The following is a 57671-nucleotide window of genomic DNA, read 5'->3' as shown; positions in this document are numbered from 1 at the left end:
GTCACGTACGGGCCGCTCATCGGTTTTCCGTACGCCTCCGACCTCGGTTGCCGAGGACTGCAGCGACGTGCAGCCCGAGACGAGTGACACCAGCGCAACTGCCACGAAGGCAACCGCTTTTCGGCGCACGGGGGCCTACCTCCCACCTGGGGGTCATCAAGGAATATCGCAGACCGTATTTCGCATACAGTCAACAAGCAAGGCCGTTGTCCGCATCCCGGACACTTTCGGTGCAGAGGGCAACTTTGGCGCGGGGATTGTCCCCGATCGCGGTGGATTCAGTCTGGTTGTGGTGGAAGGTGGGAGGCGGGGCAGACGCGTCCCGTCCTGTCCGGACACCCTGGGTTCCTCGTGCGCGCCCCCGGGGGCCCCGTTCTGGCCCGGCCGTGCGTTGACACGCGCGGGGCTTTTGGCGATGCTCTCGGAGAGCGCTCTCCACGCCCTGCGGGGAGCGCCTCGCGAGGGGGAACTCGGTGAAGCAGGAAGAGATCGACCGGCTGCTCGACATGCTGGACGCACGCCAGAAGGTACGGCTGCTCACCGGCGCGACCACCTGGCGCACCGCGGACGAGCCCGCCGTGGGGCTGCGCGGGATGACGATGTCCGACGGGCCGGCCGGGGTGCGCGGGGAGAGCTGGGACGAGCGGAACACCTCCGCGCTGCTGCCGTCCGCCTCGGCCGTCGGCGCGATGTGGGACGAGGAACTGGCCGAACGCCTGGGCGGCCTGCTCGCCGCCGAGGCGAAGGCGAAGGGCGTGGACGTCGTGCTGGCGCCCACTCTCAACCTGCACCGGTCCCCGTTGGGCGGCCGCCACTTCGAGTGCTACTCCGAGGACCCCGAGCTGACCGCCCGTACCGGCGCCGCCCTGATCCGGGGCATCCAGGCGCAGGGCGTCGCCGCGACCGCCAAGCACTATGTCGCCAACGACTCCGAGACGGACCGCCTGACCGTCTCCGTCGACCTCGACGAGCGCACCCTGCGCGAGGTCTACCTCGTCCCCTTCGAAGCCGCCGTGCGCGCGGCCGGGGTACGGGTGGTGATGTGCGGCTACAACGCGGTCGACGGCACCACCCTGGCCGAGAGCCCTCTGCTGGCACGGCCGCTCAAGGAGGAGTGGGGCTTCGACGGCGTCCTCGTCTCCGACTGGGGCGCGGTGCGCTCCGCCGTGCCCGCCGCCCGCGCGGCCCTGGACCTGGCGATGCCCGGCCCCGAGAGCCCCTGGGCCGACGGCCTCCTCAGGGCGATCGAGGACGGACACGTCCCCATGGCCGCGATCGACGACAAGGTGGGCCGGCTGCTGCGGCTCGCCGACCGGGTCGGCGCACTCGACCCCGGGTCTCCCGCGCTCCCGGCCGGTCCGGCCCAGCCTCCTTCGCGCGCGCAGGACCCGCGGGCCCTGCTGCGGCGTGCGGTCGCGGCCGGGAGCGTGCTCCTCGGCAACCGGGGGGTGCTGCCCCTGGACCCGACCTCGCTCACCTCCCTCGCGGTGATCGGGGCGCAGGCGGCGGACCCCCGGGTACAGGGCGGTGGCAGCGCGGGCGTCCACCCCCGGCACGTCTCCACCCCGCTCGACGCGCTCCGCGACGCGCTCGCCCCCACCGCCCGCGTCGTACACGCACCCGGCCCCGCCCTGGGCGCACCCCCCTTCCTCGGCGGCCCCGGATGCCACGACCCGCGCGACGGCCGGCCCGGCGCGCTGCTGCGGGTGCTCGGCGCGGACGGCGCCGAGCTGTACGCAGGGCATCGGGAGTCCGGCCGCCAGATCGAGCCGCCCCTGCCGCCCGGCGCGCACACCGTGGAGCTCAGCGCCCGGCTGCTCCCCGGCACGGGCGGCACCTGGACCTTCGGCGTCGGGGGATTCGGGCGGATGAGCCTCACCGTCGACGGGACGCCACTGGTCGACGGGGTGTTCCCGCGCGAGACCGACGACCCGGCCGTGGTGCACGTCAACCCGCCGAGCCAGTATGGGGAGACCGGGCTCACCGCGGGACGGCCCGCGCTGGTCGTGGCCCGCCGAGAACTCGCCGACGGGACCGGCCGCGCCACCCTGGTGACGGCCGCGCCCCCGAGGCCCGACCGCGCGACCGCCCTGGCGGAGGCGGTGGACGCGGCCCGCACGGCCGACGCGGCCGTGGTGTTCGTGGGCACCACGCAGGACAGCGAGTCGGAGGGACACGACCGGACCACCCTCGCGCTCCCCGGCGACCAGGACGAACTCGTCCGCGCGGTGGTCGCCGCCCAGCCGCGTACGGTCGTCGTCGTCAACTCCGGCGGTCCGGTGGAGATGCCGTGGCGGGACGCGGCCCCCGCCGTCCTGCTGACCTGGTTCCCGGGGCAGGAGGCGGGGACCGGGCTCGCCGACGTGCTGTTCGGCGCCGCCGAACCGGGCGGCCGGCTGCCCACCACCTGGCCCGCCACCCTCGCCGACGCCCCGGTCAGCGCGGTCCGGCCGGTCGACGGGGTGCTGCGGTACGCCGAGGGCCCGCACATCGGGCACCGTGCCTGGCTGCGCGAACACCGCACCCCCGCCTACTGGTTCGGCCACGGACTCGGGTACACGACCTGGGAGTACGCGAGCGCGTCCGTACCCCCGGCGGCGGAGGCGGCCGACAAGGAGACGGCCTTCACCGTCTCCGTACGGCTCCGCAACACCGGCGGCCGGCGGGGCCGGGAGGTCGTGCAGGTGTACCTCGCCCGGCCCGGCTCGGCGGTGGAACGCCCCGCCCGGTGGCTGGCCGGATACACCTCGGTCGAGGCCGGACCGGGCGAGACGGTCACCGCCGCCGTACGGGTACCGCACCGCGCCCTGCACCACTGGTCCCCGCCGGAGCAGGGGTGGCTCACCGAGCCGGGCACGTACGAGGTCTACGCGGGACCGTCCGCCGGACGACTGCCCCTGGCCGCCACCGTGGACGTCCCCCGCACGACGGCCGGAGGCGCGCTCGGAGAGCGCTTCCCGTACCGCTGACGGGCGTTCGCGGACCGCCGGTAGGGTACCGGCATGACCCGACGCGCTCCCAGACTCGAAGACGTCGCACGGGAGGCGGGCGTCTCCCGCGCCACCGTGTCCCGCGTGGTCAACGGCATCCGCAACGTGGACCCGGCCATCCAGGACGCGGTGCGGGACGCCATCGCGCGGACCGGCTACGCACCCAACGGCGCCGCCAGGGCCCTGGTGACCCGGCGCGCCCGTACCCTCGCCCTCGTGGTCTCCGGCGCGGGGGACGACTCCGAGGACGGGCAGAACCTCTTCGCCTCCCAGGCGCTGGCCGACCCGTTCTTCGGGCGGGTCGTCAGCGGGGTCGTCGGATTCCTGCGGCCCCGGTCGATGTACCCGGTGCTCATGTTCGCGGAGACGGATGCCGCCCGGCGCGAGGTCGTGGAGTACCTCCGGCAGGGCCGGGCGGACGGCGCGCTGATCTTCTCCACGCACGCCGAGGACCCGCTGCCCGCCCTGCTGGCGGCCGAGCGGCTGCCCTGCGTGCTCTTCGCCCGTCCCGGGGCCCCGGCCCCGGTGACCTACGTGGACCTGGCGCACCGGGACGGAGCCCGGCTGGCCGCCGAACACCTGCTGGCCAGGGGCTGCCGCCGCGTCGCCACCATCACCGGACCGCTGGACCTGCCGGCCGCCCAGGACCGGCTGGCCGGGTTCCGCGAGACGATGGAACGCCACGGCCAGCCGTACGTCCCCGTCGCCGAAGGCGGGTTCACCGCCGACAGCGGGGCGGCCGCGCTCCGCCGACTGCTGCGCGAACACCCCGCCATCGACGGGGTGTTCGCCGCCAACGACGTGATGGCGCGAGGCGTCTGCGAGGCCCTGCGGGAGCTCGGACGCCGCGTCCCCGAGGACGTCGCGGTCGTCGGGTTCGACGACTCCAGCGCCGCGCTCGCCGCCGAACCGTCGCTCACCACGGTCCGGCAGCCGATGGAGGAGATGGCGGCCCGCATGGCGAGCCTGCTCCAGGAGGAGATCGAGGGCACGCGGACCGAGCCCACCGCCGTCATCTTCGACCCCGAACTCGTGGTGCGCGCCTCCGCCTGAGCGGACCCGGTGTGCTCCAGGACGATCAGGGGCAGCCGGGGGTGATCGGATCCGGCTGTCGTCACCGCCGGTTCATGTCCCGCGCCCGAGACGGCCGATCGACGTGGCGGAGAGGGTGCGTGGAGCACAGGGGCCAGGCATGGGGCGCGGAGACACCCTGACCCGGTTGGCCGGTACCGCAACTGATGCCCTGTCTCATCTTTTGTGTTCCCGGCCCGCCCCGTGACGGGGCGGAAACAGGGCGGGCCGGGGGTTCGCGGGGGCGGACACGGCAAGCGGACGCTGTCCGCGAGATGCCGTGTCCGCCCGATCGGTGGACGGGTGGTCCGGGACCTACGGCAGGCGGTAGTCCGCGTTCAGCGCGGCGCCGGCCTCCGGGTGGTTCTGGTCCCAGCCTCGGGCGTCGCACTGCAGGCCACCGACGATGCAGTGGTCGACCATCGCCTTGAGGGTCGGCTCGTTCCACGCGTTGAAGAAGTCGTAGTGGAAGGAGTAGCCGCGTCCGCTCGCGAGCCTGACCTGTGACATGTCCCCGCTGACGGGAAATGCCATCTTGAACTCGACCATCGGCAGGGCCACCGGGTGGTCGGCCGGGCAGACGTTGTCGTTGGTGCCGGGCTTCACGACCGGATACGCCATGTGGGCCTGGTGGTTCGGCGTGTCCAGGTGCAGGCCGTCCCAGCAACTGGGCGCCTGCATGCGGATGTTGAGCTGGCTACCGGCTGGGCAGGTGGCGGGGAAGTCGATGTTCCCGAAGCTCTCCCCGCACTCCCAGCCCTCCACCCAGCCCTTGAGCGCGCGGAACTGCTCCGCGCTCTGCAGCGGGCTGCCGACGACGTAGCGCAGCCCCTTGGGGAAGGGGCGGACGCTGGTGTAGTCGGTGACGCCGGCCTTGTAGTAGATGACCTGCTGGCCGATCGGGAGGACCTTGGTGTCGCCCTTGAAAAGGGACGGCATCCAGTACGCCGAGGAGTCGCCGGGCACCTTGCAGGTGGTGTTGCCGCCGTACAGGGAGGCGGTCACGCTCTGGGCATTGGTCGTCGTGTTGCCCATGAAGGTGTGGTCGTGGGACGCGCCGGCCTGGCCGGGGAAGACGATCGGGTCGTCCGGCGCGGTGTGCGTGACCGAACAGTTCGCCTGGAACTCGTGGAAGTAGCGCGGTGTCGGCGTGGCCCACGAAGGGGTCACGCCGGTGACGGGCGGGACGGCGGGAATGTAGCCGTCGCCGTCCACGTCGTCGGCCGAAGCGGCCGAGGCCGCGGCGGCGACGTGCCCCATGTGGGGCGAGACCGCCGCGCCCGCGTCCACCGCGGCGCTGGTGGACGCCGTGCCGGACGGGAGTGCGCTCAGGGTCGAACCGACGCCGAGGACGGTGGCGGCCAGGGCCGTGCCGACCAGGATCGCCGAGAGCCGTCTCGCGGCGCCCTTCTTGTTCTTCGTGCCTTTCATGGAGTGCCTCTCCGCTGGAGGGGGGTGGGATGCCGCCGGTACCGGTCCGGTACCGGCGGCACGGAGGAGGGGGCGCTTCAGCGCCGTCCGTCAGGCGTACACGCCGATCTCGTGGAGCGAGTAGCCGTAGCCCGTGCCCCGGGTCTTCAGGGCCAGCCGCACGTGGCGGGCGGTCTGCCCGAGGGCGATGGTGTCGATGTCACCGTTGCCGGTGGTGGTCGTGTAGACGGTGCGCCAGGTGGTCCCGTCGTCGGAGAGCTGCACCTCGTACGAGGAGGCGAAGGCCGGATCCCACTGGAGCTGGAGCGTCCGCAGTGCGGTGGGGGCGCCCAGGTCGACCTGGATGGACTGCGGGTCGCTCCAGTCGCTGGCCCACCGGGTGTCCGGTTTGCCGTCGGTCGCGTTGGCGGGAGTGCAGGGGCAGTCGCCGTACGAGGCCTGGAAGGAGGAGGCCGTGGTCGGCTTGTTCAGCGCCACGTTGGTGCCGGTGACGGGCGGTGCGACCACCTTCACCGACTTCGTCTCGAAGCCGGCGTTCCCGTGTCCGTCCTCCGCACGGATGTAGACCTTCCAGACACCGAGCTTCTCGGGCGCCGTCACCGCGAAGGTGCCGTTGCCGGTGGACCGCCACGCGGCCTCCACCAGCCCCTTGTCGCCGTTGGCGTAGTTGCCGCTCAGGAAGATCCTGTACGTCACCGGGTCGTTGTCCGGGTCACGCACATCGGCGCGGACGGTGAACTCCTTGCCGGCCGGAGCCGCCGAGGCCGGCGAGACGGTCATGTTGCTGATCACCGGCGGCGTGTTGTCCCCGGCGGTCGAGCCGGCGTACGCCTGCTTCACCGCGTAGTACGAGAGCCGCTTGAACCCGCCGGGCAGCAGGTTGAACCAGATCCCGCCGAAGTCGTGCTCGGTGCCGTAGTGGAACATCGTCGCGCCGAGCGCCACGCCGCGGTGGGCGGTGACGCAGTTCCACGCGTTGGTGTACCCCGCGGCGGTCTGCACGTCGGTCTTCTGCTCGGGGATGCCGTTCGCGTCGTTCGCGACCTCCCACTCACCTGCCGGGCCCGTCTCGGTGATGATGTAGGGCTTGGTGTAGCCGCCCGCCACCCAGTCACGCTGCACGTTGCAGACGTCGCCGTACGAGTTCATCGCGTACAGGTCGAGGTCGGGCGCGTTGCGCTTGTAGTACGGCCAGGCGCCGGTCCACGCGTCGGTGGAGGTCACCGGGTGGTCCGGGTCGATCGAGTGGATCTTCTTGGCCACGTCGTTGACGAAGGTGGTGTAGGCGTTGCGCTGCGCCTCCAGCTCCGTACCGCTGTAGCAGTTCTGGAGACCGAGCACCGACTCGTTGCCGACGTTCCACATCAGGGTCGCGGGGTGCGACTTGTAGGCTTCCACCCACTTGGCGAACTCCGCCAGCGAGTTGTTCTTGTACGTGGTGTCCGTGACGTAATTGACGCAGCCGCCGCTGCCCGGGCCGCCGCCGGGCTGCAGCCAGAAGCCGTTGATGATCCGGATGCCGTTGGCCGCCGCCGCGTCGAGCAGCGGCTTGGTCGAACCGTCCGTGCCCCAGGTGCGGATGGTGTTGACGCCCATCGACTTCACGTCCGGCAGGTACTTCGGGGAATCGGCGACGGACGGGCCCCAGGTCAGTCCCTTCACGGTGTACGGCTGGCCGCCCACCTGCAACTGCCAGTTGCCCTGCGAACCGGTCACCTTCACGGCGCCGCCGGTGGCCGGTGGGGGAGTGGTACCGGTGCTGCCGTAGACCTGGAACTCCCAGAGCGAGTAGCCGTATCCGCCGGACCGCTGGGTGCCGAGCATCCGCACGTACCGGCCGGAACCGGAGAGGGTGAGGTCGTCCGTGCCGCCGTCGCCCTGGGTGACCGTGCGAAGGCTCCGCCAGTCGGTGCCGTTGTCGGACGCCTGGATCTCGTACGACTTGCCGTAGGCGCCCTCCCAGGTCAGGACGGCCCGGCTGAGGCTGGCGGTGGCGCCGAGGTCGATCTGGATCCACTGCGGATCGCTCCACTGGCTCGCCCACCGGGTGCCCGTGAGGTTGCCGTCGACGGCCGCGGCGGCGGAGTAGCCGTCGCCCTCCTGCGAGGAGGCGGTGGCGGTCCGGCCCTGGGACAGCAGGGTGTCGGCGGCCGTGGCGCCCGGCGCCGCGAGGAGGGTGAGCGAGGACGCGACGAGGGCGCCGAGGGCGGCGAGAGAGACGAGTCGGCGACCGGCCCGTGGGCGGCCGAGAACAGCATGCGGTGGTCTGAACACGTGGGCTCCTGGCGGGTGCTGAGAGGAGGCCGGCTTCCCGTAGCCGGCCTTGGAGAGCGCTCTCCCGAGAGTGTCGCGGGGGCGTGCCCCTGTCAATGAGGTGGGCGCGACCTCTGTGCGCGCCTTCGGGTACCGGCTGGGGAGTGGGAGTGTTTTCACCGGCTCGGGTGGGGTTGGTCCAGTAGGACCGAGTCGCCCGGCAGAGGACGGAGTTGGCTGGAAAAACTCGGAGTCGATCGCTTTCGCGCAGGCGTTGAGCCGGGTGGTGCCAGGCCGGCCGAGGGGGACCGGATCCGTCCGAGTGGAGCTGAGTAGCGCTGCTCCCGGTGGCCGGTGCGCTTCGGGGGAGGGCGCAGCGCCCGCTTGTCAGAGGCTTTCTTACTGGTGAGAGGTGCGAAGAGGGGGGACGGCCCGCGGTGTGAGGGCGGCGCCGTGGAGCTCCCTCAGGCGTATGGATCGCGTAAAAAACTTTCACGGAGGCGCAGTTGCGCGTGGGCTGTCAGCGCCTGGGCGTGGTGGCCGGGAATCGATGACGTGATTTCGGTGCGGCTCGGGATCCGGCGGCAACCGCGGGAATGAGCCCGCCCGCAGGATGGCCGAATGATCACTTGTGGATGAAGTCTTAGTAAGAAAATGAAGGGTGAGGGGCCGTCATGCTCCCCACTCTCTTCACGATTAAGTGCTTGCGATGTGGAAACGGTGGTGTTCTCATCAGGCGGTTGTCCTGTACATGTACCGTCTGGGGTGGGGAAGCAGCGGGCAAGGTGAGACGCCGATTCGGCGGCGCAGTAGGCAGACGTATGAGGGCGGTGTCGGCGCTGGCGGGATCCGCCCTGCTGCTGGCGGCACTCCCGGTGGCCGGGCCGCGCCCGGCCGCGCAGGCGGTCGCCGCCGACACCACGTCGGCCGGGCTGACAGAAGGTCAGAAAGATCTGGCCGCGGCGCAGGAGTCCGGCCGGCGGATCGAAGTCGTCGGTGAGCGCGCGGAGCGGAGCACGGTCTTCGCCAACCCCGACGGTTACACCTTCACGCTGGAGGAGTCGGCCGTTCCCGTCCGCGTCAAGAAAGCGGACGGCGGCTGGCAGTCTCCGGACCCGACGCTGGAGGTCCAAGCCGACGGCTCCGTCGCGCCGAAGGCCGCCGCGGTGGACATGGCCTTCTCCGGCGGCGGTGACACGGCTCCGCTCGTGAAGATCGACGACGGCGGGAAGTCGCTGCAACTCGGCTGGCCCGGAAAGCTTCCCGCGCCGGAACTGGACGGACCGAGCGCCCTGTACCCCGAGGTTTTCCCCGGCGTCGACCTGAAGGTCACCGCGTCGGCCGAGGGTTTCCAGCACGTCCTGGTGGTGAAGACCCCTCAGGCGGCGGCCTCGGAGGACCTCCAGCGGATCTCGTACTCGATGAAGGCATCGGGGCTGGACGTCCGCACCGGGCAGTCGGGCAGCCTCGAAGCCGTGGACGGCGACGGCAAGCGGGTCTTCCGGGCCCCGCCCGCGCAGATGTGGGACTCGGCCGGCGCCCGGCCCGCTCCGACGGCGCGGACGGCCGCCTTCTCCCGCGCGGCGGAGACGGAGACCACGGACGGCTCTGCCGCTCCCGCCGTCGATTCGCCGGTCCCCGGGACCGAGCCGGCCGCCGGTGACACCGTCTCCGACGTGCGGGTCAAGCTTTCGGACGACGCCCTGACGGTGGTCCCGGACGCGGACATGCTCAGCGGCACCGACGCGTCGGCCTTCCCGCTGTACATCGACCCGACCGTCACCTGGAGCGAGTCCGAGCGGACTCTGCTCCGCTCCGACGGCTACGAGTCCTACGGCTGGGGCAACGGCGACGACGGGCTCGGCAAGGGCGTCGGAGAGTGCGGCACGTGGAGCGGCTACTACTGCGGTCCGGGGTATGTGCAGCGCCTGTACTTCGAGTTCTCGCCGGCCAGCCTCAAGGGCAAGCAGGTACTGGGCGCCACCTTCCGGGTGACCGAGCCGTGGGCCTTCCAGTGCGACCCCCGCTGGGTCGACCTCGTACGCACCCCGGACAACATCTCGTCGTCGACCACCTGGGCGTCCCGCCCGCAGGGCGGCTGGGACACGATGGTCGACCGCAACGTTTCGGCGGGCCGCGGTTCGCTCTGCGACGCGGACTCGCCGGACGCCCCGATCGAGTTCCAGGACAACGCGGCGGAGACGAACGAGAACCTCACGCCGACGGTCCGGGACTTCGCCGCAGGCAAGTTCTCCCGCCTCACGCTGATGATCAAGGCGCACGACGAGACGGACACCGGCGCCTGGAAGCGGTTCAAGGACGACGCGGTGCTGTCGGTGGACTACGTCGGACTCCCGGCGAAGCCGACGGGCATCGGCCTGGTGACCGGTACGGGCACGGTCTGTGAGACCAGCGAGTCCGACCCGGCCATCGTCTCCGACCCGACGCCCTCACTGACCTCCACGCCGCAGACGGCCTCGGGAGGTGAGTCCGGCGCCCAGCTGCGCGTCGCCATGGACGTCGACAAGAAGGCCGCCGACGGCACCTGGGCGAACGCGTTCACCGAGATGGAGCGCCCGACGACCGGCTACGTCGGGGACAACGTGAAGGTCACCGCCTCGGCGCCCACCCTCACCGAAGGCACCCTCTACCGGTACCGCACCTGGACGCGCTCCTACTACGCCGGCGGCGCCAGCCAGCTGCCCGGGCCGTCGAACGCCTCGACGACCGGGTGGTGCTTCTTCAAAGTCGATCCCACCGCCCCGAAGGCGCCGGTGATCACCATCGGCGCCCCGTACCTGCTGTGCACCAGCAACGACTGCCAGGCCAAGGGCGGTCCGGGGCAGAAGGCGACCTTCACCTTCGCCCCCGCGAGCGGGGACGCGAACAACACCGCTTATCAGTACAAGCTGTCCGGGGCGGCGGCCTGGTCGGCCGAGACCTCCGGGGCGAAGGTGAGCCAGGTCATCACGCCCCAGCGCTCCGGTACGTACACCCTGTACGTACGGGCGAAGGACGTCGTCGGCCGGTGGGGTGCGCAGGGTGCGGTCGACTTCCTCGTCGCCGCCGGTGACGGCCCCCTCGCCCGCTGGCACTTCGCCGAGAACAGTGGTGCGGCCCTCGACGCCGAGACCGCCGACGGTGCGAACGACCTGACACTTCAGGGCGGTGCGGCCCGCGACGACCGGGGCAGGCGGGGGCTCGTCACGCAGGACTCCCAGGGCGTGCCGCTGGCCACCCCGGTGACCGACAAGGGGCTTGTCCTCAACGGGACCACCGGTTACGCGGCGGCGGACGGCCCGGTGCTGGAGACGCGTTCGCCCTACTCGGTCGCCGCGTGGGTGAAGCTCGACCCCACCACGGCTGACGGTGCCATCCTGTCCGGCCGGGACAGCGTGAGCAGTCCCTTCACCTTCCGCTACTCGCAGTCCTACAAGACCTGGTACTTCGGTGTCAGGGACCCCGCGCAGACCGACTACTACTGGGGCGTCTCCGCGGACAGCCCGGCGGTGACCGGTGTGTGGACCCATGTCGCCGCCACCTTCGACCCGGGCTCGGGGCTGGTGAAGCTCTACGTCAACGGCAAGCAGCAGACCCGCACCAAGACCGTCCAGGGCTCCTGGCCCGCCACCGGCAACCTGGAGGTCGGACGCCACGAGTACAGCACCGGGCCGGGGGCCTACTTCAAGGGATCGGCCGACGAAGTCGCCGTGTGGCAAAGGGTGTTGACCCCCGAGGAGATCGCGGACGAGGCGAGGACGCTGATCTCGCAGAGCAACACCGCTGTCGAGCTGGTGGCCGACTGGTCCGCCGGTACGAGCTCGGGTACGGCGCTCGCGGACACCACGTCCGGCTACGGCAGGAGCCTGGGCCTCACCGGGGGCGCGGCGCTGGATGGTGAGACGGTCGTGCTGGACGGCGACGACGACGCGGCCACCGCCTCCGCCCCGGTGGTGGACGACATCGGTTCGTTCACCGTCACCACCTCCACGGAGGTGGACGGAGCGAAGCTCGGTACGAAGCCGGTGGGTTACGCCGGCCAAGTACTCGGCCAGCGGACGGCCACCGGCTCCTCCTGGGGCTTCTGGTACGAGGTCAGGGGCAGCGAGAGCGTTCTCGACGAGGAGACACTGGAGGAGTCCACGGTCGCCGTGGGCGTCTGGCACTTCGGCCGCCTGGATGACGACGGGACCTACAGCGCGGTCGTCTCCGACGAAGTCGCCCTGACGGACTCGCCGGTCCGTCTCACCGGAGTCTACGACGCGCAGGACCAGACGATCAGTCTGTACGTCGGATACAACCGCAACGCCGAACCGCGTGCCTTCACCGCCGAGGCGGGTTCGGGCGAGTTCGCCGCGGGCAAGGGGTTCACCTCGTCCGCCTGGGGCCACTACCTGCCGGAGCGCATCTCGGAAATCCGCCTCTGGGCGGGCGCGATGGCCGGCTCGGACCAGATCAGCGAGCGCGTCGGGGACTGATCCCCGGGGTGCGGCGCCGCTCGCGGCGGCGCCGCACCCCGCAAGCGTGCTTCTGCGCGGACCCGCCCTCCGGGCGGACGGCGCCCTTCTCACCACACGCCGTGGGCCAGGGGGCCGTGCCGGGTGCCTATTGGCATGTCCAGCACAAATCGCCCACGGCGTTTCCCACCGTCAACGGCCGGCCCGACGGTGCCCGGCCCCCATCCGTACGCACGAAAGGACAGGCATGTCCTGGCGCAATGTCAGAGCAGGAACAGCACGCGTCGCGAGAACCCTGCGCGACGGCGTGCGACGACACGGAGGCCGATCCCTGGTCGCCGTGGTGTCGCTCGCCATATCCGTACCCGCGGGCCTGGCCGCCCCCGCCGCCTTCGCGGCGGACGGCGGCCTCGGCAAGCCCGATCTGCCGGCCACCCGGGTCAGCAAGGTCCACGAAGTGAAGGGCCTGGGCGCGAAGGAAGCGCGGGACCGGGTCGCGCGGGACAAGAAGACCAATACGGAGCAGGCCACGAGGGCGCGGAAGGAGCAGGCGGCATCCTGGCCGGGGAAGGGCTCGGCGACCCTCGAAGTGGGGTCGGGCGCTTCGGCGTCGGCGACACCCGGCGGGCTTCCCCTCTCCGTCCGGAAGGCGGCCGGCAAGGGAGCGGTTCCGCCCGGCACCGAGACACGGTTCACCGTGCTCCCCCCCGCCGCCGCCGACGCGGCGGGCATCACCGGCGTCCTGCTGACCGCGGACGCGAAGGCCGCCGGCCGCGCCGAAGTGAGCATCGGCTACGAGAGTTTCGCCGGTGCCCTCGGCGGCGGCTGGGCGCAGCGTCTGCGCCTCGTCCAGCTTCCGGCCTGCGCCTTGACGACGCCGGACGAGGCCGCCTGTCGCGAGCAGACAGAGCTGAAGTCCACCAACGACGTCTCCGCTCAGAAGGTCACCGCCACGATCTCCGTACCCTCCGGGGCGGCGAGCGCGCAGTCGGCCTCCGCCGGCGGGATCGCCACGTACGGCGCGGCCGTCTTCGCCCTCGCCGCCACGGACGCGGGCACCGGGCAGTCTCCCGACGGCAGCGGTGACTACTCGGCCACCAGCCTCTCGAACTCGGCCACCTGGGAAGCGGGTGGCAGCTCCGGCTCGTTCACCTGGGACTACGACTTCACCATGCCCCCCGCTGCCGCCGGGCCGACCCCTCCGCTCTCCCTCTCCTACAGCTCGGGGAGTGTGGACGGTCATACCGCTCTCTCCAACAACCAGGGCACCTCGGTGGGTGAGGGCTTCGCGATGAGCGAGTCCTACATCGAGCGAACCTACGCCGACTGCGACGAAGAAGGCCACGACGGCGTCCACGACCAGTGCTGGAAGTACGACAACGCCCAGCTCGTCCTCAACGGTGCGTCCTCGCTGCTGGTCAAGGACAAGGACAGCGGCGCCTGGAGGCTGGAGAACGACGACGCCTCCACGGTGACCCGCTCCACCGGCGCCGACAACGGTGACGACGACGGTGAGTACCGGACCGTGACCACCGGTGACGGCACCAAGTACGTCTTCGGTCTGGACAAGCTCGACGGCGCGACCACCCAGCGCACCAACTCCACGTGGACCGTCCCAGTGTTCGGCGACGACTCCGGCGAGCCCGGTTACTCCGCCGGCTCCGCGTTCGCCGACCGGGCGCTGACCCAGGCATGGCGCTGGAACCTCGACTACGTCGAGGACACCTCCGGAAACGCGGCCACCTACTGGTACGCCAAGGAAGCGAACCACTACCGGAAGAACAAGTCGGAGAACGCCGACGCGTCCTACATCCGCGGCGGTTACCTGACGGACATCAAGTACGGCCTGCGCAAGGGGGCGTTGTTCACCGACAACGCCGACGCCGAAGTCACCTTCGGCTACGCCGAGCGGTGCACGGCCTCCGACTGCTCCTCGCTGACCAAGGACACCGCGAGCAAGTGGCCGGACGTCCCCTTCGACGCCCTCTGCTCCAGCGGCGACGACGAGTGCCTGGCCGTCGGGCCGTCGTTCTTCTCCCGCAAGCGGCTGACCTCCGTCGCCACCTCCTCCTGGAACGCCACCACGAGCGCCTACGACCCGGTCGACTCCTGGGCCTTCACCCAGGAGTACCTGGACGGCGGTGACATCGGTGACACCTCGGACCAGGTACTCACCCTGAAGTCCCTCCGCCGGACCGGCAGGACCGGCACCGCCATCGTGATGGACCCGATCTCCTTCACCTACGACATGCGCCCCAACCGGGTCGACGGCACCGACGACATCCTGCCGCTCACCCGCCCGCGCATCTCGACGGTCACTTCGGAGACCGGAGCGGTCACCACCGTGACGCTGTCGTCGCCGGAGTGCAAGCGTTCCGAGGTCCTGGGCGCGGCGGAGGACACCAACACCCGTTCCTGCTACCCGCTGTACTGGCACATCAACGGGGCCGAGGACGCGTCCGTGGACTGGTTCCAGAAGTACCGGGTACTCGCGGTCACCGTCTCGGACCCGGCGGGTCAGAACGACCTGATCGAGAACGAGTACAGCTACAGCGGCGCCGCGTGGAACTACAGCGACGACCCCTTCGTCCCCGAGGACGAGCGGACCTGGTCGGACTGGCGCGGCTACCGGCAGGTCACCGCGTACAAGGGAGCCTCGGACAGCACCCGTTCGAAGACCGTCTCGCTCTACATGCAGGGCATGGACGGCGACCGGCTCGAGGCCGGCGGCACCCGCACGGTGAACCTCGCTCCCCTGAGCACACCGGACCTCGGCCTCGCCGCACTCAAGGACAGCGACCAGTACGCGGGACACCTGCGGGAGCAGATCACCTACGACGGCTCCACCCCCGTCAGCGCCACATCGAGCGAGCCCTGGTCGACCGAGACCGGCCGCCAGACCGTTCCCGGGGCGGGCGACGAGGTCTCCCGCTTCGTACGGCCCGCGAAGGAGACCACTTTTACCTACCTGACGGTCCCGAAGACCTGGCGCTCCCACACCCTCACCAAGAGCTACGACGGCTACGGCATGGTCGAGCAGGCGGAGGACCGCGGGGACGATGCCAAGTCCGGCGACGAGACCTGTACCCGCACCTGGTACGCCCGTGACGCGGCCGCGGGTCTGACCGACTTCGTCTCGCGCGAGCGCGTGGTGGGCAAGGCGTGCTCGGTGGCCGACACCGCGCTGGACCTCCCGGCGGACATCTCGAAGCGTGGTGACGTCCTGTCCGACACCGCCACCGCGTACGACAACGCCACCTGGTCCACGTCGATGAAGCCGGTGAAGGGCCTCAAGACCTGGACCGGCCGAGCCAAGGGCTACACCGCGACCGTCCCGAGCTGGCAGAAGACCGGCGGCACGGGCTACGACGCCTTGGGGCGCCCCACCTCCGCGACCGACGCGGCCGAGCGGGCCACGACCACCGCGTACACGCCGGTGTCGGCCGGCCCGCTGACCAAGAAGGTCGTCACCGACCCCAAGGGCTTCACGGCGACCAGCTTCATCGATCCGCGCCGCGGACTCGACCTGCGCACCTACGACGCGAACCTCAAGAAGACCGAGCGTGCCTACGACGCTCTCGGCCGGCTGACCGACGTCTGGCGTCCCAACCGCAGCCGCGACGCGGGATACGGCCCGAGCCAGAAGTTCACCTACCACCTGAGCGCCACGAAGCAGTCGTCGATGTCGTCCGCCACGCTCAAGGCGGACGGCCTGACCTACAACACGACGTACACCCTCTACGACTCGCTGCTGCGTACCCTCCAGCTCCAGGCGCCGAGCCCGAAGGGCGGTCGGGTCCTCACGGACACCCGCTACGACTCCCGCGGCCTCGCCTACGAGCAGTTCGAAGGGATCTTCGACAGCACGTCCGAGCCCAACACCACGTACACACGCGCCGAGTTCGGAGAGGCGCCGAAGCAGACCGAGACGGTCTTCGACGGTGCCGAGCGTCCCGTTTCCAGCACGCTGGTCGTGTACGGCGTGTCCAGGTGGACGACCACCACCGGCTACACCGGTGACTCGACGGCGGTCAGCGCCCCGCAGGGCGGCAGCGCGACCCGTACCCTCACCGACGCACGGGGCCGGGACACCGAGCAGCGTGAGTACGCGGGCACCAGCCCGGCCGACGCCGACTTCGGCGGCGGTCTGGGTGCCGCGCACAGCACGACCTCCTACCAGCACACGCTGGACGACAAGGAATCCGTCGTCACCGCCGCGGACGGAGCGAGCTGGACCTACGGATACGACCTCTTCGGGCGGCGGACCAGCATCGCCGACCCCGACAAGGGCACGACGAGGATGGACTACGACGACCTCGACCAGGTCGTCAAGACCACCGACTCCCGCGGGAAGTCCGTGCTGACGGCCTACGACGAGATCGGCCGTACCACCGACACCTGGGACGGCGTCAAGGACGACGCCCACCAGGCGACCCACCAGACGTACGACACCGTGCTCAAGGGCCTGCCCGGCGCGACCACCCGGTACGCCGGAGGCAAGACCGGGCAGGCGTACACCAAGACCGTCACCGCCTACGACACGCTCGACCGTCCCACCGGCACCACGCTCACCCTGCCCGCCGGTGACCCCCTGGTCGCCGCGGGAGCGCCCGCCACCATCGCCTTCTCCAGCTCCTACCGCCTCGACGGCGCGCTGGAGAGCAACACGGAGCCGGCCCTGGGCGGCCTGCCGTCCGAGAGCATCGACTACGACTACACCTCACTCGGGCAGGTGACCTCGATCACCGGCGCCACCGGCTACCTCCTCGATGCCGACTACTCCAGCCTCGGCCTCGCCGAGCGGTACACGCTGGGCGCCGCGGACACCGAGGAGTTCAAGAAGGTCTTCGTCTCCAACTCCTACGAGGAGGGAACCAACCGCCTCACCCGCAGCTATGTCACCGACCAGACCCACGGGTACATGCTGACGGACCTCAACTACACCTTCGACGACGCCGGCAACGTCACGGCGATCTCCGACCCGACCACCGTCGGAGGAACGTCCTCGGCCGAAACCCAGTGCTTCACCTACGACGGCCTGCGCCGTCTCAAGGACGCCTGGACCCCGGCCTCGCAGAAGTGCTCCGACGCACCGAGCGCGGGCAGCCTCTCGGGGCCCGCACCCTACTGGACGAGCTACACCTACGACGGCGCCGGCCAGCGCACCTCCGAGACGCAGCACGGTGCCAAGAGCGACACCCGCACCACCTACTGCTACGAGGAGGGCCGCCCGCACCTCCTCTCGGGCACCAGCACGAGTGCCGACTGCGACGCTCCCGGGGAGACCTACGCCTATGACGCCTCCGGCAACACGACGAGCCGTCCCGGCCCCACCGCGCAGCAGGACCTCCAGTGGACCTCGGAGGGCCGGCTCTCCCAGCTCACCGAGGACGGTGGCGGCACCGGTTACGTCTACGACGCGGACGGGACGCTTCTGATCCGGACCACGAAGTACGGCGAGCGCGTCCTCTACACGGGCAACACCGAACTGCACCTCAGGGCAGACGGCACCACGTGGGCGCAGCGCACCTACTCCTCCGGCAGCGTGAGCATCGCGGTCCGCAGCAACGAGTCGGGCAGCAACAAGCTCACCTATGTCGCCGGAGACCACCAGGGAACACAGACCGTCGCCGTGTCGGCGGACAGCGCCCAGACGGTCAGCAAGCGCAGGCTGACGCCGTTCGGCGACGAACGTGGCACCGGCACCGGCCCAGTCTGGCCCGACGACAAGGGCTTCCTGGGCAAGACCGACGACACGAACACCGGGCTGACCCACACCGACTCCCGGGAATACGACCCGTCCATCGGCCAGTTCCTCAGCGCCGACCCCAAGTTCACGACCGACCAGGGACAGTCCCTGAACGGCTATTCCTACGCCAACAACAACCCTGTCACCTTCTCCGACCCGACCGGGGAGATCACTCCCGAATGCCGGGAGGGCCGCATCAAGTGCCAGGGTGGAGTCCCCGTGACCACCACCAACAGTGGCGGTGGCGGTTACTGCCCGAGTCTGACCAACCCGAATTGCCCCGAGTATCAGGGCGGTGGCGGCGGTGGCGGCGGTGGCGGCGGCGGCGGTGGCGGTGGCGGCGGTGGTGGCGGCGGCGGCGGCACGGGCAGCTACGCCTCCAGCCCGTCGGGCTGCGGCGTGCCTCCGCTCGCCGCGTGCTCAGGCCCGGTGTACGGTCCCCCGTCCCAGCCTCCCCTGCTGATGGGGCCCGACCCGGTGCCGGTGTGGTCCTTCTCCGCCAATTGCGGCATCGAGTCGGACTGGAACTACGCCTGCAACGCCGGCAACGGGTACATGACCTCCGGGAGTTACGTCGTGGAGGGTTTCAAGGCGGCCGGCGCCATCACCACCAAGGCGAAGGCGGACATGCGCTCCAACGTGCGGTCCGACCGAGTCCTGAAGGCCGTGAAGAACAAGCCAGGGATCGCCCGCCTCGGCGCGATCGGTTCCAGCAAGGCGATAGCGAGGGCGAGTACCGGTCTGACGCTCGTCGGGGCCGGCTTCACGGGCTGGTCCAACTACCAGGCCACCGGCGGTGACATTCCGCTGACGGCGGCCGAGACGACTGTCGACACCGTGACGGTCCTCGGTGCCACGGCTACGGGCGCGTCTCTCGGAGCAGCCATCGGCAGCGTGGTGCCAGGTGCGGGAACGGTCGTCGGGGGCGCGATCGGCGCCGGCGCCGGCGCGCTCGTGGGTGTCTTCGCCTCCGGTCCCATCAACAACAGGATGACGAGTGCCTGGAAGGGCCTCAAAGACTGGCTCTGACCGAAAATGAGCGGGGTAGGCTCTCGCGGAGATCAAGGCGATCCGAGGGAGTCCGCCCCGTGTCCTTCCCAGGACACTGAGAAAGAGAGATGACGCACGATGGCTCTGTATGTGGGCGTGCTCGGCTTCTTCGTGGTGGGAAACGCCTTCATGACCTGGAAGGCCGTTCGGTTGTGGCGCGACCCGGCCGTGGCCGACTTCTTCGAGGTGGCGTTCACCTTCCTGCCCTTCGGTCCTGACGCGCGCAGGGGGATGGTGCGGTCCGCCAATATCACGGTGGTCACGCTCTGGTGCGTGGTGTTGCTGCTCCTGACGGGGTCCGACGCCGGCGCCGACGACCCGGTATCCCTGTGGATCGTCGTCGTAAGTGTGCTGATCATTCTGGCGTCGGCGGTCTGCGAGGCATGCGTGATCCTCTTCAACGCCCCGAAGTTCGCCGTACCACCGCACATGCGGGCAGAACCCGGAGTGTTCGGGGCGCGCCGCGCGCGCAAGGCCGAGAGGGCGCGGGAGGCCGGAGCCTGAGGGCCCGGGAGGTCCGGAGTCCGGCATTCCGGGCGCCCCGCCCACGTACGGCCGCCACACCGGAGAATTCCGGCGCGGCGGCCGTACTGCCGTTTCGGGCAGGTGAGCCGGACACCGCGCCGCAGGACCCTTTCCCTCGACTCCTGCGGGCGGGGTGCCCCGGGTCCCACGGCACCCCGCCCGTAGGAGTCGGTGCGCCCAGTGTGCCCGGACAGGGCCCGTACTCCGATACTGCTTGCATGCGGTCACGCGGAGACGACTCCGCCGCCCGCGACAGTAGGCTCCACGGTGGAAGGTAGAACAAGGTGACGATCGTCGCATATCAGGGGGAACCGGGCTCCAACTCGGCGACCGCCGCCCACGCGTTGTTCCCGGGCTGCGCTGAAGTGCCCTGCACGGGCTTCGAGCAGGCGCTGGACGCGGTGACGCTCGGCGACGCCGATGTCGCGGTGATCCCGGTGGACAACTCCGCCGCGGGACGCGTCGCCGACGTGCACCATCTGCTGCCGGAGTCGGGCCTGTTCATCGTCGCCGAGCACTTCCTCCCGATCCGTTTCGACCTGATGGGCGTCCCGGGCGCCTCGCTCGGCCAGGTGGAATGCGTACGCAGCCATGTGCACGCCCTCGGCCAGTGCCGGAAGCTGCTGCGCGAGGGCGGCTGGCGCACCCACGTCAGCGACGACACCGCCGGCTCGGCCCGCGAGGTGGCGGAGCTGGGCGACCCCCGCCACGCCGCCCTCGCCCCGCCCGCCGCGGCCGAGCTGTACGGGCTGGACGTGCTGCGCCCGGAGGTCGAGGACGACCCCGAGAACACCACCCGCTTCGTGGTGCTCTCCCGCGACTCCGGTTCCTGGCCGGAGGCGGACGGCACCACGATGACCAGCCTCTTCTTCTGCGTACGCAACATTCCCAGCGCGCTCTTCAAGGCGCTCGGCGGGTTCGCCACCAGTGGCGTGAACCTCACCAAGATCGAGAGCTACCAGATGAGCGCGGGCCTCAGCCCCAGCCGCTTCTACGTGGAGATCGAGGGTCACCCCGACGAGCCGCACGTCGCTCTCGCCCTGAACGAACTGCGCTTCTTCTCCTCCGAGGTGCGGGTCCTCGGGGTCTACCCCTCGCACGCGCACCGGCTGCGCGGTCGCACCGGCTGACCCGGCGACGCCCCGCCGGTGCCGGCGAGTACGGGCACCGGCGGCGCGCGCTCGGGCGGGGCCGCTACTGGACGCCGGCCGAGGGCAGACCCCTGGGATCGGCGGCGCGGGCGCCGGCGGGAAGGAGGCCCGCCGGAGGCGGACCCGCCTGATACGCGCCTGCCGGCTGCGGACCGTCGGGCCGGGGAACGTACACCGGCGAGTCGGACTGGTAGAAGAGGTCGATGTCGGCCTCCTCGCCACCGACGATCAGGGTGTCCCAGGCCCCGCTCTCCTGGAGGGTGCGCAGGGTGGCCGGGGCGACCGAGGCCAGATGGGAGCGGAGCTGCTCCATGGTGGGCATGCCGGGCAGCCGGGGAGCGAGACGGTCGCGGATCGCCGCCATGCGGTCCAGCAGCTCGTCGAGATCGGTATGCCCCGACGCCTTGCCCGCCTCCCGCCCGGTGTCCTGCCCCGCTTCCCTCGCGGCTTCCGCGCTGCGGGCGATGATGTCCTTGATGGCGCGGGTGACCCCCTGCTCGTCGGTGGTCACCATGGCGTTCCAGGCCCGGCTCTTGTGCCGGTACTGCAGCATGGACATCGCCGCCTCGTGCCGGATGAAGTCCGCGTCGCGCAGCGGCCTTCCCCGCCAGGCGCGGCTGAGCGTCCGGGCGAGAGAAGTGGCCGACGCGAGCCCGCTGTTGAGGCCGCGGCCCGGCCAGAAGTGGATGGCGTTGGCGGCGTCGCCCAGCAGGAAGCCGTAGGTCCCCGGGGCCGTCGGGGTCGGGCGGCTGAGCTGTGCCGTGAACCGGGGGCGCTGCACCATGTCCAGCCGGAACGACGTGATCGCGGAGAGATCGTCCTCGGCCACGCCGAACAGGTTCAGGCCCTGCCGGATTTCCTTCCACAAGGGCGAGCTGCGCAACAGGGCGGGCAGGAAGAGCGTCCCGTGCGTCGAGCAGCGGAACTCGTTGTCCTCCTCGCGACTCATCAGGCAGGGGCGCGCCGCGATGCACTCCTCGAAGACCTGGCGGACCGGGTCGATACCGATCACGCCCTTGGCCTCCTCGCGGGTGAGTCGCATGTTCAGGAAACCCTCGCCCCTCAGCGAGTTGAGCAGAAACCGGTTCTGCGACACGGTCAGCAGCACACTCATCGGGTCCGGCAGCCGCGACTTGACCCGCAGCCCCAGCACGACGTCCTGGAGGTGTTCGCCGTCGAGGGAGTAGATGGACGAGTCGGCCGTGCCGAAACGGTCGGCGAAGTGGTCGCGGGTGCGGGAGCGCCCGCCCTCCCCGATCACCAGGACATGCTCCTGGGCGAGCCGGCTCCGTCTCTCCACCGGGTCGAAGCGGTGCGGTACGAGTTGGATCGCCGGGCGCGTGTTCGCCAGGGCGAGGAGCCGGTCCTCGATGTAGGCGATCCGGATGTTGCGGGGCGGGCGGCCGTCGACCGAGTCCGGTCCCACCGGCCACATCTCCGAGTACGCGCTGTCGTCGTCGAACAGCGCCGCGCGCACCTCGTCGGAGAGTGCGAGGTACTGCCGGCTCTGGACCGTGACGACCTGCTGGCGGCGGATGTTGCCCTGGGACTCGTCCTTCCAGGCGACCTCGGAGCCCTTGCGGGTCCACCGCCCGTCGTAGACGGTGATCGCCACCCGCCCGCTCAGCGCCTCCTCGAGAGACAGCGCGAAGGCGAGCCCCACCGGACCGCCGCCGGTGACCGTGACCCGCAGCATGCCGGGGCTCGCCGCTGCGTTCAGCCGGGGCAGATGCAGCTGGGAGAGGTCGATGACCGTCTCCATGACGTCCTGCGCCTCGAAGAGGAAGGTCTCGTCACCGATGCGCACGCAGTCGTTCGGGCGCAGCACGTGGCGGGTGACGCGCTGGTCGTTGACGAACGTGCCGTTCCTGCTGTCGCGGTCGTAGAGGACGTAGGCGCCGTCCTCCTCGACGATCTCTGCGTGCAGACGGGAGGCGACGGGGCTGACGATCACGACCCCGTTGTCGCCCTTGCGCCCGAACGTCAGGGGAGCGGCGCCCAGGACCACGCTCTGCCCGGCGAAGGGGCCTGTCCGGCCCACGATGACTGATGGCATGGCACTCCTTGTGGACGACGCCCATCTCCAACGGGCCGCGCCGCGCCGCCGATCCGGCCCGCGAGCGGTCCCGTACCCCCGTACTGACGGGCCCGGCGGTCCGGCGCGTCCGCACGCCGCGCCCGCCGTCCACACCGTTCACAACGGTCTCGCCCGTCCCGTTCCCCACTGCTGATGCGTCATCAACAACCGGTGCCACACACTGCGTTGACCGGCCGCCGGCGAGCGTTCGAAGTCTACGGGACCGCCCCGGACGCCGCTTCGAAGTGGCGAAGGTGACCCCGGCGCAACGGTGGTGCCGACGCCGGGGCGCGCGCCGGAGAGCGCGCGTCACACGGCCTTCGGGCCCCTCAGGCGGTCCCCGTGCCCGACGCCGCCCGTCCGTCGCCCAGGGGCCACGCCTCGATGTCGCGGTAGTGGATCGGCCCGCTGCTGCGGCCCGCGTTGCTGCCGACCAGATGCAGACGGGCCGCGACCCACTCGCCGCCGCTGAACCCGGCGAGCCCCGCCGCGATCTCGCCCGCCGAGGTCAGGTCGCCCCGACGGGCACGGGCCAGGGTCAGATGGGGCCGGAAGGTCCGCTCCACGAAGTCGACACCGTGCTCCCGGACGGCGGTCCGCACGTCGGCGGCGAGCCCGTGCAGTTCGTCGAGGTCCCCGCCGATCCCGCTCCACAGCACCCGGTCGTCGAAGCTCCCGCTGCCCCGCAGGGCGAGCCGGGGCGCCCGGTGGGCCGCCGCGAGGCCCGCGAGGAGCGGGCGCAGACCAGGGACCGTCTCCACCGGGAGCTCTCCGAGGAACGCCAGGGTGATGTGCCAGTCCTCGACCCGGTTCCACCGCATCCGCGGGTGGGTGCCGTAGGCGGGGCGCAGCTCAAGGGCAAGCTCCTCCTTGGCGTGGTCGGGCGGGGCGAGGGCGATGAACACGCGAACGGTCGCGGGTCGGGTCTCTTCGTTCACACCCGCCTTCGTACCGCATGCGGGCGGCGGTGCGAAGAGCGGGGGCGCGACGGCGGGGGGCCGGGACGACCGGGTGAGAGCCGGCCGGGGCGGATCGGCGCGGGCGCCCGCCGGTGTCGTCGGCTGTAGCGTGGGAGGGCGGGGCTCGGCCGATTCCGTGCCGCCCGGGCAGGGAAAGATGAACATGCCCGTCCTCACGCGGTTCTCCACATTCCGGAAGTACCTCAATCCCGTCCTGCGGCCGCTCGCGCGCTGGGTCCCGCCCCTCGCCGTGCTGCACCACCGCGGCCGTCGCGGCGGCACCCCGTTCCACACGCCGGACCAGGCTTTCCGGACCGGTACATGGTTCATAGCCGGTCTCGCCCACCACTCGAACGCGAACCGGGCGCTGAACATCCTTGCCGCACGAGGAGGAGTGGTCAGCCGGGGCGGACACCGCTACCAGGACAGCCGGCCCGCAGGCGCGGCCCGCAGGCGCGGCCCGCAGGCGCGGCCCGCAGGCGCGGCCCGCAGGCGCGGCCCGCAGGCGCGGCCCGCAGGCGCGGCCCGGAGGCGCCCGCGGACCTGGCCTCGTCGATCGGTTTCGTGATGCGCAAGCTCGGCATCGACGACTTCCTCGCGTTCGACGCGACCCGCATCCGAGCCGCTGATCGACACCCGGCCGGGGTGGGGTCCTGTCCGCGTCGGCACCGCGAGGCCGTGACGGACTCGAGGGCCGGTGGCCCGTTGCTGGGCGGCGACAAGCCGGCGGGGCCTCGTGGGGAAGAGCGGCGCACGGCCGCGACCGGCGCACGACCGGGCAGTTCCGCCTTCGGCCGTTCCGCGCGCGGAAGTTCGGGTAGCCGACGGGAGGGACAGAAACCGACGGACGAGCATGGAGAATTTCATGGCGAAGACGAAGGCATCCGGTACCACGCACCCGAAGGCGGCCTCCGCGGCAGGCCGGGCGGCCAAGGGCGACAAGTCGAAGAGCGGCAGGACGGCCGCCGCCAGCGCGCTGTCGCAGACCTCCGGCAAGGCGGGTGCGGCGGGCGCGAAGGCGACCAAGCCCGGACCGGCCTCCGCCGCGGGCAAGACCGTGCGCGCCAAGAAGCGGACGAAGTCCGAGAAGAGCGCCGCGGGCAGTGCCCTGGCCCAGACTCCGGCCAAGTCGTCCCGCAGGCCCGGCAAGAAGATCCTCACCGGAGCCGCCAAGGTGCTGGCGGACAAGAAGTCGACCAAGGCGGAGCGTTCCGAAGCGGCGAGCACCCTTGCCCAGGCGGCCGCGTACGCGCTGAAGTGACGCCCCTGACCCCTCGCCGAGGCGAGGGCGGGGACGCGCCCGGGGCGCGCCGCCTCCAGTGGTCAGCGTGAAACGGAGCACACGGCCTCGCCCGTTCCGTTCCCCGCAGGTTCGCGAAGAGGCGGCTCGTCACGGGATGGTGGAGCTCCCGGGTGGGCGGCGTGATGCGGAACCGGGACACTCGTGCGGACGTGGCCGCCCGCCACGTGCACGTTGGCCGCCTCGATGAGATTCGGGTCGGTCCAGCGGAGTCAGGTGCCGGCCGCCGGGGCGTCGGGGAGGGCGTCCAGGCGGCCGGTGTCCGCGTCGAACGCCACGGCCCGGACATGGCCGACGCGTTCGGGCGCGGCCGCCTGGAGGATCGTGTCGAAGTCGGCGAAAAGGTTTCCGTCGGCGGCCGGGTCGGTCATGCCGCGCTCGGTCAGCATCCTGTTGATCGCGCTGCCGGGCCCGAGCGGCTCGCGGCCGGCGCGGCGTACGACGGTGCACGTCCTTGCTGGTCCGTCCTCGATGGCGACGACGGCGCCGAGCGCGCTCCCGCGACTGCCACGACCGACTGGCCGTGAAGATCACGATCTACGGCCGGAGTACCGGGTGAACACGGTGCGAGAGGCATCAGGACTGCAAGACCGGTATTCCCGCCACATGGGGGTACGCGCGTCCCGAGGCCGCGCCGGGAACGGCTCGGCCAGGGCATCCGCCCTCGACAGTGGGAGAGGGAATGAGGCTTCGGGACTTCGCGCAGAATGCCGCGTCCCTGGGTACCACCGAGGTCGTGGGCGGCCGGTACCGCCTGGACGAGCTTCTCGGCTCGGGCGGCGCGGCGCACGTGCACCGCGGATTCGACCTGCGGCTTCGGCGGCGGGTGGCGGTCAAGGTCTTCCGGCAGGACGCGGGCGTCGACTTCGAGGAGAGCCTGCACAACGAGGCCGTCATGCTGGCCCGACTGGACCACCCCGGCCTCGTCACCGCCTACGACACCGGGCGGCACGACGGACGCCCCTTCCTGGTCATGCGGTTGGTCGAGGGCGACAACCTGCTCAAGCACATCGCCGAAGGGCCGCTGCTCCCCTCCGCGACCGCCGCCCTCGGCGCGGGCGTCGCCCGGGCTCTGGACCACGCGCACGGGGCGGGCATTGTCCACCGCGACGTCAAGCCGTCCAACATCGTCCTGGACGCCGCACGCCGCCCGCACCTCATCGACTTCGGCATCTCACGGATGCTGGACGACGCCTCCCGCACCACCGCCGACACCCTCGTCGGCACCGCCGCCTACCTCGCCCCCGAGCAGGTCCTCGGCCGCCCCGCCGGCCGGGCCACCGACGTCTACGCGCTCGGCCTTGTGCTTCTCGAATGCCTCACCGGCAGGCTGGAGTACGACGGAATCCCCCTGGAGGCCGCGATCGCGCGGCTGCACCGGGCACCCGTGCTGCCTCCCGGCCTGCCTGACCGACTGGCCTCGCTGATACGGGAGATGACCAGCCTGGACGAGCAGGAGCGGCCAACGGCCGGTGAGTGCGCCCTCGTCCTGACCGCGCTGGCCGGCGAGGACCGCACGGCTCCCGCGCCGACGGCGAACACCACGAGCCTCGTCGCGGCCGGGCAGGGTGCGCCGCGCACGGCGGAGCACACGCACCGAAGCCTGGCGCCGGCCGGGGCGGGGCCCTCGCGCCGGGCGCTGCCCGTGCGGGGGCGGCTCCTGCTCGTCGGGGCGTCCGTCGCGCTGGCCGCCGTCACGGTGACCGCCTTCGCCGTCACCGACGCCTCGACCCCGTCCGGCGAGGGCCGCGGCGCATCCACCGCGTCCCGCACCCCCGGGGAGAAGCGGGTCGGTGATCCCGCCGTGAGCAGGAAGGACACCGCCGCCCCTGCGGCTGGAGCGCGCGGAACGTCCCCGGCGGCGTCCTCCCCGCGTCCGGACGCGGCCCCCGGCGCACAGCCGGACACTTCCGGGGCTGCGCGGCCGCAACCGGCCGGTTCGCGCGGTCCCGCGGCCACGGCGGAGCGAGGCGGGGAGACGGCTGCGGCGACGGCTGCGGCGACGAAGCAGGCCGGCGCCGCAGCCGTCGCCCCGCATCTGCCGGCGGGCCAAGCGGAGAAGGCGAAGAGGGAAGCGGCGAAGAAGCCCGGCCGGGGCAACTCCGCCTGCACCCCGCCCGGATGCGGCCCCCACCCGTAGCGAGGGACCCCGCCGACGCGGAGCGGCACGGGCCGGGCACCACACCGGGACGGCGCTCGCAGCGCCAGCCGCGACCGCCGCCCGTCACGGGGGCCTCTCTGCCGTTCGTCGATCCCGCGTGGCCGGTTTCGTGGGTGCTGGTCCTGTTCACGCGGTGAGGGTGACGGCTGGGGGTTCGTAGAAGGTGCCGTCGCGGAGCACGGGGAACAGAACGCTGATGCGTTGGCGGACGAGGCGCAGGCGGACCTGGGTGCGGGTTCTGCCGCGGGCTCGTTGTCCGGCGAAGGAGGACCGGGAGGCCGGGGCGGCGTTCATGCAGGCGAAGGCGAAGGCGAAGGCGGAGAGGAACATGGCCCGCTTGAGCCGGCGGTTTCCGCCGCGTGGGGCGTGGTCGCCGTGGAGGGAGGTTCCCGAGGACTTCGTCGTCGGGGCGCGGCCGGCGAACGTCGGCAGGAGGAGGTCCTCCATCGCTCGCAGGTGGATCAGGCAGCCCGGGCAGCGGCGCGCCCCCGCCTCGATCATGTCGGACGCCGGAGAGCCCGTGGTGACCTTGGCGCACCGGCTCGGGCACTCGTCGCCCGCGATCACTCTCGGTTACTATGCTCACTTCGTGCCGGAGGCCGGCGGCAAGGGGCGCGGCACCGTCGGCGGCCTGCTGGGGGAGCGCGGGGCATCGGCGTGACGGCCGGAACTCCCCGGATTCTCCCCAGGGCCGTCGACCGGCGGTTCCTGCCTCTGCGCCCCGGAGAGGCTGTCCGTGGATTTTAAGGCTGAAAAGATGGGTGGCCTGGAAAAGTGTTGAAAGAAGTAGGAGCGACCCGCTACGTCACGCCCCTGCGTGAGGGCGGTTCGCTCCCCGGGATCGTCGAGGCCGACGACCTCGGTACGTACGTCATGAAGTTCACCGGGGCGGGCCAGGGGCGGAAGACGCTGGTCGCGGAGGTCATCTGCGGGGAGCTCGGCCGACGTCTCGGGCTGCGGGTGCCGGAGCTCGTCACCATGCAGCTCGACCCGGTCATCGGGCTCGGCGAGCCCGACCAGGAGGTGCAGGAGCTGCTCAAGGCGAGCGGCGGGCTGAACCTCGGGATGGACTACCTTCCAGGGTCCCTGGGCTTCGACCCGCTCGCGTACCACGTCGACCCGGCGGAGGCCGGGCGGATCGTCTGGTTCGACGCGCTGATCAACAACGTCGACCGGTCCTGGCGCAACCCCAACATGCTGGTCTGGCACGGCGACGTCTGGCTGATCGACCACGGCGCCACCATGATCTGGCACCACAACTGGCCGGGCGCCCAGGCTTCCGCGGCCAAGCCGTACAACGCCTCCGACCACGTACTGGCGCCCACCGGTCCGGACGTCGCGGCGGCAGCAGCCGCGCTCGCCCCGCTGGTCACCGAGGAGCTGCTCACCGAGGTGACGGCCCAGGTGCCCGACGAGTGGCTCCTGGGCGAGCCCGGGTTCGACTCGACGGACGAGCTTCGGCGCGCGTACGTGGCGCCCCTGCTGGCCCGTGCCGCCACCATCCACGAGCGCATCGTCATGGACGCGCCGGCCCCGACCGGTCCGTCCAAGGCCCCCGGCTGGCTCGCCGACCGCCTCGCCCCGAGGGCCCGGACGACGAGCCTCCACCCCACGGAGAAGGACGAGACCCGATGAGCACGCGCGAGGTCTTCGAGTACGCGCTGCTGCGCGTCGTCCCCCGGGTCGAGCGCGGGGAGTGCTTCAACGCCGGGGTGCTCGTCTACAGCCGGGCGCACTCCTTCGTCGCCGCCCGTACCCACCTCGACGAGAACAAGCTGAGGGCGCTCGACCCCGCCGCCGACGTCATCGGCGTACAGGCCGCGCTGCGAGCGGTGGAGAACGTCTGCGGGGGCGGCGACGCGGCCGGCCAGGCTGCCGGCGACGACGCCGGGCGGCGGTTCCGCTGGCTGATCGCCCCCCGCTCCACGGTCGTCCAGCCGGGCCCCGTGCACACCGGGCTGACGCTCGACCCGGAGGCCGAGGTCGAGCGCCTGCTCGGTCTGCTCGTCCGCTGAGGACGCCGTACCGCATCTCCCGAAGGGGCTGTCCGTGCTGTCGCGGGCGGCCCCTCCGCCGTCTCCTTCGGGTGTGACATGCACCCCTGCCTGTCGTGGCCGTTGACACCGAGTGCCAGGGCTTCTAGCGTCGCAACCACAACAGTACTAAGCGCTTGCTCAGTCAACGGGGCCGTACCGGGCGTGTCCGGCGCGGTGGCATTGCCGGTGTCGGCTGGGCCGCGATCCAACGGCGAGGAGAACCCAGCATGTCCACCACCGAGCAGCGCGTCGCCATCGTGACGGGAGCGGCGCGAGGCATTGGGGCCGCGACCGCCGTACGCCTGGCGGCCGAGGGCCGCGCCGTGGCCGTACTCGACCTCGACGAGGCCGCCTGCAAGGAGACCGTCGGGAAGATCACCGCCGCCGGCGGCACCGCGCTCGCCGTCGGCTGCGACGTGTCGGACGCCGCGCAGGTGGAGGCCGCCGTCGCGCGCGTCGCCGCCGAGCTCGGCGCGCCGACGATCCTGGTCAACAACGCGGGCGTGCTCCGCGACAATCTGCTCTTCAAGATGAGCGAGTCCGACTGGGACATCGTGATGAACGTCCACCTCAAGGGGGCGTTCCTGATGGCCAAGGCCGTCCAGAAGCACATGGTGGACGCCAAGTTCGGGCGTATCGTCTCGCTCTCCTCCTCCTCGGCGCTCGGGAACCGCGGCCAGGCCAACTACTCGGCCGTCAAGGCCGGTCTCCAGGGCTTCACCAAGACCCTCGCCATCGAGCTCGGCAAGTTCGGCATCACCGCCAACGCCGTCGCGCCCGGCTTCATCGTGACCGAGATGACCGCCCAGACCGCGGCCCGCGTCGGGATGGGCTTCGAGGAGTTCCAGGCCGCTGCCGCCACGCAGATCCCCGTCCAGCGCGTCGGCCGCCCCGACGACATCGCCAACGCCATCTCCTTCTTCACCGGCGACGACGCGGGCTTCGTCTCCGGCCAGGTGCTGTACGTCGCCGGCGGCCCGCTCAACTGACCCGAAGGACGAGGGACATCATGACTGTGCAGGACAGCGGAGAGGTCGCGCTCGTCACCGGCGCGAGCCGGGGCATCGGGTACGGCGTCGCCGAGGCGCTCGTCGCCCGCGGCGACCGGGTCTGCATCACGGGCCGCGGTGAGGAGGCGCTCAAGGCCGCCGTCGAGCGCCTCGGCTCCGACCGGGTGATCGGCGTCGCCGGCAAGGCGCACGACGAGGCGCACCAGGCGCAGGCCGTCGAGCGCACCATGGAGGCTTTCGGCCGGGTCGACCACCTCGTCAACAACGCGGGAACGAACCCGGTGTTCGGGCCCATGGCCGAGCTCGACCTCAACGTCGCGCGCAAGGTCTTCGAGACCAACGTGATCTCGGCACTCGGGTTCGCCCAGCAGACCTGGAAGGCGTGGCAGGCGAAGAACGGCGGGTCGATCGTCAACATCGCCTCGGTGGCCGGGATCTCGGCGTCGCCCTTCATCGGCGCGTACGGCATGAGCAAGGCCGCCATGGTCAACCTGACGCTCCAGCTGGCCCACGAGTTCGCGCCGGTCGTCCGGGTCAACGCGATCGCTCCGGCCGTCGTCAAGACCAAGTTCGCCGAGGCGCTGTACGAGGGCCGCGAGGCCGAGGTGATCGCCGCATACCCCATGGCCCGACTGGGAGTTCCGGAGGACATCGGCGGGGCCGCCGCCTTCCTCACCTCGGAGCAGGCGGGCTGGATCACGGGGCAGACGCTCGTCATCGACGGGGGAATCTTCCTGAATGCCGGAGTGGGCTGAGCAGGCTGCCACGGTTCGCCCCGATTGAAGCAAGTGCCCTGCCGGGCCTGGTGATTGGCCCGGTGGGGCACTGCGGTATGGTCTGCCGACCCATGGCTGATCGAGGAGCGTGCACGTGTTCTACCGGGCCAGTCTGCAGGCTGCTGCAGCCCTAGCATCCCTGTCACTCGTCGCCGGCTGCAGCGCGTTCTCGAGCAGCGGCTCGGACGTCGACCAGCACATCTCGGTCGGGACGACCAGCTCGCCCTCGACCCTGGACCCTGCCGCGGCCTGGGACAACTCCTGGGAGCTGATGCGCAACGTCTTCCAGACCCTGGTGTCCTTCCCCACCGGAAGCACCAAGCCCCAGCCCGACGCGGCCGACTGCGTCTTCACCGACTCCACGAGCATGGCCTACCGCTGCACCATCCACAGTGGCCTGAAGTTCTCGGACGGCGAGACGCTCGACGCCGAGGCGGTCAAGTACTCCATCGACCGGATCGTGGCGATCAAGGCCAAGGGCGGCCCGCTCGGCCTGCTGGGCTCCCTCGACCGGGTGGAGACCAAGGGCGACGACGTCGTCATCTTCCACCTGAAGAAGTCCGACGCCACCTTCCCCTTCGTCCTCGCCACCCCGGCCATGTCGATCGTCGCGCCGAAGCAGTACCCGAAGGACAAGCTCCGTACCGGCAACTCGGTCACCGGATCCGGGCCGTACGTCCTCGACCACTACGAGCCCCACGCCGTCGCGGAGCTGAAGAGGAACGACAGCTACAAGGGCTTCGCGGACCGGAAGAACGACTCCGTCACCATCCGGTACTACGCGAAGTCCGACGAGCTGGTCCCGGCGCTGAGGGACAACAAGATCGACGCCACCTACCGCGGCCTCACCGCCGACGAGGTGATCGGCCTCCAGAGCGGCAAGGAGGAGAAGGACAAGGGCCTCCAGCTCGTCGAGTCCGTGGGCGCGGACATCCGCTTCCTCGTCTTCAACCCGAAGGACCCGGTCGCCGGCAAGCCGGCCGTGCGCGAGGCCGTCGCCCGTCTCGTGGACCGGGACGCCCTCGTCGCCAAGGTCTACCAGGGCACCGCCGAGCCCCTCTACTCCATCGTGCCGAAGGGTATCGCCGCCCACACCACCAGCTTCTTCGACGCCTTCGGCGACCCCGACGTGGCGAAGGCGCGGAAGGTGCTCACCGACGCCGGGATCACGGAGCCGGTCGAGATGACGTTCTGGTACACCACGGACCGCTACGGTTCCTCGACCGGACCCGAGTTCGAGGAGATCAAGCGGCAGCTGGAGAAGTCCGGCCTCTTCAGGATCACCCTGCGCAGCGCGCCCTGGACCACGTTCCAGGAGGGCTTCAACAAGGGCGAGTACCCGGTCTTCGGACGTGGCTGGTTCCCCGACTTCCCGGACCCCGACAACTTCATCGCGCCCTTCGTCGGCAAGGAGAGCGCCACGGGCGGCATGTACGTCAACAGTAAGATCACCGACCAGATCCTGCCCTCCTCGCGCAAGGAGAGCGACCGCGGCGCGGTCAGCAAGCAGTTCGCCGAGGCCCAGCAGATCATGGTCGAGGACATCCCGCTGCTGCCGCTCTGGCAGGGCAAGCTCTACATCGCGGCCGGCGAGGACATAGGCGGCGGCGAGCGAGCGCTCGACCCGCAGACCGTCATGCAGATGTGGGAGCTGTACCGCAAGGCCAGCTGGTAGTCCGGCGAACGGGGCACCCCGGCCCGCTGTCAGAGGGGCCGGGTAGGTTCTTTTCCAAGAACCGATTGTTTTCCGGAGGTTGTGGACGTGACCGACACCGACCTGCTGCTGCCCGAATCCTGGCGCGGCGTCCTCGGCGACGAGATGCAGAAGCCGTACGTGAAGGAGCTTGCGGACTTCGTCGAGGAGGAGCGCGCCAAGGGGCCGGTGTACCCGCCGCGCGACCAGGTCTTCGCCGCTCTGGAGGCCACGCCCTACGACCGGGTGAAGGTGCTCGTCCTCGGCCAGGACCCGTACCACGGCGAGGGCCAGGGCCACGGGCTCTGCTTCTCCGTGCGGCCCGGAGTCAGGACGCCGCCCTCGCTGCGCAACATCTACAAGGAGATGCAGCAGGAGCTGGGCCTCCCCGTCCCGGACAACGGCTATCTGATGCCCTGGGCCGAACAGGGCGTCCTGCTGCTCAACGCCGTCCTGACCGTGCGGGCCGGCGAGGCCAACTCGCACAAGGGCAAAGGCTGGGAGAAGATCACCGACGCGGTGATCCGCGCGGTCGCCGAGCGCCCCGAGCCCGCCGTTTTCGTCCTCTGGGGCAACTACGCGCAGAAGAAGCTCCCGCTCATCGACGAGTCGCGCCACGTGGTCGTGAAGGGCGCGCACCCCTCGCCGCTCTCCGCGAAGAGGTTCTTCGGGTCCCGGCCCTTCAGCCAGATCAACGAGGCCGTCGCCGCTCAGGGCCACGACCCCATCGACTGGCGCATCCCCGACCTCGGCTGATCCCGTACCGGTGCCGTCCTCGCCCCGGTACGAGGACGGCCCCGGCACGAGGGCGGCACCGGTACGACGGACCGCCCTGCCGCGCCTGAGCGTGATCGCGCCCCGCTGCGGCTAGGGTCTGTCCCGTCACCGGAGCCCGGTCCGGCACGCCCGCCGGAAGGCCCCGGGTCCGCGCCCGCCCCGTGCCGCACCCGTGGCCGGGCCCCGCTCCCGCACCGCGGCCCCCGTCGCCGCACACCCGCACCAGGGAGGCCGCCGTGGCCGAGCAGCAGCAGTCGTCGACGGACGCCGTCGGCACCCGGATCGGCCAGGCGGTCATGCTCCTGCACGGCGGGGACCGCGAAGAGGCCCGCAACCGCTTCGCCGTTCTCTGGTCCGAGCTGGGTGAGGACGGTGACGCGCTGCACCGCTGCACCCTCGCGCACTACATGGCCGACACCCAGGACGACCCCGCCGAAGAGCTCGCCTGGGACCTGCGCGCGATGAACGCGGCGGCCGAAGGGCTGACCGGCGAACGGCCCGTCCCGCGCCGGGATCTCCTCGCGCTGCACGCGTTCTCCCCGGCGCTGCACCTCGGCCTCGCCACGGACTACCTCAAGCTGCGCCGCCCCGAGGTCGCCCGCCACCATCTGGACCGCGCCAGGAAGGCGGCGGACGCGCTCCCCGACGGGGGCCGGGGCAACGGCGTCCGGACCGCCATCGACCGGCTGGAGACACGGCTCGGCCGGGACCGCTGAGCCGGCCGCACCGGCCCCGGCGCGGTGGGTGCGACGCACTGAGGCGATCCGGCCGCCTCAGTGCCCGTAGGCCTGATCGCAGATCCGGGACTGCGGACTCCCGGCCGCCCATCCCCCGTAACCGCGTCCGAGCGCGCAGACGCCCTTGCCGGAGGCAGGTGCGGGCAGGCCGGACACCGTCAGGGTGGGGAGCCTGACGGGCGGGCGCGGCGGGGGGTGGGCCGCCGGGGGGACTCGGCCCGGCGGTGGCACGTGCGGCCGGGACACGGGAGCCGGCGCCGCGTCCGCCGGGGCGGGCGCGGACGGGGAGGCGTCGGGCACGGCGTCCAGCGCCTCGCGGGCGGGCGGCTGGCCGATCTGGGGCTCCACGCCCCGCACGGAGCCGCTCGACGCGGGCGGTGGTGGCGGCGTCCCCGGACCGCCGGGGTTGACCGTCACACAGCCGGACACGGTGGCGACAGCCACGCCCACGAGAGCGGCCACGGTCATTCTGGTTCGTTGCACCCGGTAACTCTGCGGGCGGCCGGCGCGGAGCGGGAGTCCGTACGCGCCAAATGCCCCGCACGAGTGACCCGGTCAGCGCGGTGCGGACCAGCGCCCGTTCGTACGGCGGAACGACCGTCGCCGCCCGGTGGTGGCGGCCGTGCGTTCCTTCGGCCCTCGCCGGAACGGCCGCCCCGGCCGCGCCCGTATGCTGCCGGGATCAAGGACGGGCGCACCGCACAATGAGGGAGTTTTCGTGAAGGTCGGCTGCATCGGACTCGGCGACATCGCGCAGAAGGCCTATCTGCCCGTGCTCACCGCTCTGCCGGGGATCGAACTGCACCTCCAGACCCGGACTCCCACCACGCTGGAGGGCGTCGCCGCCGCGTACCGGATTCCCGCCGAGCGGTGCCACACCACGCTGGACGCGCTGCTGGGACAGAATCTCGACGCCGCGTTCGTCCACGCCCCGACGTCCGTCCACCCGGAGATCGCCACCCGGCTGCTGGAGGCGGGCGTCCCCACCTACGTCGACAAGCCCCTCGCGTACGAACTCGCCGACTCCACCCGGCTGGTGGAGCTCGCCGAGGAACGCGACACCAGTCTCGCGGTGGGTTTCAACCGCCGCCTCGCCCCCGGGTACGCGCAGTGCGCCGACCACCCGCGTGAGCTGATCCTGCTGCAGAAGAACCGGGTGGGGCTGCCCGAGGACCCCCGGACGATGGTGCTCGACGACTTCATCCACGTCGTGGACACCCTGCGCTTTCTCGCGCCCGGTCCCGTCGACCGGGTCTCGGTACGGGCCAGGATCGCCGACGGGCTGATGCACCACGTCGTCCTCGAACTCTCCGGCGACGGCTTCACCGCCCTCGGCATGATGAACCGCCGGGGCGGCTCCACCGAGGAGATCCTCGAAGTCTCCGGCCAGGACAGCAAACGCCAGGTCCTCAACCTCGCGGACATCATCGACCACAAGGGGCAGCCCAGCCTCCGCCGGCGTGGCGACTGGGTGTCCGTCGCCCGCCAGCGCGGCATCGAAAGCTGCGTCACGTCGTTCCTCGACGCGGTGCGCGACGGCGTGACGCTCAGCGCGCGGGACGCGCTGGCCACCCACGAACTGTGCGAGCGCGTGGTGCTGGAGGCGCTGGAGCAGGCCTGACGGCCCTCACTCACGCGGGTAGCGCCCGGCCGGCGTGCGGGCGACGAGCTCCCGCGTGGCCGGACGAGCCGTCAGCCGGCGGTGCGCAGCGGAGGGACGGCCGGGACCTCGATGGCGTTCTCGATGTCCGCGAGGGTCATCCTGAACTGCGCGGGGTAGGCGTCGCGTCGCGTGCGGCGGGCCGGTTCGGTGGTGCGCCAGGTGTAGAGGCACTGGCCGCACTGGAGCACGTCCCAGACGCCGGGCACGGGCGAGGTGGCGAGCTTGTCGACCGTCTCGAAGGCACAACGGGGGCAGATGACGGGGGAGTTCACGACAGGTCCTTCCGGGGGAGGGGAACGGTGGTCGGCGGGCCGCGCGGGTCAGCCGCGGGACGCGATCAGCTTCTGCAGCTTCGCCGCCCACTCCTTGGTCTCCGGCAGGTCCTTGGCCGGGGTGGAGAAGTTGCCGCGCACGTCGGGGGAGACCGGCGTCGTCGCGTCGATGATCATCTTGCTGGTGATGCCGGCCGGCTGGGCGGCGGGCGCCAGCTCCAGGACGGACAGGTTGGGGATGATGACCACGTCGTCCTTGGGGTTGACCTTGGCCGACATCGACCACAGGACCTGCGGCAGGTTGAACGGGTCGACGTCCTCGTCCACCAGGATCACCTGGGCCACGTACCCCAGGCCGTGCGGGGTCGTCATCGCCCGCATGCCGACGGCCTTGGCGAAGCCGCCGTACCGCTTGGCCGTGGAGATGATGACCATCAGGCCGTGCGTGTACATGGCGTTGACGGCCCGCACCTCGGGGAACTCGGCGCGCAGCTGCTTCAGCAGCGGGACGCAGGTGTTGGGACCCACGAGGTAGTCGACCTCGGTCCACGGCATGCCCAGGTAGAGGGACTCGAAGACGGGGTCGGTGCGGTACGAGACGCGGTCCACGCGGATGACCGGCATGCGGCGCCCGCCCGAGTAGTGACCGGTGAACTCGCCGAAGGGGCCCTCTATTTGGCGCGTGCGGGACTCGATGACGCCCTCGATGACGACCTCGCTGCCCCACGGCACGTCGAAGCCGGTCAGCGGCGCGGTGGCGATGGGGGCCGGCGCGCCGCGCAGGGCGCCCGCCATCTCGTACTCGCTCTGGTCGTACGCCATCGGCATACCGGCCACCACGGTGATGACCGGGTCGTTGCCGAGGGTGATCGCGATCGGCAGGTCCTCGCCCTTCTCCTCCGCCCTGCGCAGGTGCTGGGCGATGTCGTGCATCGGGACCGGCTGGAAGGCCAGCCGGTTGGCGCCGATGACCTGGATGCGGTACGTACCGACGTTCTGCTTCCCGAAGTTGTCCGGGTCCTCGGGGTCGCGGGAGACCACGGCCGCCTTGTCGAGGTAGAACCCGCCGTCGCCGTCGTTGAGGCGGAACAGCGGAAGCACGGAGAAGAGGTCGACGTCCGCGCCCTCCTGCGTGTTCTCGCGCCAGGGCGCGTCCTCGCGGCGTTCCGGGGCGACCGGGAAGGCGTCCCAGCGGGCGGCGAACGTCTCCACCTGCTCCCTGACCGGAGTGTTCTTCGGCAGGCCCAGCGCGAGGGCGTGGTTGGCCCAGGAGCCGTGCACGTTCATCGCGATCCGGGCGTCGGTGAAGCCGGTGACGTCGTCGAAGTACAGGGCCGGGGCGTTCTCGCCGATGCGCCCCGTCGCGTTCGCGGCCGCCGCGAGGTCCGGCTCCGGCAGCACCTCCTCGGTGATGCGCAGCAGTTGTCCCTCCTTCTCCAGTGTGGCGAGGAAGCTGCGCAGATCGTCGTAGGCCATGGGGGGCTCCAAAAGGGGGTGTCGGGTAGGGGAATGCGTCGCGGGGACCGGGGCGGTGACCTCGGGGCGTGCCGTGACCTCAGGGCGCCGTCCGCGCGGCTGCGCGCGCGGCGCGCATGCCCTCCCAGCGGCGGGCGGCCGGGGCGGGCAGGTCGAACTGGTCGAGGACCCGGGCGGTGATGTGGTCGACGATGTCGTCCACCGACCGCGGGTGGTTGTAGAAGGCGGGCATCGGCGGCACGATCCGCACGCCCGTCCGGGCCAGCGCGAGCATGTTCTCCAGGTGGATCTCGCTCAGCGGAGTCTCGCGCGGCACCAGGACCAGCCTGCGCCGCTCCTTGAGGACGACGTCGGCGGCGCGGGCCACCAGCCCTTCCGCGTAGCCGGCACGGATGCCCGCCAGGGTCTTCATGGAGCAGGGCACGATCACCATGCCGTCGGTGCGGAACGAGCCGGAGGAGATGGCCGCCCCCTGGTCGTCGGGGCTGTGCACCACGTCCGCGAGCGCGTTCACCTCGGCCACCGGCCGGCCGGTCTCCAGCTCGATCGTGGCACGCGCCCAACGGGACAGGACGAGATGGGTCTCCACGTCCGGCAGCTCCGCCAGATTCTCCAGCAGACGCACCCCGATCGCGGCCCCCGTAGCTCCGGTCATGCCCACGATCAGCCGCACCGCTCACTCCTCGCACCTCGGTGACCTGCGCGAACGTCCGCGTGGTCGGTGGTCACCACGCTAGGAGGCACTTCTCGGAGGGTGGCGGTACCCTCAGGACTCACGATGGGAAGAAACGGACAACCTGAGGTCCGGGACCTCGACTACACGGCCGGGGTGGGTGCGCCGACCGGCGTCGAGGTGGTCGAGCTCGGAGGTCTGTACGACCGGTCCCGCAGGCACGGCAACGACCCGTACGCCCCCCTGCGCCCGGCCTTCCACCAGTTGATCGCGATCCGCGCCCGCCCCCTGCGGATGGCGGTGGACTTCGTGGAACACGACCTGCCGCCCGGCTCCTGGATCTGGATCCGCCCCGGTCAGGTGCAGCGGTTCGGCCCGGACCTGGTGACGGCGGACGGCGTGGTCGTCCTGTTCCAGCGCGGCTTCCTGCCCCCGGCGACCGTCGCCGCCGCCCACATGGACCCCCCGTACCAGCAGGAACCGCTGCTGCCCGCCGGTACGGATGCGGAGGCACTGGGCCGGGGGCTGGAGCACCTCGCGTACGAGTACGGCGCGATGGCCACCCTGCCGCTCGACTCGCACGTCGAGGTGCTGCGCCACCTGGTGTCCGTGCTGGTCCTGCGGCTCGCGACGGTACGGGGCACGGCGCCCCGGCCGGGCCCGGTGAGCGAGGTGTTCCGGCGGTTCCACGACGCGGTGGAGCGCGACCACGCGAGGACCCGGCGGGTCGAGGACTACGCCGCGGCGCTCGGCTACAGCCCCCGCACCCTGACCCGGGCGACGCGCGCGGTGACGGGAGCCGGGGCGAAGCAGTTCGTGGACGACCGGGTCCTGCTGGAGGCCAAACGGCTCCTCCAGCACAGCCGCCTCCCGGCGAAGGAGGTCGCCGGGAGGCTGGGCTTCCCGGACGCGAGTGACTTCACCAAGTTCTTCCGGCTGAGGACGGGGGCCACCCCGGCGGCCTTCCGGGCCCGGGCGCTGGGGCGCGCGGTTGCGCCCCCGGCCTCCGCTTGATCCGCGCGGAGGCCGAAACGCCTGGCAGCCGGCTGCGCGAAGATGACCGGCGCGTGACGCCGAGGGCCGGCATGCGCCGCACCGGCGGTCCTCCACGCCCCTACGCGCGGCCCGATTCCATCGACGCGCCCGCCGCGATGAGCTGCTCGTCCCCACCCGGGACGGTCAGCAGACAGAGTCCCACCGGCAGTCCCTGGACACGGGGCCCGGGGACGGCGAGGGCGGGCAGTCCGCCGAGCCCCGCCAGGCACGTCAGCGCGAGGAGGGCGTCACGGTCCGCCGTGGACGTGGCGGCGTGGGCGGGGGCAGGGGTCGGGGTGGCGGGAATCGCCAGCACGGCACCGTCCAGGCGACGGCCGAGCCACTGCGCGACGGCCAGGACGCGCGCCCGTGCGGTCTCCTCCTGCCCGGCGTCCACACCGGCCGCGATGCGCAGCCGCTCGGTGACGTGGGGGCCGAAGACCGGGCGGGCCCGCGTCACCCACGGGCCGTGGGCCCGCCACACCTCGGCGGCCTGCACCGTCTTGAAGGCGTCCCTGGCGTCGGCGTGCGGGACGGGGGCCAGGTCGTCGAAGAGAGGGGCCCGGTCGACCGGCAGACCGAGTCCGCCGGCCAGCCGGTCGAGGGCGGGCGCCAGGGCCGCGCGGACCTCACCGGTCGCCAGGGCCCAGAGGTCGGCCGGTGCCAGGACCCGGAGCAGCGGGCGGTCGTCCGCCTCCGTGCCCGCCAGCAGGACCGCCGCGGCCTCGCGCAGCAGGGGCAGGGAGCGGGTGAGGATCCCCGGGGTGTCGAACGAGGGGGCCAACGGGCTGATGCCCGTGCGGTCGGCGCGGGCGTGGCTGGGACGGAGTCCGTACAGGCCGCAGTAGGAGGCGGGTACCCGGATGGAACCGGCGGTGTCGGTGCCGAGCCCGATGTCGGCGAGCCCTCCGGCGACGGCCGCGGCCGTCCCGCTGGAGGAGCCGCCGCACAGGTGCCCCGGCGCCGCGGGGTTGGCGGGTGCGCCGTAGTGGGCGTTGGTGCCCCCCAGGCTGTAGGCCAGCTCGTCGGTGTGGACCTTGCCCGCCGGTACCGCTCCGGCGTCGGCCAGGCGGCCGAGGCAGTCGGCGTGACGCGCCGCTGGTACGGCTTCGGCGAGCAGCAGGGGATGGCCGTTGCCGGTGGGTGCGCCCGCGAGGTCGATGACGTCCTTGACGGCGATCCGGGCACCGGACAGCCCGTGGGCCGCCGCGGGTTCGGGCAGGTCGGGCGTGGGCAGCCAGGGCACGTACGGCCCGATGAGCGGCAGCGGGGCGGGATTCGCGGCGGGCGAGGTGCGGGCGGAAGTCATCGTGTCAGCTCCGTGGACGGGGCTTCGCCGGTCTGCGGCTCCGCGGCCGGGGCGGCGCCGGTCAGCAGGGGGTGGAGATCGGTCTTCGGCAGGCAGACGTGGACACCCTTCACCCGGTCGACGACCTGCGATATGCGCAGGTCGACCGCCGCGCTGAGATAGGCCAGTGCCACCGCCCCGGGCAGCGAACAGCGCTCCGACAGGTAGGCGAGGGCCGACCTGGTGGCCTTGCGGACGGCTTCGTCGAGATCCTCGTCCAGTCCGGTGACCAGGTAGTGGTCGGCGGTTTCGGCGTACGGTCCCGCGAGCCTCGACGCGAGCCGCCGGGTGGACGCGTCGCTGTGGAGGGTCAGCCGGAGCGTGGCACGCAACGGCGCCTCGAACGCGGTGAGCGCGACCTCTCCGTCACCCTGGGAGAAGTGCGGGTCGCCCGCGTAGAACAGTGCTCCCGCCACCTGGACCGGCAGGAAGAGGCGCGCCCCCTCACCCAGGAGCCGTATGTCCAGGTTGCCGCCGTGGGCGCCGGGCGGGACGGAGTGGACGGGCGCGTCCGTGGCGGGAGCGACCCCCATGATGCCGAGGAAGGGGGCGAGCGGGAAGCGGACGTCCCGTCCGTCGCCGACCGGGAGCCGGCCGCGGCCGTCCGGGGCGACATGGGCGACCAGGGAGACGGCCGGCACCGGCAGACCGTCCTCGTGACCCGGGGCGGGAACCGGATACTCGCCGGGCAGCGCACCCCGCCCGTGCCGGTTGCTGATCACGCCGTAGTCGGTGCGGCGCCGCAGCCGCAGCACCTCGACCTCCAGCACGTCGCCGGGACGGGCGCCGCGGACCGCGACCGGGCCCGTGACCACGTGGGGCCCTCGCGTCTCCGCGTCGAACGGCTCGGCGGACGCGGCGAGTTCGACAGCGTCACGGAGGACGTCCCGCTCGTGGATGCCCGCTTCGGCGAAGAACTTCACCGGATCGCGACCCTGGTCCGGCAGGATGCCCTCGTGGCTCGTCGTGTCGAGGCACACGACGGTGCCGGACTCCACGGTGAGCACGGGACGGGAAGCCGCGTTGGGAAGCAACCCCCAGGCGGTCGTACCGAGTTCCGCGGCGAGGTAGAAAGAACCTTCGGTCGTGCCGTCGTGGGGCTGAAGTACGCTCATGGCGCTGACCTTTGCATACACCCGTTACAGGCCGGTTAACCTCTGTGCGCACCGGCCGGACCCCGAGAGGCGGAGCGATGGCCGAAGTCGGCGCGGTGCGGAGGCGGGACACGGGACAGGCGGTGTGCGACGCGCTCAGGAACGACGTGATCAACCGGGTGTTCACGCCCGGGGACCGTCTCACCGAGGAACGGCTCGCGACGCGTTACCGGGTCTCGCGCATCCCCGTACGCGAGGCCCTGCGCACCCTGGAATCCGAGGGGTTCGTGCACTCGCGCCCCTACGGGGGCACGTTCGTCGCCGAGTTGAGCGACGAGGAGGCCGAAGACCTGCTGGGCATCCGGCTGCTCATCGAGCCGTTCGGTGCCGAGCGCGCGGCCGGGCGGCGCACCGCGGTGCACCTCGCGACACTGGAACTGCTCCTTGCGGAGGCCCGGCAGATCCTGGAGGCCGGCTCGTCGTCCGGGCTGGCGGCTCTCAACACCCGCTTCCACCAGGTCCTGGCAGAGGCGTCGGGCAGCCCGACCATGGCGGCCCTCGTCGCCCAACTCGGCTACAAGATCTCCTGGGTGTATTCAGTGGAACTTCCCAGGCGCGCACCGGACTCCTGGGCCGAGCACGAGGCCATCGTCGAGGCGCTGCGCCGACAGGATCCGGTTGCCGCCCGTGAGCGGGTGGCCGACCACATCAGACGTGCTCAGGCCGCCTACCGTCTGCGCGGCAGACGCTGACGTCCCCTCGATTCCCGGGTGCGCCGGCCGGGTGCGCCGTCCGGGCGCGGCGGCGGCCCGACGGGGCGCGGCGAGGTGTCGGAAACGGCCGCGTCACGCGACGCGTCGGAAGCCGTAACCCGCCCTCTGTATACACCTTCTGGACGTCGCGATGACGTCGGCTCCGCTCCGGACCTCCGGGCCGTCAGAAGGGGACAACCGTGTACGACCTCGTCCTGCGCCGCGCACTGATCGCCGAGGGCCGCCCGCCCGTGGACATCGCCGTCGCGGGCGGCACGATCGCCCTGGTGGGCGAGGCCACCTGGCCGGTGCTGGCCCGCGAGACCTTCGACTGCGACGGGCTCGTGGTCGTGCCCGGGTTCATCGAGCCCCATCTGCACCTGGACAAAGCTCTTCTGGACAGCGTGGCCCCCAATCCGGAGGGGACGTTGGCGGGCGCCATCGAGGTCACCGGCAGGCTCAAGCGCGAGTTCACCCACGCGTCGGTCCGTGCCCGCGCGCTGCAAGTGCTCCGGTGGGCCGTGGCCAACGGCACCACCCTGATCCGCGCGCATCCCGACGTCGATCCGATCGGCGGCCTGACCGGCCTCGACGTCATGCTCGAACTCAGGGAATCGCAGCGGCACCTGGTGGACCTCCAGGTCGTCGCCTTCCCGCAGGAGGGCATCGAGCGGGCGCCGGGCACCCACGACCTGTTGAGGGAGGCGCTCCGGCGGGGCGCGGACGTCATCGGTGGATGTGCATACAACGAGGCGGACCTCGACGCCTCCCGCCGCCACATCGACACCGTGCTCGGCCTCGCCGTCGAGTTCGGGGTGCCCGCGGACCTGCACGCCGACTTCGCCGACGACACGTCCGACGGGCGTTTCGCCCTGGCCGGGGCGATCGCCGAGGCGACCCGCAGACACGGTCTCGGCGGCCGGGTGACGCTCGGCCATGTGACCTCGCTCGCCGCCTGTCCGCCCGCCGAACGGGCCGAGGTCGTCGCCCTGCTCGCGGAGGCGGGGGTCGCGGTCGTGGCGCTGCCCGCGACCGACCTGCACATCGGGGGGCGCGGTGACGCCCGTGCCGTACGCCGAGGGGTGGCCCCGGTGCGCGAACTGCTCGACGGCGGAGTGGTCACCGCGTACTCCTCCAACAACGTCCGCAACGCCTTCACCCCCTTCGGCAACGCCGACATGCTCGACATCGGCCTGCTGCTCGCGCAGACCTGCCACATGGGAAGTCCGTCCGACACCGCGCGGATCCTCCGCATGGCGACCACGGAGGCCGCCCGCGTCACCGGGGTCCACGACGGCTACGGGATCCACCCCGGTGCCAGGGCCGACCTGGTGGTCCTCGGGACCCGCCGCCACGCGGACGTACTGACCGACCGTCCGGACCGGCGGCTGGTCGTCAAGCGCGGTCGCGTCGTCGCCCGTACCGTCCGTACGACCGAACTCCTCGACGGACCCGATGTACCCGACGCCGGCGTGTCCGGCGGGCCCTCCGTCTCCGGCGCCCCCGGCCGCCCGGCCGCCGTCCGGCGGGCCCGGGTCGCCTGAGCCCTCGCCGCGGCCGAGCGTCCGGCCGTACGGCCCGTCACCGGCCCCGCCCCGGCTGGGCTGTCCGCCCGCAGGCGCCTCCCGCGCGCCGCACCCGCACTCCGCCTCCCTTCGCCGTGTCAGGAGCACGCCATGAGTGAACGCATTCCGCACGAGATCACCGCGTCCGTCCTCGCCGCGACCACCGCCTTCGTCGGCGGAACCGCGCTGAACCTGCCGCCCTGGGCGATCTTCATCTCCTGGGCGGGACTGCACCTCATGGGTGGAGCCAGCCTGGCCAACGCCACCCGCCTCTGGGCCGCCATGCCGGTCGGTTCCGCCTTCGCCCTGGCCATCGTCCTCGTCGACCAGCACCTCGCCCCGCACACCGGCGGGGGGCGACTGGCCCAGAACGCCCTGCTCGGCGCGGTCATCCTGGTGGTGAACACCGCGCTGATGTACGCGGGCCGCCTGCGGCCCCTCTCGCTCGTCCCGGGCATGTTCCTCGGGTTCGCCTCGTTCTTCGCCACCTATTTCGGCGGGTTCGGCTACGACCACGGCAACGTCTGGGCGGCATGGGTGAGCGTCGTCGCGATGAACGCGCTCGGCCCCGTCTACGCGTTCGCGGCGAACTGGGCCACCCTCGCCCGCACGACCGTCCCGGCCCCCACCGCCCCGGCCCCCACCGCGCCGTCCGCCACCGCACCGGGCGTCCCCGTCGCGGAGGCCCGGTGACCGTGCGGCGGCCCCCGCGTCACCCCGGCCCACCGCTCGGCCCGCCCCCGCCCCGTCCGTACACCCCGAAGGGACACCGCATGGCCACCGCAGCCGCGACCGACCGTGAACACCGCACCGCGGGCGAGGAGTACGAGCACACAGCCGTACCGGTCCACGCCAGGAAGAGCCTGCTCTCCGTGGCCGGGGTGTGGGCCGGCTTCCCCATGTGCCTGGGCAACGCCGTGTTCGGCGGCCTGATCGTCTACAACCTCGGCCTCCAGCAAGGCTTCTGGGCGATCCTCACCGGGAACCTCCTCCTCTTCGCCTACGTGGGCGCCCTGAGCCACCACGCGGGCCGGACCGGTCGCAGCTTCGCCCAGCAGGCCGCCGCGGTCTTCGGGCCCCGCGGCCGGGCGCTGGTCTCCGGCTTCCTCGCCACCGTGGTCATCGGCTGGTTCTCCTATCAGGTGGGTCTTACCGGAACGACCCTGCACCAGGTCCTCGGCTGGGCTCCGCTGTGGGGCGCGCTCCTCGGTGCCGCCGTCTACATCGGGCTGACCGCGGCCGGAATCCGCGCCCTGTCCGCCGTCGGCCTGCTGGGTGTGCCGCTCTTCCTCGTCACCGCGGCGCTCGCCTTCTGGTACGCGGCCGACGAAGGCGCGAGCGTCTCCCAGGCACTCGCCTTCGAGGGCCACGGCCACGGCATCACCTTCTGGTCCGCCGTGGGCATCGTCGTCGCCGGATTCGTCGACTCCGGGACCATGACCGCCGACTTCACCCGCTGGAGCCGGAACGGCCGCTCGGCCGTGTGGGCCACGGCGTCGGCCTTCCCTCTCACCAACACCGTCGCCTACCTGGTCGGCGGCGCGGTCGTCGCGACCGGGAGCGCCGCCGCGCCCGAGACCGACGGCGGCTCCTACCTCGGGCTGCTCGCCGGACACGGCGCGTGGATCACCGCACTCGCCGTGCTCTTCACCCTCACCAACCTCGGCTCGGTCGCGGCGCACTGCCTCTACAACGCCGCCCTGGGATGGTCCGGGACGACGCCCCTGCGGATGCGCCCGCTCGTGGTCGTCCTCGGCGTACTCGGCTCGGTCGTCGCGCTGACCGGCGTGTGGAGCTCGATCGTCAGCTGGCTCCAGCTCCTCGGCATTCTGGTACCGCCCATCGGCGCCGTCCTGATCGTGCGGCAGGTGGCGGACCGGCTGCGGTCGCGGCGCGGCCACGAAACCGACGGGGCCGGCGCACCCGCCCCGGACGGTGCCGCCACCGACGGGACTTACCGCGCGGACGTGCCGGGGTCCGCCCTTCCCGCGCTGACCGCCTGGGCGGCCGGAGCGATCGCCGCCTGGATCCTCCACCAGGTGTATCCGGGATCGGTGGACGCCGTGCTCGGCTTCGGGGTGGCGGCGCTCGTGTACGGGGCCCGGCTCCGGTGGGCCGGACGTGCCGGAAGTGCCACGGGAACGCCCGCCGGTGTCCCGGTGACGGCCCCCGGTGGCGGCCACCGGGACACCGTGGCCAACGACCCCGCCCACGTCTGACCCCACCGCCGCCCACCGTCCACCCCGCCGTCCATCCTTACGCGAAAAGGCTCCCCGTGACCCCCGAAGAGCGCGACGACCTCTGCTTCCTCCCGGCCACCGAGATCGTGGCGGCCGTGACCGCCCGCCGGCTCTCGCCCGTCGAGCTGGTCGATGCCGTGCTGGACCGCATGGAGGAGATCAACCCGCTGATCGGGGCGTTCTGCACGACCGTCCCCGAACAGGCCCGCGCCCGGGCGGTCCTGCTGGCGGACAGCCTGGCCCGCGGCGGGACCGCCGGCCCGTTGGCGGGCGTGCCCCTCGGGGTGAAGGACCTCATCGCGACCGCGGGGCTGCGCACCACCTTCGGGTCACCCGCCTACCGCGACCACGTCCCCGACCAGGACGACATCGTCGTCGAACGTGGCACCGGAGCCGGAGCCGTCGTGCTGGGAAAGACCAACACCACCGAGTTCGGCTACAGCCCGGCCGGACACAACCCGCTCTTCCCGCCCAGCCGCAACCCGTGGCGGACCGGTCTCACGCCCGGCGGGTCGAGCGCCGGGTCGGCGGCAGCGGTGGCCGCCGGCCTCGGACCGGTGGCGCTGGGCAGCGACGGCGGATGCTCCCTGAGGGTTCCCGCGGCCTTCTGCGAACTGGTGGGCTTCAAACCGTCGATGGGGCGCGTGCCCGTCTGGCCCGGCTGCCGCGACGAACGCATGCCTGGGGCCTCGGGCTGGGAGAGCATCGAGCATCTCGGCGTCCTGACCCGTACGGTCGCCGACACGGCGCTCATGCTCTCCGTGCTCGCCGGTCCCGATCCGCGCGACCGGCACTCCATTCCCTGCCACGACGTGGACTGGACGGCCGCCGCCCGCCGCGGTCGTGAGGAAGGATGCGCCGGACTCCGCATCGCCTACAGCGCGGATCTCGGCTATCTGCCGGTCGACCCGGCGGTACGCGCGGTGGCCGAGGAGGCGGTGTCCGTCTTCCGCGCGCTGGGCTGCACCGTGGAGGAAGTCGACCCCGGCTGGAGCGACCCCGCCGAGGCATTCCAGGCAGTCATCACCGCCGAGACCGACCTGACCGGCATGCGAGGCCTCGTCGACCAGTACGGTCCCGCCATGTCCCCGCATCTCGTGGCCTGGATGACGCGTGACTGGACGGCGCGGGAACTCACCGACGCCAACATCGCGCGCAAGGCGCTCACCAACCGCATGGCCGCGCTGATGTCCGAGTACGACCTCCTGATCACCCCCACGGCGGCCGTGCCCCCCTTCCCGGTCGGCGTGCACGGCCCCGAGCGCATCGACGGCCGTACCGTCGGCGACACCGCCTGGATCGGCTTCAACTACCCGGCCTCCCTCACCGGCGCGCCCGCGACCAGCGTCCCGGCGGGCCGCACCCCCGACGACCTGCCCGTGGGGCTCCAGCTGATCGGACGCCATCTGGCGGACGCGACCGTGCTCCGCGCGGCAGCCGCGTACGAGAAGGCGCGCCCCTGGGCACACCGCCGCCCGGACCTGTCGTCCTGCGCAACCGGCAGCACCCCGGCGGTCGCGGCCCCCGCCCGTTGAACGGGCGAGCCGCGTGCGGCGGGCCGGCCCGTACGGATGCGGCCGGGCTCGCGGGCAGGACGAGGCCCTTACGGACGAGCCGCCTCGATCGCCGGCTCCGGACGGATTTCGGCACGGAGGAAGGGCTGTTCCGGCCGGTGCGGGCGCAGAGCCGCGCCGGTGAGGAACCGGGTGGGCCGGGAGTCTCGTCGGACCGGGAGCCGGGCCGCCCCAAGCCCCGCGCCAGGCCCCCGCGCCAGGCCCCCGCGCCAGGCCCCCGCGCCAGGCCCCCGCGCCAGGCCCCCGCGCCGGCTCAGCCGTCCGTTCCGGGCGGAACGACTCAGATGGCGACGACCGCCCCTTCACGCATCCATCCCCGGCCGTCCGCCGCCGCATCGCTGGTGACCAGGACGTAGCCGTACTCGTTGTACGAGGCGCCCTCGCAGGTCGACGCACCGACGATGTCGCCGGCGTACTTGGTCTTCACGACGGCGCTGTTCGGGTTCGGGTCCTCGTACACCCCGGCGGTCGGCCACACGACCTTGTACTGGCAGCCGGACTGGGCCGCGGCGCCGGGGGCGGTGGCGACCACTCCGGCGAAGCCGACCGCGGTGGCAAGGACGGTGGTGGCGATACGGGTCGGGCGCATGAGCGGTGGTACTCCTCCGAGGGCGACGATGTGTCAGGCACATGATCATAGGGGCGGGTTGGGGCGGTCGCTCCCGCCCGTACCGACCAGGCACACCGGATGGGATGATGCCCGGTGACAGGGCGACGGCGGTCCGAGGAATCCGGTGTGAAACCGGAGCGGTCCCGCCACTGTGATCGGTGAGCGGGTCCCGGCGTACCACTGCCTCCGGCGAGGGGCGGGAAGGGCGGGACGGGCGGCGCCCCGAGAGCCAGGAGACTCACGCGGTCGCCTCCTCGACGAACGCCGGGGCGGACCTCCCCGGAGAGGGGTGGTTCGGCGTGCCCGCAAGGCCGGCCGAAGAGGCTCACGTGCAGAAGAACAGCACCAGGACCGGGGCGGTGCCCGGCACAGGCGCGACGGCCGGAGCGGTGCCCTGCCGGGTGGTCGTGTGCCGGGACTGCTGCTGCGGCAGCCGCAAGGTGACCGGAGTCGATCACGGGGCGCAGACGGACCGCCTTCGCGAGGAGGCCCCGGTGCGGATATCGGACTGTCTGGACGTCTGCGACCAGGCCAACGTCGTGGTCGTGCAGCCCTCCACCGAGGGCCGGGCCGCCGGAGCCCGGCCCGTCTGGCTGGGACTGGTCAACGACCCCGGCGCGACCGAGGACATCGCCTCCTGGATACGAGCCGGAGGACCGGGCGTGGCCCCGCGCCCGGAGATCCTCGACCTCTACACCTTCGAGCCCCCCGGGCGCCGGGGCCCCCGGTAGGACCCGCCCCGGCGGGGCAGGACGCACGCTTGCCCGGAAGCGGCCCGGGCGGCGGGGAAAGGTCGAGCTCCGCCCCGGCCCGCGCACGTCCGACGCGAGCCGAGGCACACGGGGCCGGGACGCCCGAGACGTCCCGGCCCCGCCGCTGCTCCCCGGGACGGGGTCCGGACAGCTCGCCGCGGACCGTACGGGCGGCGGCGACCAGGTTCTCCAGGGACAACCGGGTCTCGGTCCAGGGGAAGCCGACGCGGCGCACCGCCGTGCGCGGGTCCGGAACGTGAGGCGGGACGCAGGCCGTGCGCGGGTCCGGAACGTGAGGCGGGACGCAGGCCGTGCGCGGGTCCGGAACGGTGCGGTTGACCGGGCGGACAGACCGCTCGTATGTTTTCCGCGGCGTGACGGCACGAGGAAGCCTGTGGATTTCCAGCACGGTCGCGCCACCGTGAGCCCGCCACCGACGGAGGGCGGGCGGGTCGGACACCCAAGCCCTCGTCCCGCCCATATGTGCGAGGGACGCACGACTCCGAAGAGAGAGCCCACCGTGAGCATGCCGCCCGCGTTCCGACGGATTTCCCCACGGGGCACCCCGGTTGCCGTACCGGTCCGGCGTTCCGCCACCGGGACGGACCGCGGTGCACCCACCGGTGCGCCGGCCGTGCCGGGTCCGGTCTCCGCATGACGGATACAGATCCGGATACGGATACGGCCACGGCGACGGTCCTGAGCGAGTCCGTGACCGGTCTGGGCCCGTTCTTCGCTTTCCGGATCCATCCCCTCGGCACGGAACCCGACGGCCCCTGGCAGCCGATGTCCCGCCCGCTGCTCGAAGCACGTGTCGCCGCGGTCGGGGCACGGCTCGCTGCCGCGGGCGGCCGGCCACCCGGCTCGGTGGAACCGCGCGTCGCGGCCTCCGTCGCGCATCTGGGGCTGGCCGCCCGGCTGATCTCCCCGGCCCTGGCCGCCGCGGTGCTGCACGACCGGGTCCTCGCCCCCGGCCTCACCGAGCTGCGATGGCAGCCCGTGATCGGCGGACCGATCCCCCTCTCGCTGCCCGACAGCGCCGTCGCCGACAGCCCGGCGGGATCCCCGGAGCACCTCGCCGACGAACTGAGCACCCGCCTGCTGGACGGCCCGCTGCGCGAACTCAGCGACATGATGGGGAAGTTCTCCGTATCCCGGCACATTGTGTGGGGGAACACCGCCTCGGCCCTCAACGGAGCAGCGACCATGATCGCGGCCGCGCGCCCGGAACTCGCCGCCCGCACCCGCAGCCTGACCTCGCTCCTCCTCGCACGCCCCCCGCTGCGGGGCACCGCGACCATGGCCGGCGGCGGAACCTTCCGGCGCCGCAGCTGCTGCCTCATCTACCGCGCCGCCCCCGACCGCAGCGGCCCTCTGTGCGGAGACTGCGTGCTGGCCCGCTGACACGGCCCCCGGCCGGTGACGTCCCGGGGCCGTTCGCCGCCCGTCCTCGCGCGGCGAACGGCCCCGCCACCTGCTCCGAACCGGTGCGGACCCACCGGCCCTGCCGACGGGTCCAGGGCATTCACCGGAGCGCCACCGATGACCGGTTCGCGTCCTCGTACTGCCGTTGACGCCGGTTTCGCGGCCGAAGCGGTCGGCGGGGATACGCAGACGGGCGCCGGGGCGCTGAGGCACGAATGCCGACGGTTCGTCGTACAGGCTCAGGGTGATGCGGCCGTTGCGGGCGTGTCCGGGTCCTACGAAGTCGTCCCGGAGGGGGCGCTGCTAACACGTGTGGCTCCGGTGGTGCGCGATCCTGCCATCACCGGACACCTTCCGCGGAATGAGCGACGTGGCGTTGCCGGGGCCCCTGGCCGCATGCGCCGGGCCGCGCGGGGAGTCACTCCGAAGGGACCCTTGCTGCACAATCAACTGCGCGGCCAGACTGACTGGTGTGGCGACCATGGAAGCGTTATTCGGATTGGCTGGAGTGCTGGGCGGTGCGGCGATCGGCGCGCTCAGCTCCAACTTCTTACAGCGATCGACCCGCAAGGCAAGCGAGGAAGGTGTCCGCCGGACACGGTCATGGGAAGCGATGCAAACAGCCCTGGAGGCGGCCGCTGCGGCCCGCGTGGCTACACGCTCCTGGGGCCTCCACATGGAGTTGGTGATCCAGAACCTGGAAGCTGGCCACCCCGTTGACCTCGACACCTATGACGCGACGGTCAGGGAGCAGGTCGATGTTCTCGGCACTGGTTTCTACCGTCTCGCCGCCGTCGATGGTGTCGAGCAAGCCAACCTCTCTGGTGTGGGGAATCCCCGGGCAGCGCTCAGCGCGACCAGCACACTTGTCCGTAAAGTCTTGCTCCACCGACTTACCAATACCCCCACCGGCTCCTTGGAGCACGAGCCGGCGGAACTACGGGCAAGAGTTGAGAAGGTGAGCGACGAAATGAATTTTCTGCTGGTGCGACTCACGGAGCACTTCAGAGGCAGCCCGCTCCCCGCCAGCTTGGCCCAAGGGTATCGGCCCGTCGGTCAATCGCTCACCGGCGCTTACGGTTCCAATCCCTCCACTTTCATAAGCCACGATCTCGAGTTCCAGCCTTTCTGGTTCGCCGTTCCCAGCTCGCGCCCGCTGTTGAGCACGGACGACGGTGCTGCGCGTGCTATCTGGTTACGGCCTGGTTTGTGGTACCTGGCAGTCGGCAACACGAGAAACGGCCTGATGGTCCAGGAGCCGGACGGCCAACGCGGAATACTGCAGAACACCGATAACATCCAGCGGGGTTGAGCACGGTCGACTCTGCGGCGGCGGTTCGCCGGCCGTGGCCGTCGAGCGCACGCTGGAAAGATGGCGACAACACCGGTTGTGGTGCACCGGCCGGCCGCGTCCGCGGCCGCCACATCACCGTGCCCACCCGCGGCCGGCCGGAAAGCCTCGGGCCGCGTACTCGGACCGGGACCTGGCTGTGTTCCTGGGAGCAGCGGGCATCGTCGACCCTGAGAGCGGTCCGGACGCCCCGGACTTCGTGGAGTGGACCGGCGGTCCCGGGCACACCTGGAACAGCAACTGTGGAGCTGTCGCCGCTTGGGCGCTGCAGTACAACCTGCTGGCGAGGTGGTCGCGGTGCTGTTCGCGCACGCTCACGGACGCCTGGGGTGCCGTTCGACGTGTTCGACGCTGCAGCAGGCTGGACACTCGGCTGCGCCGCGCTGCTCGCAGCCGAGTACCGTCACGATTCAGCTGGCCTGGAGGACGGCGAGCGACCGTGGTGACTGCGGGGGCGGCTCGCGCCGCCGCCGCGGCCGTCGGAGCCCAGCTCGATCTGCGCCCCTCACTCGGCAGCAGGTCGAGAGCTTCACCGCCGCCGTCCTGCCCCTCGCCCATGCCGCCTGAGCCAGCCGGTCCCAGGAACCAGTCAGGGGTCTGATCCACTTGGCGGATCAGACCCCTGACCTGGTGTTTCAGCTGTTGCGGTGGAGGGATTTGGACCCACGACCTTTTCGTCCCGAATGAGATTCGGTCAAGATCACGAGCGACTTGGATCCAATGTGTGCAGGTCAGGGTGTTGGCGCGGGTCGGGTTCGCCTGGGCTCACGGAGAGCTCGGGGAGCGAGCCGACTCCCTCATGGCTCCCAGGGAACCTCCACAGACACTCACGTCCGGTCGCGCTTGCGAGCTGTCGCGGCGATCAGGAGCAGCGCGATCACCGCGAGCGCCTGAAGCGCCAGTGAGAACCAGGTGGGGTGCCCTCGGTGGATCAGCCGTGGCATAGCGACACCCGCTGCCAGCACGATCACGACCAGAGGAATGAACAGCGGATCTTTGCGGCCGCGCACCTGCCAGTACGCGGCCCATGCGCAGAGGAACTCCAGGAGCCCCAGCGCGATCTGTACGTAGGCCATCGGTGCATGCCGTTCTTGTGAGATCTGGACTCTTGGCGCGGTGTCCCGGTCCAGGGGGCGAGCCGAGCCGACTCGCCCCCTGAAAGCCGGTCAGCGGCTAGTTGTACTACTCGAAGTAGCCCAGGGCCCAGTCTTGGTGAAGTAACCGATGAAGTTGACCCAGTACTTGATTCTGGGCTGTTGTGCGTAAAGGTTCATATGGGACTTCTTCGTCTGCCACTCGGGCTCGGCAGTGCGATCAGCCGGATGCTGACCGAGCGTGGCAGGACCGCCCCGGCCGACGGCGGAACCGGCCTGGCCCGCTACGACACGATCCTCGCCACGGTCGCGCCCGAACCCGCCGGCCGAGCCCGGCCTGTGGGACAGGACGCGGACAGTGGCCGCCTGGACGTCGTTCCCGCCACCCCGGCGGTCGCCACGAAACTCCGGTGGAGCGTCCCGAAGGTGGTCACGGCCGCCCATGCGCGGATTCCTGGAGCGAACGTCCGCACCGTGCACGTCCTGGCGCCCGATCCCACGAAGGCCGGCCCCACCGGGGCGGCCGAACCGGCCCCGCCGCCGACCGTGCCCGCCGAACCTGCCGTACGCCGTCCCACGCCCGACGGCTACCACCGAGCGCTCGCCGCCCACCGCGCCGCCCGGCAGGCGAGGCCAACCGCCGACTCGAAGTCCGGGCTGCTGCCGAGCGGCAGATCCGCGAGCAGGCTCGCGAACCGGAGGAGTCGTTCGCCGATGGCCGCCAGTCCCCCGACGAACTCAGCGCCAAGGCCCGCCGCCCAGCAGCGATGCGCCGGTGCCTATACAGGTTCGGTGGCTGTGATTCTTACCGGTTCGGTGTCGGGTGCGCTGTGCCGTTCAGCCCAGTTTTCGAAGGCCGTACGGCAGGCGTGGTCGAGGTGGTGCAGCCCGGACAGATCCAGCTCGATCGGTCGGTCCTCAGGAAGCGCTTCCAGGCTGTCGAAGATTTTCGGCAGCCGAAGAAACGTTGCGTTTCCAGAGGCGTACACCCGGATGGGGCCGGCGCCCTTGTCGATGACCTCAAGTTTCACGTGGGACGTTTCCCAGGCGGTTTTGATCACGGACATCGCGATACCGATCAGCACGCCCTCGAACATGTTCACTGCGACGATCGATCCGGCGGTCACGATGAGGATCAGTGCCTCACCTCTGTGGTCCCGCCCCAGCTTCGCGATCTGACCGAACGGGATCAGCTTCCAGCCCGCATGCACGAGGATGCCGGCGAGGGCGGGAATCGGGATCAGCGCCAGCGTGGAGGGTAGGGCGGCGGCGAACAGCAGGATCCACACGCCGTGGAGCACACGCGATGCTTTGGTTTTCGCTCCCGCTTGTACGTTGGCGGAGCTCCGCACGATCACTGCGGTCATGGGCAGCGCTCCGAGCAGACCGCACAGCGTGTTGCCGGCGCCTTGGGCGACCATCTCTTTGTTGTACTGGGTGCGCGGACCGTTGTGCAGACGGTCCACGGCCGCCGCGCTGAACAGCGACTCGGCCGAGGCGATCAGCGCGAACGCGACAATTGTGCCCCAGATCGCCGGGCTGGCGAGGTCGCTGAAAGTATCGGCCCCCGGCAGTTGTACGACGCCGAGCAGACCCTCCACGTCCACCGTGGCGACCGGCAGGTCGAACGTGAGGGTGGCGAGAGTGGCCAGCGCCACTGCGGCAAGGGCCCCGGGGATGGCATGAGCCTTTTTCGGCAGCTTTTTCCACAGCACGATAACGACGATGGTGCCTGCGCCGATTGCCAGTGAGGTCAGAGCTTGGCTGTCGACCAAGGCGTCCGCGAGCGCTCTCGGAAGCCCCATGATCTTGCCGAGGCCGGTCTGGGGGGCCTTCAGGCCCGCCGCCGCGTAGAGCTGACCGGCGATGATCACCAGGCCGATGCCGCAGAGCATGCCCTCGACGACGGCGACAGATATCGCCCGGAACCAGCGACCCACCCTGAGGAATCCCATGGCGAGTTGGAGCAGGCCTGCCAGCAGGACGATGGTACCCAGGGCGGCCACCCCGAACTCGCTGACGGCTTCGAAGACGAGCACGGTCAGGCCGGCGGCCGGGCCGGATACCTGGAGGCTGCTGCCGGGCAGCAAGCCGGTGACAAGGCCGCCCACGATGCCGGTTACGAGGCCCAGCTCTGCGGGAACTCCGGAGGCGACCGCCACGCCGACGCACAGGGGCACGGCGACCAGGAAGACGACGATGGAGGCGGCTAAATCCTGCCGCAGATAAGGGAATCTGGACATCACAGTCGGCCTCTCACAGGGTTTCGAACGAGTCGGAGTTCGCACGGTGCTCGCGTACGGCGCCGGTGTGCACCTCGTAGTACCAGCCGTGCAGTTGGAGTCGGTCCGCCCGCAGAAGCTTGTCGACACAGGGGTAGGAGCGCAGCCGCAGCAGCTGCGTGACGACGTGGTGCTGGACGGCTTCGGCGACGGTTGGGTCGGCCGGGTCGGAGCACCTGAGCTCGCCTGCGGCATGCGCGAGCCAGTTGCGTACTGCGGGCACGGCGTCCAGGTCGTCTCCACGCACCACAGCGCCTACGGCGCCGCAGTGGGAATGGCCGCAGACCACGATGTGCTGCACGCCAAGGACCGCCACGGCGTACTCGATGGTGGCCGCCTCGCTGGTCGGGTGCTCAGAGACGTATGGGGGGACGATATTGCCTGCGGTGCGCAGCTCGAACAGCTGGCCCGGACGGGCGCCGGTGATCAGGGTAGGTATCACCCGGGAGTCGGCGCAGGTGATGAACAGAACCTCGGGTGACTGGCCCTCGGCCAGTTTGGCTAACTCCCCGGGGCGTGGTCCGAATAGGCGGGCATGGTCGATGAGGGGCTGCATTGCGTGGCTCCTTTTTGCGCCCCATGGGCGCGTTGGGCGGGCAGGACAAGTGGGTGGGGCTGCTCTGCGGTCGGAGCGCCTGAGTGCGGCGGCGCGCCGCACTGGGCGCGCCGGGCCCGGTCCATTTCGACGCAGCGGCGTCTCGGTCGCGAAGGTCTCGTTGCGGAATCGGCAATGTGGAAAGCAAGCCGGGGCCCTGGGATGAGCAGTGCGTCGACGGGCGCTCGACTCGTCAGACATTTCCCGCGTGTGCTTGACTCAGCGCCGCCTTTTCGGGCGGGACGACTGTCCGTAGGCGCAGATGTGAGGGGCGTGGTGGGAGCCGGGTCCTTGACGCTGAGCAGAACGGCGCAAGGTGCGTCGCTCTGATCCGGGTCCTCCGCGCGCTTCAACAGGGCCTCTGCCAGCTGGTTCACCCCTCCCAGTAGTGCACCAAGATTTGGTCAAGGGTCAGTCAAGAAGCATAATAACCATGCAAAATTATTTGCAGGTTAACTGGCGATGTCGGGGTGATCGATCCCGGATCCCTGCTGCCCGGCGCCCTGGAACGACTGGTCTGCTGCGCGCGGAACACCACTCCTGAGCAGTCCGACGCCGGACACGTGGGGGACGTCGTGTGGAACGCTGCACGCCGCCCGCCGATCCCCGGCCCCAACCGCCGTGCTCCGGCGCCCGGCACCTCCCCACTCCGCGGCCGACACTGATATGCCGGACCAGGCCTGTATGAACAGGCGGCCCTCTGGGCGCCGCCTGCCCGGTGCCGGACGGCGACGCGGTGCGTGTCTCCCGTTCGTCTGCCCGCAACGCAACACGCGCCTCTCCAGTCGGTCGGCGACTGGGCTACGCGAGCAGACTTCACCGCAGGAACATGGCCACCTCGTCGTCATCGCCCGCTTCATGGCCGGCACTGAATCTTCCTGCCTGCCACACCGCCCCACGCCGACTCGACGGCGAACCCACCACCCGCACCCGATGTCACGCCCGCCGCCGACTTGCGACCATCAGGCCCCTGGACGCCGGACAGCGAGGGCCCACAGGGGTCTGCCGTCGTCGTTGGCGTCAGGCCGGCAGCTCGCTGCGGCCGAGAACTCCGCGGTCGCGGAGTGGGTGAGGGCTCTTCAGGTCGCCCGGGTCAGCAGCGGAACGTGGGCGGCCCATCGGGGCCGGAAGGAAATCGAAATGACCACCGACCGATCCTGTGTGAGCAGCCCCCAGGAGGCGGGCTTTCCGCGGCGGAACACCAGAACGTGTGAATGAAGAGCGGGTTGAGGTGGCGCCAGAGCACAGGGCGAGGCGGGCGCCGTACGATTCGGCCGCCTCCTTCGGGATCAAGCCACATCCTCGTGAGCTGGCACGACGGCCGCCGTGCTCGGAGCAAAGTACCGCTGTGACAGTACGTTTACTCAAAGTGAGGCGGGGGCCCCGGTGAAGTGGAAAGACGCGTTCGCCGACGCGATGAAGGAACTGGAGGCGATACGCAGCCAGCTGGGGCGCCTCGATGACCCAACGGTCGGGCTGACCGCTTTGCACGGCGAGCTCAACCAGAGCCGGCTGAAGATCCTGGAGGTCATCCAGGGAGGCGTCATGGGTCTGTGCGAGGAGAACCGGGAGGTACGCCGCCGCCAGGACCGGATGATCAGCGATCTGAACGAGACCCGGGGCGAGCTCCGGCAGCTGCTGCACCTCGTCGATGCCCTCGGCCCTCT

Annotated in this window: 42 protein-coding genes, 1 pseudogene and 1 riboswitch (2 of these 44 cut by a window edge); of the genes and pseudogenes, 26 read left to right on the top strand and 17 right to left on the bottom strand. The window is 71.5% G+C overall.

What is annotated here, in order from left to right:
* Positions 1-105, bottom strand: the 5' portion of a protein-coding gene (locus ACFZAX_RS26820; protein ID WP_390964830.1) for an ABC transporter substrate-binding protein. 1479 nt of this gene lie to the left of the window's left edge; only the first 105 of its 1584 coding nucleotides appear in the window; the start codon lies at positions 103-105; its stop codon lies beyond the left edge, outside the window.
* 401 nt (positions 106-506) lie between these two features.
* Here ACFZAX_RS26820 and ACFZAX_RS26815 point away from each other — a divergent pair, with 401 nt between their 5' ends.
* Positions 507-2969, top strand: a complete 2463-nt coding sequence (locus tag ACFZAX_RS26815) for a glycoside hydrolase family 3 C-terminal domain-containing protein (protein WP_390964841.1) — start codon at positions 507-509, stop codon at positions 2967-2969.
* A gap of 33 nt (positions 2970-3002) precedes the next feature.
* The gene (locus ACFZAX_RS26810) at positions 3003-4043 is read left to right on the top strand and encodes a substrate-binding domain-containing protein (protein WP_390964829.1); all 1041 of its coding nucleotides are present in this window, start codon (positions 3003-3005) and stop codon (positions 4041-4043) included.
* A gap of 333 nt (positions 4044-4376) precedes the next feature.
* Here ACFZAX_RS26810 and ACFZAX_RS26805 read toward each other — a convergent pair whose 3' ends face one another.
* Complete coding sequence (locus tag ACFZAX_RS26805; RefSeq protein WP_390964828.1) at positions 4377-5492, bottom strand: DUF1996 domain-containing protein; 1116 nt, start codon at positions 5490-5492, stop codon at positions 4377-4379.
* Positions 5493-5582: 90 nt separating this feature from the next.
* Positions 5583-7766: a discoidin domain-containing protein gene (locus tag ACFZAX_RS26800; RefSeq protein WP_390964827.1), complete on the bottom strand. Its 2184-nt coding sequence runs from the start codon at positions 7764-7766 to the stop codon at positions 5583-5585.
* Between the two features lie 800 nt (positions 7767-8566).
* On the opposite strand from ACFZAX_RS26800, the gene ACFZAX_RS26795 reads away from it, so the two are divergent.
* The 4 genes from ACFZAX_RS26795 to ACFZAX_RS26780 all read left to right on the top strand — a co-directional run bounded on the left by ACFZAX_RS26795 (position 8567) and on the right by ACFZAX_RS26780 (position 20656).
* Complete coding sequence (locus ACFZAX_RS26795; protein WP_390964826.1) at positions 8567-12223, top strand: LamG-like jellyroll fold domain-containing protein; 3657 nt, start codon at positions 8567-8569, stop codon at positions 12221-12223.
* 226 nt (positions 12224-12449) lie between these two features.
* On the top strand, positions 12450-18980 hold the full coding sequence (locus tag ACFZAX_RS26790; protein ID WP_390964825.1) for an RHS repeat-associated core domain-containing protein: 6531 nt from the start codon (positions 12450-12452) through the stop codon (positions 18978-18980).
* Positions 18981-19079: 99 nt separating this feature from the next.
* Entirely contained in the window at positions 19080-19505 is a 426-nt protein-coding gene (locus tag ACFZAX_RS26785) for a hypothetical protein (RefSeq protein ID WP_390964824.1), read from the top strand.
* Positions 19506-19810: 305 nt separating this feature from the next.
* Positions 19811-20656 (top strand): prephenate dehydratase, encoded by an 846-nt coding sequence (locus ACFZAX_RS26780; RefSeq protein WP_390964823.1) that lies wholly within the window; start codon positions 19811-19813, stop codon positions 20654-20656.
* 64 nt (positions 20657-20720) lie between these two features.
* On the opposite strand, the gene ACFZAX_RS26775 is transcribed toward ACFZAX_RS26780, so the two are convergent.
* The gene (locus ACFZAX_RS26775; protein WP_390964822.1) at positions 20721-22733 is read right to left on the bottom strand and encodes an FHA domain-containing protein; all 2013 of its coding nucleotides are present in this window, start codon (positions 22731-22733) and stop codon (positions 20721-20723) included.
* Between the two features lie 350 nt (positions 22734-23083).
* Positions 23084-23692, bottom strand: a complete 609-nt coding sequence (thpR, locus tag ACFZAX_RS26770) for an RNA 2',3'-cyclic phosphodiesterase (protein WP_390964821.1) — start codon at positions 23690-23692, stop codon at positions 23084-23086.
* An 886-nt stretch (positions 23693-24578) separates the two neighbouring features.
* On the opposite strand from thpR, the gene ACFZAX_RS26765 reads away from it, so the two are divergent.
* Positions 24579-24974 carry a hypothetical protein gene (locus tag ACFZAX_RS26765; protein ID WP_390964820.1) on the top strand — a complete coding sequence of 132 codons (396 nt, stop codon included), beginning with the start codon at positions 24579-24581 and terminating at the stop codon, positions 24972-24974.
* Between the two features lie 251 nt (positions 24975-25225).
* Here ACFZAX_RS26765 and ACFZAX_RS26760 read toward each other — a convergent pair whose 3' ends face one another.
* Positions 25226-25402 carry a hypothetical protein gene (locus ACFZAX_RS26760; RefSeq protein WP_390964819.1) on the bottom strand — a complete coding sequence of 59 codons (177 nt, stop codon included), beginning with the start codon at positions 25400-25402 and terminating at the stop codon, positions 25226-25228.
* Between the two features lie 293 nt (positions 25403-25695).
* Between ACFZAX_RS26760 and ACFZAX_RS26755 the strand changes: the two genes are divergently transcribed.
* Positions 25696-27153, top strand: coding sequence for a protein kinase (locus ACFZAX_RS26755; protein ID WP_390964818.1), 1458 nt, complete (start codon positions 25696-25698; stop codon positions 27151-27153).
* Between the two features lie 147 nt (positions 27154-27300).
* Here ACFZAX_RS26755 and ACFZAX_RS26750 read toward each other — a convergent pair.
* A pseudogene (locus ACFZAX_RS26750) lies at positions 27301-27606 on the bottom strand (IS110 family transposase); the annotation flags it as partial.
* 342 nt (positions 27607-27948) lie between these two features.
* On the opposite strand from ACFZAX_RS26750, the gene ACFZAX_RS26745 reads away from it, so the two are divergent.
* The 7 genes from ACFZAX_RS26745 (at position 27949) to ACFZAX_RS26715 (ending at position 34182) form a co-directional block, all read left to right on the top strand.
* Positions 27949-28809: a HipA family kinase gene (locus ACFZAX_RS26745; RefSeq protein ID WP_390964816.1), complete on the top strand. Its 861-nt coding sequence runs from the start codon at positions 27949-27951 to the stop codon at positions 28807-28809.
* Positions 28806-29189 (top strand): DUF3037 domain-containing protein, encoded by a 384-nt coding sequence (locus tag ACFZAX_RS26740; RefSeq protein WP_390964815.1) that lies wholly within the window; start codon positions 28806-28808, stop codon positions 29187-29189. Before ACFZAX_RS26745 ends, ACFZAX_RS26740 begins: the two co-directional genes overlap by 4 nt.
* A 248-nt stretch (positions 29190-29437) precedes the next feature.
* Positions 29438-30199 carry a 3-oxoacyl-ACP reductase FabG gene (gene fabG / locus ACFZAX_RS26735; RefSeq protein ID WP_390964814.1) on the top strand — a complete coding sequence of 254 codons (762 nt, stop codon included), beginning with the start codon at positions 29438-29440 and terminating at the stop codon, positions 30197-30199.
* 20 nt (positions 30200-30219) lie between these two features.
* Positions 30220-30975 carry a glucose 1-dehydrogenase gene (locus tag ACFZAX_RS26730; protein WP_390964813.1) on the top strand — a complete coding sequence of 252 codons (756 nt, stop codon included), beginning with the start codon at positions 30220-30222 and terminating at the stop codon, positions 30973-30975.
* Positions 30976-31090: 115 nt separating this feature from the next.
* A complete protein-coding gene (locus ACFZAX_RS26725) occupies positions 31091-32671 on the top strand; it encodes an ABC transporter substrate-binding protein (RefSeq protein ID WP_390964812.1) in 1581 nt (526 codons plus the stop codon).
* An 87-nt stretch (positions 32672-32758) separates the two neighbouring features.
* Positions 32759-33445 (top strand): uracil-DNA glycosylase, encoded by a 687-nt coding sequence (locus tag ACFZAX_RS26720; protein ID WP_390964811.1) that lies wholly within the window; start codon positions 32759-32761, stop codon positions 33443-33445.
* A gap of 257 nt (positions 33446-33702) precedes the next feature.
* Positions 33703-34182, top strand: coding sequence for a hypothetical protein (locus tag ACFZAX_RS26715; RefSeq protein ID WP_390964810.1), 480 nt, complete (start codon positions 33703-33705; stop codon positions 34180-34182).
* A gap of 57 nt (positions 34183-34239) precedes the next feature.
* Here ACFZAX_RS26715 and ACFZAX_RS26710 read toward each other — a convergent pair whose 3' ends face one another.
* The gene (locus ACFZAX_RS26710; protein WP_390964809.1) at positions 34240-34686 is read right to left on the bottom strand and encodes a hypothetical protein; all 447 of its coding nucleotides are present in this window, start codon (positions 34684-34686) and stop codon (positions 34240-34242) included.
* A 235-nt stretch (positions 34687-34921) separates the two neighbouring features.
* Here ACFZAX_RS26710 and ACFZAX_RS26705 point away from each other — a divergent pair, with 235 nt between their 5' ends.
* On the top strand, positions 34922-35824 hold the full coding sequence (locus ACFZAX_RS26705; protein WP_390964808.1) for a Gfo/Idh/MocA family oxidoreductase: 903 nt from the start codon (positions 34922-34924) through the stop codon (positions 35822-35824).
* 71 nt (positions 35825-35895) lie between these two features.
* On the opposite strand, the gene ACFZAX_RS26700 is transcribed toward ACFZAX_RS26705, so the two are convergent.
* From ACFZAX_RS26700 to ACFZAX_RS26690, 3 genes are all read right to left on the bottom strand, one after another.
* A complete protein-coding gene (locus ACFZAX_RS26700; RefSeq protein ID WP_390964807.1) occupies positions 35896-36138 on the bottom strand; it encodes a non-oxidative hydroxyarylic acid decarboxylases subunit D in 243 nt (80 codons plus the stop codon).
* Between the two features lie 48 nt (positions 36139-36186).
* Positions 36187-37614, bottom strand: a complete 1428-nt coding sequence (locus tag ACFZAX_RS26695; RefSeq protein ID WP_390964806.1) for a non-oxidative hydroxyarylic acid decarboxylases subunit C — start codon at positions 37612-37614, stop codon at positions 36187-36189.
* A 79-nt stretch (positions 37615-37693) separates the two neighbouring features.
* Entirely contained in the window at positions 37694-38287 is a 594-nt protein-coding gene (locus tag ACFZAX_RS26690; RefSeq protein WP_390964805.1) for a non-oxidative hydroxyarylic acid decarboxylases subunit B, read from the bottom strand.
* Between the two features lie 105 nt (positions 38288-38392).
* Here ACFZAX_RS26690 and ACFZAX_RS26685 point away from each other — a divergent pair, with 105 nt between their 5' ends.
* A complete protein-coding gene (locus tag ACFZAX_RS26685) occupies positions 38393-39301 on the top strand; it encodes a helix-turn-helix domain-containing protein (protein WP_390964804.1) in 909 nt (302 codons plus the stop codon).
* 100 nt (positions 39302-39401) lie between these two features.
* Here the strand turns inward: ACFZAX_RS26685 and ACFZAX_RS26680 are convergent, their stop codons facing one another.
* The gene (locus tag ACFZAX_RS26680; protein WP_390964803.1) at positions 39402-40631 is read right to left on the bottom strand and encodes an amidase family protein; all 1230 of its coding nucleotides are present in this window, start codon (positions 40629-40631) and stop codon (positions 39402-39404) included.
* On the bottom strand, positions 40628-41785 hold the full coding sequence (locus ACFZAX_RS26675) for an acetamidase/formamidase family protein (RefSeq protein ID WP_390964802.1): 1158 nt from the start codon (positions 41783-41785) through the stop codon (positions 40628-40630). Before ACFZAX_RS26675 ends, ACFZAX_RS26680 begins: the two co-directional genes overlap by 4 nt.
* A gap of 77 nt (positions 41786-41862) precedes the next feature.
* Here ACFZAX_RS26675 and ACFZAX_RS26670 point away from each other — a divergent pair, with 77 nt between their 5' ends.
* The 5 genes from ACFZAX_RS26670 to ACFZAX_RS26650 all read left to right on the top strand — a co-directional run bounded on the left by ACFZAX_RS26670 (position 41863) and on the right by ACFZAX_RS26650 (position 47856).
* Positions 41863-42516 (top strand): FCD domain-containing protein, encoded by a 654-nt coding sequence (locus ACFZAX_RS26670; RefSeq protein WP_390964801.1) that lies wholly within the window; start codon positions 41863-41865, stop codon positions 42514-42516.
* Between the two features lie 200 nt (positions 42517-42716).
* Positions 42717-44060: an amidohydrolase family protein gene (locus ACFZAX_RS26665; RefSeq protein ID WP_390964800.1), complete on the top strand. Its 1344-nt coding sequence runs from the start codon at positions 42717-42719 to the stop codon at positions 44058-44060.
* Between the two features lie 132 nt (positions 44061-44192).
* Positions 44193-44774, top strand: a complete 582-nt coding sequence (locus ACFZAX_RS26660; protein WP_390964799.1) for a DUF1097 family protein — start codon at positions 44193-44195, stop codon at positions 44772-44774.
* A gap of 80 nt (positions 44775-44854) precedes the next feature.
* Positions 44855-46300 (top strand): cytosine permease, encoded by a 1446-nt coding sequence (locus ACFZAX_RS26655; protein WP_390964797.1) that lies wholly within the window; start codon positions 44855-44857, stop codon positions 46298-46300.
* Positions 46301-46356: 56 nt separating this feature from the next.
* Positions 46357-47856, top strand: a complete 1500-nt coding sequence (locus ACFZAX_RS26650) for an amidase family protein (RefSeq protein WP_390964796.1) — start codon at positions 46357-46359, stop codon at positions 47854-47856.
* A gap of 319 nt (positions 47857-48175) precedes the next feature.
* On the opposite strand, the gene ACFZAX_RS26645 is transcribed toward ACFZAX_RS26650, so the two are convergent.
* Positions 48176-48484, bottom strand: coding sequence for a glycosyltransferase (locus ACFZAX_RS26645; protein WP_390964795.1), 309 nt, complete (start codon positions 48482-48484; stop codon positions 48176-48178).
* 135 nt (positions 48485-48619) lie between these two features.
* Positions 48620-48745, top strand: a riboswitch (cobalamin riboswitch).
* 89 nt (positions 48746-48834) lie between these two features.
* On the opposite strand from ACFZAX_RS26645, the gene ACFZAX_RS26640 reads away from it, so the two are divergent.
* From ACFZAX_RS26640 to ACFZAX_RS26630, 3 genes are all read left to right on the top strand, one after another.
* Positions 48835-49236, top strand: a complete 402-nt coding sequence (locus ACFZAX_RS26640; protein WP_390964794.1) for a (2Fe-2S) ferredoxin domain-containing protein — start codon at positions 48835-48837, stop codon at positions 49234-49236.
* A gap of 675 nt (positions 49237-49911) precedes the next feature.
* On the top strand, positions 49912-50661 hold the full coding sequence (locus ACFZAX_RS26635; protein ID WP_390964793.1) for a hypothetical protein: 750 nt from the start codon (positions 49912-49914) through the stop codon (positions 50659-50661).
* A 493-nt stretch (positions 50662-51154) separates the two neighbouring features.
* Positions 51155-51994, top strand: coding sequence for a hypothetical protein (locus ACFZAX_RS26630; RefSeq protein WP_390964792.1), 840 nt, complete (start codon positions 51155-51157; stop codon positions 51992-51994).
* An 866-nt stretch (positions 51995-52860) separates the two neighbouring features.
* Here ACFZAX_RS26630 and ACFZAX_RS26625 read toward each other — a convergent pair.
* From ACFZAX_RS26625 to ACFZAX_RS26615, 3 genes are all read right to left on the bottom strand, one after another.
* Positions 52861-53109: a hypothetical protein gene (locus tag ACFZAX_RS26625; protein WP_390964791.1), complete on the bottom strand. Its 249-nt coding sequence runs from the start codon at positions 53107-53109 to the stop codon at positions 52861-52863.
* A 797-nt stretch (positions 53110-53906) separates the two neighbouring features.
* Positions 53907-55370: a SulP family inorganic anion transporter gene (locus tag ACFZAX_RS26620; RefSeq protein WP_390964790.1), complete on the bottom strand. Its 1464-nt coding sequence runs from the start codon at positions 55368-55370 to the stop codon at positions 53907-53909.
* A gap of 13 nt (positions 55371-55383) precedes the next feature.
* Positions 55384-55965, bottom strand: coding sequence for a carbonic anhydrase (locus ACFZAX_RS26615; protein WP_390964789.1), 582 nt, complete (start codon positions 55963-55965; stop codon positions 55384-55386).
* Between the two features lie 1425 nt (positions 55966-57390).
* On the opposite strand from ACFZAX_RS26615, the gene ACFZAX_RS26610 reads away from it, so the two are divergent.
* Positions 57391-57671, top strand: the 5' end (the start) of a protein-coding gene (locus ACFZAX_RS26610; protein WP_390964788.1) for a hypothetical protein. The gene runs 673 nt beyond the window's last position; only the first 281 of its 954 coding nucleotides appear in the window; its start codon is at positions 57391-57393; its stop codon lies beyond the right edge, outside the window.

The sequence above is a fragment of the Streptomyces sp. NPDC008125 genome (assembly GCF_042957125.1).
Lineage (GTDB): Bacteria > Actinomycetota > Actinomycetes > Streptomycetales > Streptomycetaceae > Streptomyces.
Note: the sequence above shows the minus strand (reverse complement) of the source record. Positions and strands in the feature narration are given on the sequence as shown.

Bases quoted from the DNA above. Each gene is read 5' to 3' on its own strand.
- ACFZAX_RS26815 (WP_390964841.1), top strand. From the start codon at position 507: ATGCTGGACGCACGCCAGAAGGTACGGCTGCTCACCGGCGCGACCACC.
- ACFZAX_RS26810 (WP_390964829.1), top strand. From the start codon at position 3,003: ATGACCCGACGCGCTCCCAGACTCGAAGACGTCGCACGGGAGGCGGGC.
- ACFZAX_RS26805 (WP_390964828.1), bottom strand. From the start codon at position 5,492: ATGAAAGGCACGAAGAACAAGAAGGGCGCCGCGAGACGGCTCTCGGCG.
- ACFZAX_RS26795 (WP_390964826.1), top strand. From the start codon at position 8,567: ATGAGGGCGGTGTCGGCGCTGGCGGGATCCGCCCTGCTGCTGGCGGCA.
- ACFZAX_RS26790 (WP_390964825.1), top strand. From the start codon at position 12,450: ATGTCCTGGCGCAATGTCAGAGCAGGAACAGCACGCGTCGCGAGAACC.
- ACFZAX_RS26785 (WP_390964824.1), top strand. From the start codon at position 19,080: ATGGCTCTGTATGTGGGCGTGCTCGGCTTCTTCGTGGTGGGAAACGCC.
- ACFZAX_RS26775 (WP_390964822.1), bottom strand. From the start codon at position 22,733: ATGCCATCAGTCATCGTGGGCCGGACAGGCCCCTTCGCCGGGCAGAGC.
- ACFZAX_RS26765 (WP_390964820.1), top strand. From the start codon at position 24,579: ATGGCGAAGACGAAGGCATCCGGTACCACGCACCCGAAGGCGGCCTCC.
- ACFZAX_RS26760 (WP_390964819.1), bottom strand. From the start codon at position 25,402: ATGCTGACCGAGCGCGGCATGACCGACCCGGCCGCCGACGGAAACCTT.
- ACFZAX_RS26755 (WP_390964818.1), top strand. From the start codon at position 25,696: ATGAGGCTTCGGGACTTCGCGCAGAATGCCGCGTCCCTGGGTACCACC.
- ACFZAX_RS26740 (WP_390964815.1), top strand. From the start codon at position 28,806: ATGAGCACGCGCGAGGTCTTCGAGTACGCGCTGCTGCGCGTCGTCCCC.
- fabG (WP_390964814.1), top strand. From the start codon at position 29,438: ATGTCCACCACCGAGCAGCGCGTCGCCATCGTGACGGGAGCGGCGCGA.
- ACFZAX_RS26730 (WP_390964813.1), top strand. From the start codon at position 30,220: ATGACTGTGCAGGACAGCGGAGAGGTCGCGCTCGTCACCGGCGCGAGC.
- ACFZAX_RS26695 (WP_390964806.1), bottom strand. From the start codon at position 37,614: ATGGCCTACGACGATCTGCGCAGCTTCCTCGCCACACTGGAGAAGGAG.
- ACFZAX_RS26685 (WP_390964804.1), top strand. From the start codon at position 38,393: ATGGGAAGAAACGGACAACCTGAGGTCCGGGACCTCGACTACACGGCC.
- ACFZAX_RS26680 (WP_390964803.1), bottom strand. From the start codon at position 40,631: ATGACTTCCGCCCGCACCTCGCCCGCCGCGAATCCCGCCCCGCTGCCG.
- ACFZAX_RS26675 (WP_390964802.1), bottom strand. From the start codon at position 41,785: ATGAGCGTACTTCAGCCCCACGACGGCACGACCGAAGGTTCTTTCTAC.
- ACFZAX_RS26670 (WP_390964801.1), top strand. From the start codon at position 41,863: ATGGCCGAAGTCGGCGCGGTGCGGAGGCGGGACACGGGACAGGCGGTG.
- ACFZAX_RS26660 (WP_390964799.1), top strand. From the start codon at position 44,193: ATGAGTGAACGCATTCCGCACGAGATCACCGCGTCCGTCCTCGCCGCG.
- ACFZAX_RS26655 (WP_390964797.1), top strand. From the start codon at position 44,855: ATGGCCACCGCAGCCGCGACCGACCGTGAACACCGCACCGCGGGCGAG.
- ACFZAX_RS26645 (WP_390964795.1), bottom strand. From the start codon at position 48,484: ATGCGCCCGACCCGTATCGCCACCACCGTCCTTGCCACCGCGGTCGGC.
- ACFZAX_RS26635 (WP_390964793.1), top strand. From the start codon at position 49,912: ATGACGGATACAGATCCGGATACGGATACGGCCACGGCGACGGTCCTG.
- ACFZAX_RS26625 (WP_390964791.1), bottom strand. From the start codon at position 53,109: ATGGCCTACGTACAGATCGCGCTGGGGCTCCTGGAGTTCCTCTGCGCA.
- ACFZAX_RS26620 (WP_390964790.1), bottom strand. From the start codon at position 55,370: ATGTCCAGATTCCCTTATCTGCGGCAGGATTTAGCCGCCTCCATCGTC.
- ACFZAX_RS26615 (WP_390964789.1), bottom strand. From the start codon at position 55,965: ATGCAGCCCCTCATCGACCATGCCCGCCTATTCGGACCACGCCCCGGG.